The organism is Desulfosarcina alkanivorans (assembly GCF_009688945.1).
GTDB lineage: Bacteria > Desulfobacterota > Desulfobacteria > Desulfobacterales > Desulfosarcinaceae > Desulfosarcina > Desulfosarcina alkanivorans.
In genome coordinates, this window is sequence record NZ_AP021874.1 from 4,202,908 (window position 1) to 4,260,578 (window position 57,671).

Consider the following 57,671-nt stretch of genomic DNA (forward strand, 5'->3'; position numbering starts at 1 on the left):
GGTGAGCTGCCCCTGGTAGAATGCCGCGTGCTTGTTTTTCTCCAGAAATGCAGCCAGGTCGGCACCGGTTTTTTCCTTGGTCAGTTTTGCCAGGGGGCCTACGGCAATGGAAGCACGCCAGAGCAACATCCAGGCCGCCACCACATCTCCCATGACATCCAGGAAGGGGCAGGCATGGGCAAAGGCTATTTTGAATTTCTCCGACATAGCAGTGAGTCCGATATGCTGGGCCACTTCCGTGAGCCGGTTCAGGCTGGATTCCAGGTTGTTTGCCATCTCGCCCAGGGCCGGGACCTCCCTGGCCTGATTAATGGTCTTGGTAATCTCCCCTGCCAGATCCATGAAGACCTGCCCCTTTTTCATGCCCAGTTTCCGGGCCAGAAGGTCCATGGCCTGGATCCCGTTGGTTCCTTCGTAAATGGGGGCGATACGGGCGTCTCTGAGGAGCTGTTCCACCGGGAAATCCTTGGTATATCCGTAGCCGCCGAATACCTGCAACCCCTCGGAGCAGACCTCAACCCCCCGGTCCGTGCAATAGGCTTTCAGGATGGGAGTGAGAAAGTCCAGCAGCCCTTTATGATAGGCACGGTCTTTTTCATCCGTGGCCAGCTCCTCTTTTTCCACAAGGGAAATCCCGTAATAAATCATGGACCGCATGGCCTCCACATGGGCCTTCATCCAGAGCAGCATTCGCCGGACATCAGGGTGCTTGATGATGTTGACCTGGGGAGCGTTCTGGTCCAGGGCGTTTTCCAGGGCCCGGCCCTGGAACCGTTCCCGGGCATATCCCAGGGAATGGCCATAGGAGGCGGCCGCACAGTTCAGGCCGATGGCCGCCACCATGAGTCTGGCATCGTTCATCATCTGGAACATCACCTTCATGCCCTTGTTTTCCTCGCCCAGCAGCAGGCCGCGGCATTTTCCCTTGGACCCGTAGGTCAACGCGCAGGTGGCGGAACCGTGGATGCCCATCTTTTCTTCAATGCCCGTACAGACGATATCGTTGTCATCCCCCAGGCTGCCGTCTTCATTGACCCAGATTTTGGGGACGATGAACAGGGATATTCCCTTGGTACCGGCCGGGGCCCCTTCGATGCGGGCCAGGACCGGGTGGATGATATTATCGGTTAGATCCTGTTCCCCCGAGGTAATGAATATCTTGTTTCCGGTGATGGAATAGGTACCGTCATCGTTTTTCACGGCCGTGGTGGTCAGGGCTCCCACATCGGATCCGGCTCCGGGCTCGGTGAGGTCCATGGTGCCGCCCCACTCGCCGGTGTACATTTTTTTCAAAAAGAGTTCTTTCTGGAGTTTTGTACCGAATACTTCGATCATCCGGCCCGCGGCATGGCCCTCGAATCCATAGAGTCCAAAGGCGTAGTTTGCCCCTGAGAGGTATTCAGAAGCAGCCGTGGCAATCATGGCGGGCAAACCCTGTCCTCCAAGCTCAGGATCGGCGGTCATGGCGGTCCACTCCCCTTCCACAAAAAGCTTGTAGGGTTTTTTAAAACATTCGGGCACATGGACCTTGCCCTTGTCAAAGGTTGCCCCTATCTTATCGGACTCGGCAAAAGTGGGCAGGATCTCCTTGATGGCAAGTTTTCGGGCCTCGGAGATGATCATGTCAAACATCTTTTTATTAAAATCTTCGTACTTTTCGTATTGGCAGATTTCCTGGATCCTGAACTGTTCATATAATACGAAATCAATGTCTCTCCGGTCGGCAATCTGGTGGGTCATGGTCGTATACTCCTCAAATTATTTTATCTTGTTGAAATTTATTTATATCTTCCCGGGTATAGCCCAGGCCCGCAAGGATCTCTTCGGTACTCTGGCCGAAGGATTCCGGCGGGGTCCTGACCTGCCCCGGTGTACGGCTCAATTTTACGGGAACGCCGATGGTGGGGCTGCCTGCAAGGTCCACCACCATTTCCCGCTCCCTGTACAGGTCTCCTTTCACTGCTTCGTCCATGGTCTTGACGATTGAGAAGCAGACGTCGGCCTCTTCCAGAAGTTCCTTCCAATAGGAAGCAGGCCGGCTGGCAAATTTATCCCTGAACCAGGCGACGATCTCCTTTTTCCGGCCCTCATCCATTTGAAGAGGAATATATTCTTTTGCACCCAACAGGGTACAAAGCCGTTTCCAGAATACGGCCTCCACCGCCCCCAGGGATAGGTATTTCCCGTCCGAGGTTTCATAGGTGTTGTAACAGGCATACCTGTGGGAGAGCATGGTCCGGCCACGCTGCTGGGCCATGCCGAAGAGCTGGGAGAAAAACCGGGGCAGAATCAAGAATCCGGCCACCCCGTCTGTCATGGAGATGTCGATGTACTGGCCTTTGCCCGTGGCGTTTCTGGAGATCAGGGCCAGAAGAATGCCGATGGCTGCGTTCATGGCGCCGCCGGCAATATCCGCGATCTGCACCCCGGGGATGGCAGGGGGCTGGTCCGTGCTCCCCATGAGGTCCAGAATGCCCGCCTCAGAGATGTAATTCACATCATGGCCCACCCGGTCCTTCAGGGGACCGGTCTGACCGAAGCCTGTGATGGAACAATAGACAATGCCGGGGTTCACGGCTTTCACCGATTCGTAATCCACGCCCAGCCGGTTCACCACCCCGGGCCTGAATCCTTCGAGAACCACGTCGGCATCCTTGAGCAATTTGAAAAAGATCTCTTTCCCTTTTTCTGTTTTCAGGTTCAGGGACATGTGCCGCTTGTTCCGGTTTACCCCGTCGAAAAATATCTCCCCGGTCTTTTTGGTGCCGTCTTCAATGGCAATGACCTCGGCCCCGTGGTCGGCCAGGATCATGGAACAGAAGGGCCCGGGCAAAAGCCTGGACAGGTCCAGCACCTTTACGCCAGCCAGGGCCCCCCATGGATCCGATGATTCAGCTTTATGATTCATAAACCAATCCTTAATACTTTCTCAATTGATAAAATCCCCGGGTCACGGCCACCACATTATCGTTGGCATCCATGAGTTCTCCGTCCAGGATAAAGTCGGCCTTGCCCTTTTCTTCGGCCTCTTTTTCCACCCGGGCCGCTTCAGCCTCATCCATGGAAATTTCTATGGTCACATCTGTGGTCGCGGGCTTGACGAATTTGATGTTCATCTCCTTGACCACGGGGTAGAATTTGCTCCCGTCAAAGGAGGTAAAGACCAGAATGCCCCCCGGCACCTCGGCCAGAGTGAACAGGGCCCCGGCCCAGACCGTACCCAGGTGGTTTTCATTCCCTTTCTTGGGGAGCATGAGCTTTACCCTGTTCGGTGCCAGGTCCAGGGCTTTCAGCCCCATGTTCCTTAAAAACGCAAACTTGGTCTCAACAAGTTCTTTCAATTCTGTCATTTCCATGGCTTACAATCCCATTGTTTTGGCGATGATGGTTTTCATGATCTCGTTGGTTCCGGCAAAGATGGAGGTCACCCGGGCGTCCCGGAACATCCGGGCCAGGTCATGGCTTTCCATGGCCGCCTCGGGCCCCATGATATCCAGGCACCTGGCGGACAGGAGCTTGGACATCTCCGTCATCCGGTATTTAGCCATGGAGGTCTCCTTGATCACCTGTTTTCCCGCCATGTGGTCATTGAGCAGGACATAGGCGAAATTCTTCTGGATCTCTAATTCCGTGGCCATTTCCACCAGGGCGAACTGGACGGACTGGTATTTGCTTAAAGGTTTGCCGTTCCTCTTCCGGGTTTTGCAAAATTCAACGGCCCGGGCCAGCATGGCTTCGGTGCCGAAGACCCCGCCCACGGCGCAGACCAGCCGTTCCTGCTGGAGTTTTTGCATGAGCATGAGAAAACCGTCTCCGGCATTGCCCAGACGGTTGGCCACAGGAATTCTGCAGTCGGAAAAAAACAATTCGGCTGTATCCTGGGAGGCCCAACCCATTTTTTCAAAGGGTTTTCCCTTGGTGAATCCCGGGGTTCCCTCTTCCACCAGGTAAAGGGAGATGGCCTGGTGGGGATTCTCAACCTCGGGACTCCGGGCCGCCAGCACCACCAGGTCGCAGTTGACGCCGTTGGAAATAAAGGTCTTGGACCCGTTGAGGATGATTTCGTCCCCCTCCTGTACGGCCGTGGTCTCCATGGAGGCCACATCGGACCCGGCCCCGGGCTCGGTCATGGCAACGGCCGCTATGATATCCCCGGATACGCAGCCGGGCAGGTAGGCCTGCTTCTGGGCCTCACTGCCGAATGAATGGACATAGGGGACCACGATATCGCTGTGCAGGCCCACGGCCAGTCCCGTGAAATTGATCCTGGCCACCTCGTCCCAGACGATGACGGAATAGAGGAAATCCAGGCCCTGGCCCCCGTACTCTTTCTCAATCCAGGGGCAGAGGAAGCCGCTTTTCCCCATGGCCCGCCACATGGATTTGGGAGTGAGATGTTCTTTCTCACACTTGGGAATAAGGGGAACCACCTCATCGGCAAGAAAAGCGGCCAGGCGTTCTCTATAGGCCTTGTGATCATCGGTAAATTTTAATATCTCCATGGTCTACCCCTTATTTGATTTTTCCGATTACAGCGTCCGCAATGGTGTCCCGGCGCAGGTCCGGATTCGAACAGAAAAGCTTTAAAAATTTGGCATCCCTGTAAAAATGCTCCACTTCGCCTTCATGCATGTACCCGTATCCCCCGTGGATCTGCAGGGCCTCATCCGCCACTTCCTCGGCGGCTTTACAGGCATATTCCATGGCCATGGCCGGCAGCAGCGCCGCCTTGTTTCTAATGTCAAAGGACCTGGCCGCCCCATAGGCAATGCCCCGGGCCAGCTCGATCTTGAGGGCCATGTCTGCGATTTTATGGCGCAGTGTCTGAAAAACCGCGATTTTTCTACCGAACTGCTCCCGCTGCTTGGCATAGGCCAGGGTCCGGTCCATGGCCCCCTGGGCAATTCCCAATGCCATACCCGCATTGACCAGGCGCACCTGGTCCAGAAATTTTTCCACCAGCTTCCCTCCTTGACCCGGTTTTCCCAGGACCCGGGTCTGATCCACCCGCACATTGTCCAGTTCAAGATCTGCCCAGGGGGTCATGGTGTTGCCCAGCTTCCGGGGCATGGGGGCGAGGGAGAGGCCCGGGGCATCCCTATCCGCCAGGAAAAGAACGCCACCCGGGGATTCTTCGGTTTCACAGAGCAGAATAAAAAAAGCGGCATCCATACCGTTGGCCACCCAGGTCTTTTTCCCGGAAATCACCCATTCATCGCCTTCGGGAACTGCACGGGTGGAAAGTCCGGTCAGGTCATATCCCAGCCGGGGCTCGAAAAGCCCCGCCCCGCAGAGAGATTCCCCCAATGCCAGGGGCTCCAGATATGTTGATTTCTGCTCCTTTGTACCGGCAGCCATGACCAGTTCACCGCCAAATCCCGCCAGCACCAGGGCCATGCCGCAGGAGGAATCCTGCCGGCACAAGGCCTCGGAGGCAAGCAGGGTGTCAAACACCCCCAGGCCTCCGCCGGAAAAATCCTCCTCAAAATGGAGGCCGACAAAGCCCAGGCCCGCTGCCTTTTCCCATATCTTTTTGGGGAACTCCCCGGCCTTTTCCAGGTCAAGGAGCTCATCCTTGTCAAATTCCCCACGTGCAAACTCCCAGACGGCTTTCTGGATCTGCTTTTGGGACTTGTCCAGTTCAAAGGTCATGGTATAATTAGTTCCTTTCGAGTTTTGATAAAATATCCTGCCTCAGATTCTTTTTCAGGACCTTGCCCACCGGGTTTCTGGGGATGGTCTCAACCATCTCCAGCCGCTCGGGATGCTTATATTTGGCCACCCCTTTTTCCTCCAGAAATGAGGTCAGCTCCTCCAGGGTCAAGGTTTGCTCCGGTGCGGGCACCACGTATACACACAGCTTCTCTCCCAGGTTTTCGTCGGGCATGCCCACCGCGGCAACGTCCTGGGCCTTGGGATGGGCCATGAGGTAATTCTCCATCTCCTGGGAACTGATATTGTACCCGCCCCGGATGATGATATCCTTGGCCCGTTCGTAAAAGGAGATGGCGTCGTCTTCCTCTATTCTGAAAACATCTCCGCTCCTGAAGAACCCGTCTTCGGTAAATGCTTTCTTGGTATGTTCCGGTGACTTATAATACCCGGCAATCACCCCCGGCCCTTTGTAAACCAGTTCTCCCACTTCACCGACCTGCGTGACCTCCTTACCCAGGGGATCCAACAGTTTGGCGATGATATGGCCCGAGGCCCGGGTTTTCCAGGTCACGCCTTCCTTCCCATAATGGGGGAAACAGGAGGCCCGCTTCTCCATATCGGGCATGTCGTCAAGGCCGGAGATAAAACCGGTTCCCTCGTTCTGCCCCCAGATATTTCCGATGTCGATGTCCCACCGTTTCTTGAACTCCTGCATGGTCCAGAGGGAGGGCGGGGCAGACCCCAGGGTAATGGTCCGGAAAGAGGTCAGATCAAACTGATCCACGGAAGGATGCTTGGCCAGCATATTGGCCAGGGCCGGAACCAGCAGGGTGTAATTGGGTTTTTCCGTCATGATCTGCTGGATGAATACCCCCGGATCAAAGGGATGGTGGAGGACCATGGTGCCCCCTAGGACCACCCATGGAATGAATACCGTGCCCACGGAGGCCATGTTCACAAGGGGCCCTGCCGTAAGCATCACGTCCCCGGCCTTCATGCCGGCGGCATCCTGGATGGAGGCCATGCCGGCCCAGTTGTTGTGGCTTAAGGGGCAGCCCTTGGGATTGGCTTCGGTGCCTGAGGTCCAGCAGATGGTAAAAATATCATTGGATGTCACCCCAATCCCGTCCAGGGAGGTGGCGGATTCTTTTTCACTCATCTCCCGGACCGCTTCCAGGTTGAACACATGGTTGAGGTCCGGATGTTTTTTTGCCAGCCCCTTTGCCATGTCCATGTGGCCGAATCCGTTGAACTCATCCAGGGTAATGAAAATTTTCGCCTCGGTAAGGCCGGCGATATAGCCCAGCTCGGCCTCCCGCCAGAGCACCGGGGCCGGGGAAATAATCCCCCCGGCCTTGGACACGGCAAAATAGAGCATGGCAAGCTCCCAGGAATTGGGCAGCTGGACTATGACCACATCGTCCTTTTTCAGCCCCAGGTCCACAAAGGCCTTGGCAGTATTGTCGATGGCCTTCTGAAACCGGCCATAGGAGATCCGTTCGGCCTCAAATCCGTTCAGCTCCTTTCGGTTGGGCGGGTCGGTAATACAGATCTTGTCCGGATCTTTTCCAACATGAACGGCGAGCCAGTCCATGAGGGTCATGTCCGAATAAATCCCTGCTGCCATATACTGGTCAATGATCTCTCTGGATGCTAGAATCATCTTTCCCCCTTTCTTGGGTTAAGGTTTGTCCATATAACGCCTGCCGTACAACTCGCGTAGTTGACGTCGTGGCCGGCCCGGTCCCGGTAGTTTCCAGTCTGACCGTAGCCGGTGATGGAGCAGTAGATGACCCCTTTGAGTGCTCCGTCGGTCGTCATGATGGCCTCCTTTCTATAACCAGGCGCGAAACCTCACCTGTTGTACCTTCTCTTTGGCCTGAATCAGGCGTTGGATTTCCTTGCGAGAATCCGGTTCGCCAATCTCTTCCATGCGGGAGATGGAAAACCCGTCCGGGTCCTTTTTGTATTTCCAGTTTATTACAACTCCCTGAACGAGAGCGTAGCCGCATCCTCCGCTCCCGCAGCAGGTAGTGTCAAAAAGGGCGTAACCGCAAAGGTAAAGCACCTGACGACCCCTGAAGGAGAGTCTCCCCTCCTTGCAGAAACGGTAGTGGCCGCCGATGGCCGACACCGACCGATCCAGATCCCGATGGACGTAGTCGTATTGCAGATAGTGTCCCATGTTCAACTCCCGTTCACCCGCATCTGGTAAAGACCGCAGCTCAGGGCCACCACCTGATCGGCAGGGTCCCTGATCTCCCCGATCAATTCGTAATCGGCCTTGCCTTTTTCGGCCACCTCGCCATTGATGCGCCGTATCTCCTCTTTAGAGAGGGAGATTTCGATGGAAACATCGCCGAAGGACGGCCGCCGAAACCGCAGATTCAAATCTTTTACGACGGGATAGTATCTTGAGGCGTCGAAAGTACTCATGAAGAGGGCGCCACCGGGCATTTCCGCCAGGGTGAAAATCGCTCCGGCGTATATGCTGCCGATGTGATTCTCGTTTCCTCCGATAGGGGCGATCAGCTTGACGTACCCGCGCTCGAGAGCCATCACCTTGAGGCCCATGCCCTGGACAAAAAGGCAATCTTGTTTTCGATAAACGCTTTCATTTTGGCTTCCATAGGCAAGGTTTTTACATTCCCATGAATTTGGCGACGATCCCCTTCATGATCTCGTTGGTCCCGGCAAAGATGGAGGTGACACGTACGTCCCTGAACGCCCGGGCTATGGGGCACGCCTCCAGGGTGCCGAAGGGCCCGATGAGATCCAGGCAACGAAGGGCCACCCGCTTGGCCAGCTCCGTGTTCCAGTACTTGGCCATGGAGGTTTCGATGGCCACGTTCTGGCCCTCCATGTGGTCAACGATCAGCTTTTCAATAAAGGTTCGGCCCAGTTTTATCTCGGTGGCCATCTCGACCAGGGCAAACTGGGTGGCCTGGGATTTGATAAGCGCTTTGCCGTTACCCGCGGTTTTTTTGCAATAGTCGGTGGTCCAGTTGAGAATATACTCGGCCCCGTAAATCCCGCCCATGGCACAGACCAGGCGTTCCTGCTGGAGCTTCTGCATGAGCATGAGAAAGCCCATGCCGGGGTCCCCCAGTCGGTTCTCCTTGGGAATCCGACAGTTGGTGAAAAAAAGCTCCCCGGTATCCTGGCTGTTCCAGCCCATCTTCTCTAAAGGTTCTCCTTTCTTGAACCCCGGAACGCCCGCCTCTACCAGGTAGAGGGAGACGGCCTGGTGCTTTTTTTCGATGGACGGGTCGACGGCGGCCAGCACGACGAGGTCGCAGTTGACCGCGTTGGATATAAATGTCTTGGTGCCGTTGATGACAATTCCCTCTCCCTCCTCCACGGCCGTGGTGGTCATTGACGCCACGTCGCTTCCCGCACCGGGTTCGGTCATGGCCACGGCGGTGATGATGTCGCCGGAGATGCAGCCGGGAAGGTATTTCTTTTTTAGCGTTTCCGAGGCGAAACTCTCGATGTAGGGAACCACGATGTCGCTATGGAGGCTAACGGCCAGGCCCGTATGGTTGGTCAGTGCCATCTCTTCGGCAACGATGACCGCGTACAAAAAGTCGCCGCCCAGGCCGCCGTATCCTGGCGGGAGGCAGGGGCATAGAAAGCCCGCCCTGCCCATTTTCTGCCATATCTTTTTGGGTACCCGGTGGTTCTTTTCGAATCGGTCGACGTGGGGAACCACCTCTTTTGCAAGAAAGTCGCGCAGCCGCCGCCTGAAATCCCGATGTTTCTCGCTGTATTTCAATATGTCCATTTTGATTTCCTCTATTATGGGTTGTCGCCTCCCGCGGGTCTATCTTTTAATCTTTCCGATCACGGCGCCGGCGACGATGTTCTTCTGTTCCCCCTTATTGTTTTCGAAGATTTCCAGCGTCTTGGCATCCCGGTAAAAGTGTTCGATTTCATACTCGGCCATGTAGCCATACCCCCCCAGGAGCTGGATGGCCTCGTCGGCAACCTCCACCGCGACCTGTGAGGCGTAGAGTTTGGCCATTGCGGAGCCTTCGGCATTCAGCTTTCCCTGATCGCTCTGCCAGGCCGTCTCATAGGTGATGAGTCGGGCCAGCTTGACTTTGAGGGCCATGTCGGCCAGTTTGTGGCGGGTGATCTCGAACTGGACCAGTTTGCGGTTGAACTGCTCGCGCTGTTTCACGTAGTCGAACGCCCGGTCGAAGGCCCCCTGGGCCGTGCCCACGGCCATGGCCGCGGCCAGCACCCGGCTCTCGTCAAAAAATTTCCCTGCCTGCAAAAGCCCTTTCCCCGCTTTGCCGACAAGGTTGTCGGCCGGAATCCGCACCCCTTCGAGCCTGAGCTGCCAGGCGCCGATCATCCGGCTGCCGAGCTTTTCCCCCAGGGTTTCCATGGAGAGCCCCTCCCGATGCGCTTCAACCAGAAACATGCTGATCCCATTATCGGGGGGCGCGTGCGGGTCGGTCCTGGCCAGCAGGATGAAAAAGTCCGCCTGGTCCCCATGCAGTACATAGGTTTTTTGACCGTTCAGAACCCACGCGTTCCCGTCTTTGTCGGCGGTGGTTTCAAGATTCGAGAGGGCGAATCCGTTTCCGGGCTCGTAGAAGGCGATGGCAGAAAGCATCTCACCCTCGGCCACCGGCGGCAGGAATTTTTTCTTCAGATTGTTTTGGCCGCAACGCAGCAGGCATTCCGCCCCGTACCCGGCCAGCATGAGGGCCGCGCCAAGTCCCGAATCCTTGCGGCAGAGTTCTTCGGCCAGCAGGGCGTTTTCCAGTTGCCCCAAACCGCCACCGGAAAAGGCTTCGTCGTAGTGGATACCGATAAATCCCAGCTGCGCCGCTTTTTCCCAGATTTTCCGGGGAAACGCCCCCTTTCTGTCCAGTTCCAGGACCAAGTCCTTGTCGAACTCGCCCCTGGCAAAGTCCCTGGCCGCTTTCTGAATCTCCACCTGCGATCTGTCGAGTCTGAAATTCATATCTTTCTCCGTCCCATAAGGCGTGATGGATCGTTTCTGTCCCCGCCAATTTCAGTTTGATGTCTTCGCGCAGCTCCTTTTTGATGACTTTCCCCACCGGGTTTCTGGGGATGGACGCTACGATTTCGAGCCGTTCCGGGTGCTTGCATCTGGCCACTCCTTTTTCTTCCAGGAGCGCGATGAGATCTTCCAGGACAAGGCTTTCCCCGGCTTGCGGAACCACGTAGGCGCACATGCGTTCACCCAACTTCTCATCGGGCATGCCCACCACCACCGCCTCGAGGACCTTGTTGTGGGAGAAAAGGTAGTTTTCCACCTCCTGGGCGCTGATGTTGTAGCCACCCGGATGATGATGTCCTTGCTCCGTTCGTAAAAGGAGATGCAGTTCCCCTCACGGATCCGGAAAAGATCGCCGCTCCTGAAAAAGCCGTCGGGGTAAAGCTCTTCGCGGTCATCTCCGGGTGGGCCATGATGGCGTTCTCCAGATCGATGGAGGAGATCCACTCACCGCCGCTCTTGATGAGATCCTTGAACCGGTCGCTGATCTTGAGGTAACCGTTCCGATCGGCCGTGCCCGCGTCCCCGCTCTTCCAGTAGCCATCCACGAAGGACTCGGCGTTGCGCGGGTCGTTGTGGTAGGCCGCGGTGATCCAGGGGCCCCGGATCAGGAGTTCGCCGACGGTCACCCCGTCGTGGGGCACCTCTTTTCCCTTCATGTCCACCACCTTGAAGTCGAGGCCGGCCACCGGTATGCCCTGTTTCTTTTTCAGTTCCCATTTCTCTTCCTGGCTTATCCCCGCAAGCGAAGGCTTGAGGAAATTGGCCGTGACGATCGGGGCCGTCTCGGTGGCCCCGTAGGCGTGGATGATCTCTATCCCGCCCAGTTCCTGGAAGCCCTTCATGAGTGCCAGGGAAGGTTCGGTGGCCCCAGAGGCCATGCGCAGGCCTGTAAAGTCGGTTTTTTCGGGAAGCGAGCGGATATATTCAAGCATGGGCACGGTCTGCATCATCACATCGTTCATGGTCACGGAAAAGTTGGCCGCGGCCGTCATGGCGTGAAGATAAATGCAGCGGTGGGAGTAGTAGCCCCCTTTGGGATTGCCGGTGGTTCCGGACGTATAGCAGGCGCTGAAGGCCGAGGTTTCGTCGATCATGGGCCAGTCAAATTCGGCCATTTCCTTCGCCAGAAGCTGCTCGTAGTCGTGGACGGGATGAAGGTTCGTAGTGATTTGGCCCGGTTGACTGTCGGTGATGACGCCGTATCCCTCAACCCGGCCAAGCGTGTTGGCCACCGGCTCGAGAAGCGGGATCATCAACTCGGTGATGAAGATGAATCGGACCCCGCTGTGGTTGATGACGTAGGCCCGATCCACGCTGGCGATTCGTGGGTTGAACTGCACGAGCACCGCCCCGATGCCAGAGACGGCAACGTAGAGTTCATAAAACCGGTGGGTGTTCCACTCCATGACGCCCACCCGGTCGCCCGGCCCGATTCCCAGGCGCTTCAGGGCGTTGGCGAGCTTTTTCACCCGCTGGTGAGCCGCGTGGTAGGTGTAGCGGAACGGGCTGCCGTCAAAATTGCGTGAGACGATCTCCACTTCCGGATAATACTGCGCGGCGTTCTTCAAGAAGGTGATGGTGTTGAGCTGAAAATCGTCCCCTGACGTGGATTGAAATCCTTTCACGATTTCTGGCGCTATTTCTCTTTCCTTTTGGTTTGACCTGCGATTCATCCCCGCCCCTCTCCGTTGGGAGAAGGGCGGGGCGCGCATGCGGCGAACTCAGGCATCATATTTTCCAACAATGGAGATACTGCATACGTTCATCTGCGGGAAGCCGCCCAGGTTATGGGTCAGGCCGAACTTGGGGTTGTCGAGCTGGCGATCCCCGGCCCGGCCCATGAGCTGAAGGTACATCTCGTAGATCATCCGGAGGCCCGAGGCGCCGATGGGGTGGCCGAAGCACTTGAGGCCGCCGTCCACCTGGCAGGGTACCTGGCCGTCCCGGTCGAAGAAACCGTCCATGATGTCGCGGACGGCCTGGCCTCTCTCCGAAATGTGAAGATCTTCCATGGTAATCAATTCAGTGATGGAGAAGCAGTCGTGTACTTCCATCATGCTGATATCCTCCCGTGGATTGGTAATCCCGGCCTCCTTGTAGGCCTTTTTGCTGCAGGTGGTGGTGGTCATGAAGTGATCGCCGTCCCAGTCGTTGTAGGCCATCTCCTCACCGCTGCTGAGGGCCAGTTGCAGGGCTTTAACCGAAACAATATTTTTCTTTCCCAGCTTTCTGGCGATCTCCGGTGTGGTGACGATGGCACATGCCGAGCCGTCCGAGACGCCGCAGCAGTCGAAAAGGCCAAGCGGGTGGGCGATGATGGGGGCGTTCATGATCTGTTGCTCGCTAACGGCTTTGCGAAGGTGGGCCTTGGGATTTAACACGCCGTTGGCATGGCTTTTGGCAGAGATGTGTGCCATGGCGACCTTGATCTCCTGGTCCGAGACCTTGTATTTGGCCCCGTAGGCGCTGGCCAGTTGGGCAAATGAGCCGGGGGCGGTAAGATTGGGGAACCACTGCCAGGTAAGGCTGCCGGCGTTGGAGCCGGTAAAGCTCGGAAGCCCGCCGTAACCTGTGTCCTTCAGCTTTTCCACCCCCAGGGCAAGACAGATGTCGTAGGCCCCGGAGGCCACGGCGTAGACCGCACCCCGGAAAGCCTCCGTGCCGGTAGCGCAATAATTCTCCACCCGGGTAACCGGGATGAAGGGAAGTCGCAGGGTGGTCGAAAGGGGCAGCGCGCTTTTTCCGATGCTGCCCTCGTCAAAACAGGTCCCCAGCCAGGCGGCTTCGATTTCGTTCTTCTCGATGCCTGCATCCGCCAGGCACTCCTCGAAGGCTTCGACCATGAGTTCTTCGGCACCCATGTCCCAGCGTTCGCCGAACCGGGTGCATCCCATACCGATAATCGCTACTTTATCTTTAATTCCTGTTGCCATCTATTGTCTCTCCCCTTAGTCTAAGGTGAACAGTTTTTCGATCAGCTGGGATTTCATCACATCTCCTGAAATCTGAAGTTTCCCGGAGGTAAACGCCTGCATGGCCGGCAGTTTTCCGCTCATCATCGCGACGAAGTCGGCATCGCCCATCTTCAGGGTACAAGCGGGGGATTCGTGGATTCCGGCCTTGATGTCGCAGGTGTTGTCCGCGATGGCGCAGATCCAGTCGCCGCCGCCGCTCCCCGTGATGTTGAACTGGAACACCACATCCACCCCCCCGGCCTGGTCCGCCCTGAAGGCCCCGGACATCTTTTCAAAAACCGCCTGGACGTCGAGGCGGTTGCCGCCGGCGGGTTTCTCCCCTCCGGATGCGGCGGCCGGCGGTGCCATGAGTGCGCCGAGGGCGGCGTTCAGGTCCTCGCTTTCCAGTGCCCCCTTCATGGAGTTGATGGCCTCCCAGTTCCCGTGGATCTGCTCCGGCGTGGGCGGATTCCCCACTTCGCCCAGCTGGATGCTGGGGCCGGTCATGATGGCGGTCCGGTTGTAGTAGCCCATGCCCACGTTGAAGATGGCGCCGGTCTCCTCGCACGCGTCGCTGGCCAGGTAGAGCACCATGGGGGCCACGTATTCGGGTTTCATCCTGGCGAAGATGTCCGGGGGCATGATGTCCTCGGTGAGGCGGGAGGCCGCCAACGGGGCAATCGTGTTGACCTTGATGTTGTACTTCTTGCCCTCCAGTTTGAGGGCATTCATCAGACCCACCAGCCCCATCTTGGCAGCCGAGTAGTTGGTCTGGCCGAAATTGCCGTAGAGTCCGGCGGCCGAGGTGGTCATGATGATCCGGCCGAAGCCGTTCTGCTTCATTGCTTTGAAGGCGGGGCGAGTGACGTTGTAGGCCCCGTTCAGATGGACCGCGAGTACGGCATTCCAGTTGTCCGGCTCCATCTTGAGGATGCTTTTGTCGCGGAGGATCCCCGCATTGTTGACGACAATGTCCACCCGCCCGAAAGCGTCCAGGGCCGCCTTGATGATGTTCTCGCCTCCCTCGGAGGTGGCCACGTTGTCGTAGTTGGCAACGGCTTCTCCGCCAAGGGCCCGGATTTCAGCCACCACCTGGTCGGCGGGAGCCGCAGAGCCTTCGCCCGAGCCGTCCCGGGCCCCGCCCAGGTCGTTGACCACCACCCTGGCGCCCCGTCTGGCCATCTCCAGGGCGTAGACCCGGCCCAGGCCCGCACCCGCGCCGGTGATTACGGCCACCCGCCCCCCGTAGTCGATGCGGTTCATGAGTTCTGCCGCGCCCGGTACCGGCACCGCTTTCCAGAAGTAATTGACCATGCCCCGGTCCTTGTCCACGCACTTACGCTTGAAGGCCATGTGAACGGGCAGGCCCACCTTCACTTCGTCCAGTTCACAGTCGGTGAGGTCGGCCATGAAGCGTCCTCCGCCTTCGAACTGGACCATACCGTAGATAGCGGGCGGGTCCACGGAGACCGAGAGCATGTCGCCGGTAAAGGTCTTGATGATTGCCGGTGTGTCGGCGAATTCACGATCATCCTGGCTGTGGAAGGCGCCGCATTCGGGATTGACGCAGATCGCCGATTTGGGGTACTGGGCCGTGCCGCACTCCCGGCACTTGCCACCCACCAGGCCCAGGATCATTTTGTTTTTGCGCCAGAGAACGGTCATGGCCGTCTGGGTGGGGGCTTCGGCGCGGATGCCCATCTCTGTGCCGATGAGATCCCGGAACTTGAGCCACTTGGGATAGTTGTCGATGGTTTTCTTGTTTTCCAGGCTGCCCTTGAAACCGTTGCGCCGCTTAAGGTTCTCGATCTCGTCGGTCACCACGAAGTAGAGGGCGTTGCACCCCTGACCGAAACCAGCCAAGAGGATCCGGTCGCCCGGTTTGGCCTCTTCCAGGGCGGAAACCAGCATGAGGAAGGGGTGAGCCGCGCCGGTTTCCCCGCACACCTCATGCAGGTTGTCCACCAGTTTTTCCGGGCTGGCGCCCAGCCTTTTGGCGATTTTCTTGTGCTCGGCCTTGAAAAAGCAGGGAAAGACCAGCTTGTCCACATCCTGCATGGTGATGTTCAGCTTCCGCATGAGGCCGTCCACCGCCTCGGGGATGATCTTGGAGTAGCCTTCGTCGCGGACCCAGCGCTCCTCCCACATGTAGTCGAATTTCCGCTCGGCCCCGCGGTAGTGGTCCACGAAGTCGCAGGAAAGCGAATAGGCGCCCTTGTATTCGGCGATCACCTTCTCGTCGCCCACGGTGAGGGCGGCGGCGGCATCGCCAAACCAGAGTTCGTAGAAATAGGCGGTCTTGGTCTCGCGTTTGTCCGTTGCAGCCACCAGAATGTTTTTTCGCTCACCGCTCTTGACCGTATCGAGCGCGGTAATCAGGGCGGTGGTGCCCACCTTTTGGGAGGCGGTAAAATCCGAGGTGATGATGTCGTTTTTCAGGTTGAGTGCCGCCGAGACCACTCCGGCGTTCTGCCGGTCGACAAAGGGCAACGTGGTGGAAGCCAGGTAGACGGCGTCAAGAAGGCTCTTGTCAGCGTCTTTAAGACAGTCCCGGCAGGCGGCCACGGCCATGGTAATGGAATCCTCATCCCAGTTGCACATGGACCGTTCGCCCTGGGCCACAGCCATGATGGCCGGGGCGAACCAGCCCATGCCCTGGACAACCGACATCCGGTTCAGTCTCAATCGCGGGATATATGCGCCATAGGAAGTAATGCCGATCATTTTCATCTCCTTTTTTTTGCCGGGTTACATTTTGAACAGCTTCTCGATCAGCTGGGATTTCATCACGTCGCCGGTGATTTGCAGCTTGCCGGAGGTAAACGCCTGCATGGCCGGGAGGGTACCGTTCATCATGGACAGGAAATCGGCGTCGGCCATCTTGAGGGTGCACGCCGGGCTCTCGTGATTGCCGGCTTCGATGGCACAGGTCCCGTCCTTGATCACGCAGGTCCAGTCGCCACCGTCGCTGCCCGAAATGTTGTACTGGAAAACCACGTCAACGCCGACAGCGGCATCGGCCGCAAAGGCTTTGGACATGGCCGCGAACACCTCGGCCACCGACCGGATCCCGGCCGTCTCCTTGCCTTTGTCGTCCGAGGGTGTAGCGAAGGCGCCCATGATGTCGCCCACCAGGTCGTTGAGCTGGCTGTATTCTTTGCCGCCCTCCAGTGTGGTCACCTTGTCCCATTGCTTTAGAAGATCCTCAGGGGTGGGGACGGCCTGGCCGCCGAGGACGGTCCCGGGCCCGGTAACCACTGCGGCCCGGTTGAAGAAGCCCATGCCGGCGTTGTAGATGTTGCCGCTCACCGGACACCGGTCCGAGGAGAGATAGAGCACCAGGGGAGCCACGAATCCAGGGTTGGATTTTTCCATCAGCGCCGGAGGCAGGATGTCCTCGGTGAGGCGGCTGGCCGCGATGGGGGCCACCGTGTTGACCTTGATGCCGTATTTGCCGCCTTCGATCTTGAGGGTGTTCATGAACCCCACCAGCGCCATCTTGGCGGCCGAGTAATTGGTCTGGCCGAAATTGCCGTAGAGTCCGGCGGCCGATGTGGTCATGAGGATTCGCCCGTAGCCGTTTTGCTTCATCACCTTGAAGGCGGGCCGGGTGACGTTGAAGGCCCCGTGAAGGTGGACGTCCAGAACGGCCTGCCAGTTTTCGGGCTCCATCTTGAAGAAGCTCTTGTCCCTGAGGATGCCCGCGTTGTTGATGAGGATGTCAACAGTGCCGAAGGACTCCAGGGCGGTCATGATGATGTTCTCGCCTCCCTCGACGGTGGCCACGTTGTCGTAGTTGGCAACGGCTTCTCCGCCCAGTGCCGTGATCTCGTTAACCACCTTTTGGGCCGGTGTCGGGGAACCCTCTCCCGAGCCGTCCCGGGCGCCGCCAAGATCGTTGACCACTACCTTGGCACCCCGTCTGGCCAGTTCCAGTGCATAGATTCGGCCCAATCCCGCACCCGCGCCGGTGATAACGGCCACCTTGCCGTCAAACCGAATCTCATCCTTGGGGATCTCACCGTAATCGAACTCTCCATTGTCGATGACGGTATCCCCGGTTTTGGCGTTGACTACCCGCCAGGCGGCTTTTCCCTCTTCGGTTTTCCAAATCCGGGTCTCGATGGGATCCCCCGGGTATAGGGGACTGGAAAAACGGCACGCCATGCGTCGGGCCTTTTCCGGGAAGCCGGGGATCAGGGACGCGATGAGGGCGCGACAGGCGAAGCCGTGGGTGCAGAGGCCGTGCATGATCGGCTTTTCGAATCCGGATACTTTGGCAAATTCGTTGTCCACGTGGAGCTGGAACACATCCCCAGAGAGGCGGTAGAGGAGGGGCTGATCCGGTGCGGGGGCCGCGGCCACCACGAAATCGGGATCCCGGTCCGGAAAGGTGATTTCTTTTTTTGGGGCGTTCTCGCCGCCGAACCCGCCGTCCAGGCGTCCGAAAACAGTCATGACGCTGGTAAAGAGTTTCTGCCCGTTGGAGTGATAGGTGTCGCTCTCGCCCACGATGAGAGCGCCCTTGCCTTTCCCCTTGTCGTAGTAGTGGGTCACGGCGCCTTCGGTTCTGAGGGTCCCCTCGGGCGGGATGGGGTTGTGAAAAATAAGCTCCTGTTCACCGTGCAGAATGCCTGCGAGGTTAACCCCGGACTCGATGCCGACCTGTGAGAGGAAATCGAAGATGGCCGCAATGGAGAAGCTGGGGATGACCTTCAGGTCTTTTTCATAACAGTAGTCGAGGTCGGAAAAACCAGCGCCCACGCCAAGGGCGTACAGCACAGTATCCTTCCAGCTGTAGTCTTTGGTCATGGGACCAATTTTTTTGCCGATCGCATCCATGTTCAACGCCATAAGACCCTCCTTCAATAATTAGGATTTGCAGACATCCATCAATATATTCCATCAGTTGATGGATTTAAGTTTAAACCAACACGCCAGTGTCTAAAAAGACGGTCGAACGGCCGGTCCATGCCGATATGAGTCAAACCCTTGCGTAAAGGGTGCTCATGGCCGCATCACGACTCGTTTTTGGCGAAAGCCGGGATCAGAATAAATTTGAGCGTCTCCTTGACCACTTCGATATAGGCCTTCCGGTCCACGTTGAGCATGGGGCGGAAAAGGTGCTCACCCGAGGTAAAGTTCATGATAGCGTTCGAGACCGCCAGCACTCGGGCGTTGGCCTGGGGGGAGACATCCTCCTTGTTGGGCGCCAGCCCCATGGCGAGGGCGATGTTGCTGGTGTAAATGCTCATGGTGCGGTCCATGATTTCGTCGGGACGGGTTTTGCTGAAGTTGCTGAACAGGATCAGATTGGAGGCTTCCGGATAGTCGAAAAAGTAGTCGCTCATCACATCGATGGCGACCTCCAGCCGGGTCCGCATGGATTTCCCGCGAACCTTTTTCTCGACCTCAATCAGCTTCTTTCCGATCTCGTCGTTGATGTCCGTGGTCACCGCTTCGTAGAGATTCTGTTTGTCACCCCAGTGGTAGTGGAGGGTTGATATGTCGATCCCCACCTCCCGTGCCAGCATTCGCGTGGTGGCTCCGTGGAACCCGTACTCACCGAACAGTTTTCGAGCCGCACCGAGGATGCGCGCTTTCATGGAGTTTGGATCTTGACGTGCTTTTTCAAGGGATGATGACATAGGCAAACCGATTCAATCTTTTAATTCCATCATTTGATGGACATGCTCTATCCTGAAAATTCAGAGGTTGTCAAGGAAAAAAATATGGGTGACGGTCGAAGGGGCGATCCCGTTGTTTTCCAGTATGCGCTCGTCGGACAGTGCTTGACGAACGCGGCATCACGGCGTCAGCCAGCGGCCTGCTGTCAACGACCGGGCGTTTTGCCGAAGATGCCACCTAACACGCCGCGAAGGATCTGCCGACCAATCTGGCTGCCGATGGTTCGCGCGGCCTGTTTGGCCATGCTTTCCACCAAGCCCTGACGGCGTTTGGTGCCCCACAGCAAGTCGCCCAGCTGTATCGGAATGGGGTCGCACCAAATTAACACACCATAATTACAATCTTTTCCTCATTTTTAAGGCCCTTAAATCACCCTTAAACCTTATATTTTAACCCCAAAAAATCGACTTTAAAGATATTAGATCATTCAGATCTATACTCCGCCTTCCAAATCGAATGCAATCGACCTGAGTGAATAATCTTACGAATTCTCACGTCCATAACGCTCCACCGTTTCCCGCAATTCATATGCATCGCTACGGCTTTCATGCCTCCTCCGGCCGACTGCTTTGATGCCCATCTTCGCTTGCACAGTTTCGACAAATGATTGTCTCCCAATGGCAATGCTTTTGCTGTATCGCTCCTCGCGCTCGGAGACACGCCTCAATGGTTTTTGGCCCAAAATAGAGGGTCTAAGGCTATTTATGAGGCCGGTTTTGACTACTTTCTTCTATCATGGCAATTGGTTAATTTGGTGCGACCCCACCCCTCCAATCGTAGTTGCCTTTTTCCACGGCGGCCTTGAGCAGGGTGGCCACGCCACGGCCATCGGCCCCCTCGAAGGCGTCGTCACAAAGCAGCAGGCCGTTGTCGTCGCCCACGGTGACCACGGTGACGCTGCCGCCCACGTTGTCGCGGATCTGGATGGCCTCTTCCACTGCGTAGTTGTCCCATTCGTTGACCGAATACACCAGATCGTCGCGTTCGATATCGCTGCCGTCACTGTTGACCTCGATTTCGTTTTCCGCGGTATCGGGAACCCGTTTGACACATACCAGAATCTCCATGTTTTGCCTCTTATTTTCATATTAGGGGGATACCGGGCACATCCGTGTAGCCCTAAATCATGATTTTACAAATCTCAAACACGTCAGGACAATGATCCCTTGGCCAGCATTCTGCCAATGATCATACGCTGAATTTCAGATGTGCCTTCGACGATCTGCAAAAGTTTGGCCCCTTGGTAATAACGCGATACCGGATATTCCTCCATATATCCGTACCCGCCGTGGATCTGTACGGCATCAGTGGCCACTTTCTCTAACATTTCCGTAGCATACAGCTTGGCTACGGTGGCCTCAAAACTGTGCTTTTTCCCAAGATCTTTAAGCCAGGCTGCTTTTATGACCTGATTTCTAGCCAATTCGATCGATACAGCCATATCCGCCAGTTTAAATTGGATAGATTGAAAGTTGAAAATAGGCTTGCCGAACTGGTGCCGTCCCTGGGCATATTTCAAAGCCTCATTTAGACAAGCCTGAGCCACTCCTACAGCCACAGCGGCGATGCTGATCCTGCCGGTTTCAAGGACGGCTAAGTGCTGGGCAAAGCCGCGTTTGAGGTCTCCCAGCAGATTTTCTTTGGGAATCCTGCAATCGGATAATATCACTTCATGGGTCGCTGATGCATGCCAGGTGATTTTTCGATACCGTTCACCCAGTTTAAAGCCCGGCGCATCTTTGGGAACGATAAAAGTCGATATGACATCCTTTAGGTCATCTTCCTTAACCCTTGCAGCCACAAGGACCACCGAGGCATTATCAAGTCCGATATTGGTGATGAATTGCTTGGTGCCGTTTAACACCCATTCGTCCCCTTTTAACTCCGCAGTCGTGCTCAAAGAGCCCGCATCGGAGCCTGAATCCGGTTCTGTCAGGCCAAAGGCGCCGATTTTTTTTCCTTCGGCAATAGGTATCAGCCATTTCTGTTTTTGTTCTTCGGTTCCAAAGACAAAGAGTTCCTGGGCAACAACGCTAGTTGTCACGTCCAGCATGGCACCCAAAGTAATGTCAGCTTTAGATATTTCCTCGATGCACAGGTGGGTGCTCACCCAATCACCACCCATTCCGCCATACTCTTCCGGAAAAGGGATCCCCATCAATCCGAGTTCCGCCATCTTATCCATTAGATCGTAAGGGTATTCTCCGGTTCTTTCCATTTCCTCGGCCCGTGGCGCTATCTCCTTCTGAGCAAAATGGCGGACTTCATCCCGGATCATTTTTTGTTCTTTTGTGAGTTCAAAATACATATAGCGTACATTCCGCACCCCAAGCAGCAACGATTCGACTATTTTTCATCGCTTTATGGGGCTGTGAATGTGTCAGTTGTGACGCCAAGCGCTTTCAAATACTCAAGCTGAACAGCTTTCAATGGTTTTGCCAACTGTCTGTGGTTCCCGATGGAAACGACCATGATTGAAGAGAACTTGGTCGTCATCATAAAGCTGGTCGGCTTTCTGGTTTTGCGTCGCACCCAACCGGGCAACTCACAGTCATTGGTCTCGACATACTGGCGCATGGAACGCTCCATCAAACGCCAGATCAAAAGGGAGATCAGCAATACCAGGCCCAACACTTCGATCCGCTGGGCCTTTTTCAGAAAAATGCTGTTTACGATGGCCGGGTCCTTCAGGAAGCTGAAGTTCTTCTCGATGCCGATCTGGCTCTTGTAAAGGGAGAGCAGTTCCGGGGCGGACCAGTCGCCTTGTTGGTCCAAAAGATTCGTCAACAGGACAAAGCAACCGGCTTCTTCCCTGAGCGGTTGCACTTTTTGCGGGGCTTCCACAACCGTCGCCGTTACGCGATATTCGTAGCGCAAAACCTTTCGGGGCTTACCGGCCGCAGGCCGGCCGCGACCGTATTTGGGGATTTTTTCAACACCAGCTTGAAGCCGGTGGTAGCTGGACGCGGATTGACGAATCAGTTTGTCTAACGCGACCTGCGCATCGGCCTGACAATAGTACACGGTGTCCGCGAGCTTTTTGCAGTCTTTTTCAAGCTGCTTGCGGTCCTGTTTCAACATGCGATCGATGCGTTTATGACGCCGCTTGTCATGCGCGCTGGAATGCACGACGATCGCCCGGTAGGTTTTTCCGTAAAGCTCGACGGTGCCGTCATAGGCCCGATAGCGGGCAACTGAGCGATTGGGGCGGTCGCGTTCTTCGGCCAGGCGGCCGATGTCGATCCAGTCATCGGCGGCCACGGCTTCACGAATGATCCGGCCGCACTCTTTGTAGGTCGCCGGCAGGCGGGTCAGAAACCAGGTCTGACGCCTGTCGGCTTTCTTCAGATTGTCCTCGGTGACAAATGCAGAGTCGGCCACATAGACGTACGCGCCCGGTTCAAGCCCGTGTCTGGCCATGTATGCGGAGATATTGGTCAGCAGTTCGTTGTTCAAGGTCTTGTCCGAAGCGTTGCCGTCCGTCGTGGTCCCCAAAATGGGGATGTTGCGGTCGACACACAGCATCGATACCAGAAACTGTTTGAGGTCCGGTCGTTTGTCCTTGCTGTAACCATAGGTGATCTCAAACGGTGGATCAACCAGATGGTAATCGCCGAATACACTCACGGAGGTCGTATCGAAATGCAGTCGTCGCGGATCGACGGCAAAAACTGTCAATGCATTCTGCGCGATCTGAGAAAACACCTTCTGGGTACCGGTCTCGAAAATCTGATCCATGGACCGGCCCAAGTTGGTATCGCAAAAGCGTTCCGGTTCGATAGCGGTGCCCAGGAGAAGCTCCGTATCCTTTTCTTCAAAAAATTCGGTCAGACGGTAAAGCGGTGTCCGTCCCGAAAGGGTGTCGAGCACCATGCCGAATACAGCCATGCCGGGGCTCAATTCCATTTGAGAACCGACCATCCGGTCGATGGTCTCCACCAGACCGATTTTTTGTGCATAAGCCTTGACGATCGGCAGATGCCTGACCTCGGTGATGGTCAAACTTTCAGTGTCAAGCGGTGGCATGTCCCCTCCTTTGAACTGTTGTTGTCAAGATTGGGGGTAACGTACCAGCAACTAGTTGAAATGTCTAGGTATTTTTATTTTACAGTAAATACAATATGTTAAATCGCCTATGTGGTTATTTTTGAACGATAAAAAATTTCCTAAAATCGATTCTCACGGGTGCGGAATGTAAGATATAGTCACCTTTTTAAGGGGTTTATTTGTCCAGCAGAGTATACGCGCTGAATATCGAAAGCTAAGAATTCAACATTTGCATGAAATTTGAAGCGCCTGTTATTCTACTCATCAAAGCTGAACAGGGGCCTTGCCGCATCACCGGCAGAGTATCGGTCTCCGGGAAACACCTTGTGGCCGAGTCTCACCCGCCTGCCGATCAAACTCATATCGGCTTCAGCCGGATCGATGCCCACCAGGTTCCCTGCGATCCACGGGCCTTCATCAAGTTCGACCATGACGATGGTGTAAGGCGCTTCCACTTCCCGGCCCATGGGGGCAACATAGGTCGTGGTAAAGGTTACAATTCTACCGACGCCGGTCATCTCGACGACAGAAAGATCCGTTTCGGCGCACTCCTGGCAGGTCATTTTCGGCGGGCAGGTAATCGTGTCGCAACCAGCGCATCGCAGCCCCAGCAACTTATTTTTTTTCAAGGCGTTGCTATAAGTTTGAAAATCAAGTGTCTGTTCCATGTTCATCGGTCTCCGTTTGTTGTTTACTCTGATTTTAGAACCAGGTTCACGATTACACCGTCTCCGCCCAGTGTATCCACGAGTCCTACCTTGGCGCCTTCCACTTGTCTTCCCTGGTCCACCAGATCTCCTCTCAATTGGCGGACGATTTCATAGACCTGGGATGCGCCTGTGGCGCCGATGGGATGGCCTTTGGATTTCAGACCGCCGGAAATGTTGATGGGGATCTTACCACCGATGCGGGTTCCCCCATTTTCCCAAAGCTCGCCGCCCTTGCCGAAATCGGCAAAACCAAGGCTCTCCGCGGCAATAATGCTGGCGATACTGAAACAATCGTGAAGTTCACACACATCGATATCATCGGGGCCGACACCGGCCATGTCGTAGGCTTGCTTGACCGATATTTCGCGGGCCCTCAATCGCGGCAGATACTTATATTGCGAGCTGAGCTTACCAGATGAGGCCTGGCCCACACCGGCGATATAAACGGGTTTATCCGTTAGTTTTTTTGCGACTTCCTCCGAGGCCAATACCAAAGACGCCGCACCATCGGAAAAAGGACAACAGTCTAGCAACTGCAACGGCGTCGTTACCATAAAACCATTTAGTACCTTATCCACGGTGATCTCTTTTTGGAACTGGGCGTGAGGATTGCGAATACCGTATTCGTGGGATTGCACCGAAACCATCGCCATCTGCTCTTTGAGCTTCTTTAACGCAATTCCGTGCCTGGAGGCGTAAAGATGTGTGAGCATTGCGAAAAACGAAGGAAACGTGAATCCGGCCGGGTATTCGTAGCGGGCGTCGTGAAACATGGCAAAGGTCCGGGTGGCCAACGCCGTCCCCATGGCCGTGGCCTTTTCAACGCCCCCTGCTAAAACGATATCGTAGGCACCTGATGCCACCCACATATATGCGTCACGGATGGCCATGGTTGCCGAGGCGCAAGCCCCCTCAAAACGGCTGGCTGGAACATTAAAGCAACCGATGTTATCCGCAAGATAGGACTGAATCATGCCCTGCCCTTCGGAAAAGTCACCCAATACATTCCCGCAGAAAATCGCCTGAATGTCCTTGGGTTTCAAATTTGAGCGGTTGATGGCGTCCATGGACGCCTCGGACAACAGCTCAAGCTGTGTTTTGGGTGAGCCGGAAACGAATTGGGTGTGGCCTATGCCCACAACGGCAACTCTTCTCATTGTTTTTCCCCTTTGCTAATTTCAGCATAAATTTTGTAACTGGCCGATTATTGGCCGATAAATTCCGGTTTTCGCTTTTCAATAAAAGCCGCCATGCCCTCTTTCTGGTCGTGTGTGGCGAAAAGCCACTCAAAGCACCGAGCTTCGTACGCTAGCGCTGAGCGAATATCCATGTTGATGCCATCGTTGATGGCCATTTTGGTCATCTTTAGCGCGAAGGCCGGTTTTGAGGAGAATATAGCGGCCATTTCTTTGGCAGTATCTATCAAAGATGCTGTCGCTACGACCTTATTCACCAACCCAATGCGATGGGCTTCATGCGTTTCGATGGAATCACCGGTATACATTAGTTCTTTTGCTTTCCCGATCCCCATGAGTCTTGGAATCCGTTGAGTCCCTCCTCCCCCGGGGATGACACCGATATTAATTTCGGGCTGTCCGAAAACTGCGGTTTCCGAGGCAATGCGGATATCCCACGCTAGTGCCAATTCGCCCCCGCCCCCAAGCGCCAGACCGCTGATAGCGGCAATGACCGGCACGGGAAAGGATTCGATGGTAATGAACTACCCCGCAGCAGAGCTGACGGGGTATCAAAGCAACTCTAACTGCATCTGTTAGCTATTCGAAGCAAAGCTTCGGGGATTTTAACCCCAAGAGATTAAACAGCGCGTGCACCCGGATGATAAACCGATGCACCTCAACCGGCGAGGTTATCCGTCCGATTTCCTTGATGTCCGCACCGGCGGCAAAAACCTTTTCACTACCGCGGATAATAATCGCCGCAAGGGCCTCCACTCCGGCCATTTCATCAAATGCCGGTGCAACTCTTTTACCAATTCACTGTTCAGGGCATTCATTTTCTGGGGTCTGTTTAACGTAATGATCCCAATGCCCTCATCTTTTCCGCAGACAATGGTGTTAAAGTTCACCGTTTCCATTCTTTCCTTTTAAAACACTTAGCGAGCGGCCATGCGTATGGCCGAATCCAGTCTTATGGTCTCGCCGTTTAATTGCGGGTTGTCGATTATGTGCATGGCGAGCTGCGCAAATTCAGAAGATTTGCCAAGCCGTTTGGGGAAGGGAACCATTTTGATCAATGCAGTTTTGGCTTTTTCGGGAAGTCCGGCCAGCATCGGTGTTTCGAACAAGCCCGGCGCAATGGTCATCACGCGAATCCCATAGTCGGCAAACTCCCGTGCAATGGGAAGTGTCATACCGACTACGCCTGCCTTGGAAGCCGCGTAGGCCGCTTGTCCGATTTGGCCTTCAAAGGCAGCTACCGAGGCCGTATTGATCACAACACCTTTTTCACCATCGTCATTGGGCGCGTTAAAAACCATTTTTTCAGCGGCCAGCCGGATGATATTCATGGTGCCCATGAGGTTGATGTTGACGACTTTAGAAAAACTGCTTATGGACATTGGATTGCCTTTGCTGAGGACCTTGGCAGGGATGACAACGCCAGCGCAATTAACGGCGAAATGTATGCCGCCGAATCTCTCAAGGGCTTGATTAATTGCCGTTGCCACATGGTTTTCATCGGTCACATCGGCTTTACAGAACATGGTCGCCGCACCCAAATCCGAGGCGATTTGCCGTCCTCTGTTCTCATCGAAATCCAGTATGGCTACCTTGGCGCCTTCATCAACAAATCCGCGCACACACGCTTCGCCCAAACCCGAAGCGCCACCGGTAATAATCGCTACATGATCCCTTATTTTCATGTCTCGCCATCCTTTTTTATGAGCTGTTTGTTTATTCACCCCGTTTCAGCCGACGGGTCATTCCACCGTGAGAAAGTCCGTTGATTCATAACGTCTGAAGTGGTGCCGACCGTAACCATCTGCCGGTCTGTGCATCTATGGCAGCAATAGGTGTGCCACAATAATAAGCAATTAAAATCGCATAAATTATGCTTTCAATAGAATTTCAAACCTGCTACCGATACAGGACACATGTCCTCTAAAAAGGACATACGAACATCATATTTTCGAAAGTGCTTTGGGAACAACACCCAACGGCTTAAACATTTTTGGCGTTGATCAAGAAAGTGGAAAAGAAGAATGTCATGAAAACAATGTCGATTGAAAATATTATGCGCAAGTCGTTTGAAACGCTTTCGCCGGAAGACGATCTGCAGAAAGCAGCCGAGCTCATGCGTTCAATCAAGCTGGACGTTCTTCCTGTAACCCGCAAGGAGGACGGTCGCCTGCTTGGGATTATGACCAAGGCCAATATTTATGACGCCGTGTCTGGTGGATTGCCTCCGAACACCCTGATTAAAGGCCTTTTTAGAAAAAAGGACATTATTACATTGCAAAAAGAAATGTCCTATGAAGACGCTTCGCAAACCGTTCGCAAAAGTCAAACCGGAACCGCCATCGTTCTCGATAGAAACGGCAAAGTAACCGGCATTTTCACCAAAGCAGGCTGGATCATGGCGATGTTTCATCAGGAGGAATTGCTCAACAGCCGGTTGCGTGCAATTCTCGACACCATGCATAACGGGTTGTTAGTCGTAGATTCCGACGGATTTGTCACCACCGTCAACGCGGCGGCCGAGAAGATGCTTTCCGTCAAGTTTTCCCGGATCAAGAGGAAGCCAGTGGATTCCCTGCTCAGAAATTTGCATCTTGGTGACGTGCTTACGAAAGGCAATGTATTTATCGGCATTAAGCAGACCGTTGACTGTTCAGCCCTGCTGTGTAACGTAACGCCGATTATCAGCGATTCCCAAATCAGCGGCGCAGTGATTGTTTTCCAAGACACAACGGATATTGATCAGATCTCCTCGAAGCTGGAGAGTGTAACCAAACTCTACAAGACGCTGGACTCGATCATGGAAATTGCCTACGACGGAATTGTCGTGGTGGACGCCAATGGAACGATTTCCATGGTTAATCGCGCGGCTGAAGATTTTTTCCGAATTCCTAGCAAGAAGATGATCGGGCGGCCGGTAGACAAGGTTATAGAAAATACGCGGCTTCATGTGGTTGCTCAAACTGGTGTGGCGGAAATCAACCAATTGCAATTTATCGGCGGAACTCCCTATGCCGTATCCAGCCTGCCGATCATGCGGGAGGGCCGTGTAATCGGTGCTGTCGGTAAAATTTTATTTCGACATCTTGAGGAGGTCCGCGATCTTGCGAGAAAGCTGGAAGATCTGGGTCATCAACGGGCGTTGTACCAAAACAAAATCCGCGACAATCAAGAAGGACGCTTCGGGTTCGATCGAATCGTTACTTCGGACCCAGAATTGAAGCGGATCAAAGAAGAAGCCGGCGTCGTCGCCAAGAGACCATCTAACATTCTCATCACCGGAGAAAGCGGCACAGGGAAAGAACTCATTGCCCAGGCGATTCATGAGACCGGCTTTTGCAGTAAAGGCCTGCTCGTAAAAGTCAATTGCGCCGCAATTCCGGACAACCTGCTGGAATCCGAATTTTTCGGTTATGTACCCGGCGCATTTACCGGAGCACAAAACAAGGGAAGAAAAGGTAAAATGGTTCTAGCCGACGGTGGCACCTTATTTCTGGATGAAATCGGAGATATGTCCCTGAGCCTGCAAAGCAAGCTATTGCGGGTTCTTCAGGAAAAAAGTTTCGAACCCCTGGGTTCCGATAAAACCACTCACGTAGACCCGCGCATCATAGCAGCCACTAACCATGATCTGGAACGATTGGTAAGCGAAGGACGATTTCGTTCCGATTTGTATTATCGGCTAAATGTGATCAACTTACACATCCCTCCGCTCAGGGATAGAGCCGGTGACGCCCAGCTGCTTTTTCACTTCTTTCTGGAAAAATACAACCGTATTTTCGGGACAAGCATCCGTAAGGTTTCAAAAAATGTCCGCGAGATACTTGATGCACACCATTGGCCGGGCAATATCCGCGAACTGGAAAACGTTGTGGAGCGCATTGCCAATCTGGCAAGGTCGGAAAAAGTCGATGTTGGAGACCTTCCGCCTTATCTTAAAGAGCAACCCGGAAAAAGGACTTCCAGGGATAGATCCACATCAGCCGACAAGCTATTGATCAAAAGCCGCGATCAACATGAAAGAGAAGTGATCCTCACCGCATTGGAACAGGCCGGCGGCAATAAGGCAAAAGCTGCAAGGATACTGGGTATTAGCAGATCATGGTTATATGCGAAAATGAACCGAGTAGGTTTGTAAAGCCGTGTTGAGGATTGCCCAGTAAGCAGTTCTTAAATAAGGATTATCCTCCCTGTTGATGTTCCCTGAAGCACTCTCCCACCAGAACGAGTACAACCTTTAATTTTTGTTCCCCTCTTGGCGGGGCATGCCGCGTTGAGGCGGAGCCTTCCGCTTGCTGCAGGGACATGCTTTCGGCACGCATAGCATCCCTTTCGATTCGTATGACTTGTCGAACCGGACACCTGTCCTCATTGCCGGACACCTGTCCTGTATGGCTTACTCTCTATGTCGCTGAAGAAAATTAAAATATGTGTAATATCAAAATGATAAAGATTGGCACGTCGCTTGCTGGGCTAAATTCAATAGTCGAAGGTTTGTTATTTCATAAATCAATAGCGGAGGTGGAGCTATGTTTCGGGGAATGCCACTTGTTTTTGGGTAGGAATGCTGATCATGTACGGTTGGGCCTTTATGCTCATTTTTCTTGAGATGCGTATTCCGGGGTTGCCGTTGGCAAACGTGGACGGTCTCTACCAGCCGCCTATCTTTACAATTGGATTCTGGGCCTATGGCTGGTCAACCTGTTCGCCGCTTTTCTGTTTTATCGTTTAGAAGAGAAAAGGGAAGAAAAACTTGCGGGAAAGGAGGTAACCTAATGGGATCCCACTGATCGTGATTGTTGCAGCGCCATTATACTTTGGTATCATTATCTTCATCTTGGGGTATCCGTTCTGATGGACGCTCGTGGGCTTGATCGGCGGAATGCCCATCGCAACATTGATTACCGCGGCGCCGATACGTAAATATGCGCCACCTCCTTTACGGACTACTATGCGGACCGTTACGCTACAAAATGGACTCGGCTGATCGCCGGCATTCCCACCACCATCTGGGGGATAGCGTATATCGTGTTGTCCATCATCGGCACCGCGCTGTTCCTGGTGGCCATCTTAAAGCTCAATTTCACGATTGCCATCGTGTTGTCAGCGCTGATCATTTATGTCTATATTTATTACGGTGGGATGGTGGCCACAACCTATTCCACCGCCTTTCAGGGGATCGCCATGACCGTGGCCTCTCTAATGGCCGCAGCCTACATAATTGCCCACTTCGGCGGGATCAACGTTTTGACGGAAGCAGTCTCCTCCGCCAACCCCGCTTCTTTTAACATGCCTTATACGTCCGCCAAAACGGCTCATGCGCTCATGGCTTCCTGGACCGGGGTGATCGGTTTCTTTTTTGTCTGGCACTTCGGTTTTTCGGTGATGCCTTATACCGTCGTGCGCTTTTTCACCACTCAGGATATCAAATCCGCGCGCCGAAGCGTTTTCTGGGCCGTAGCCATCGGCGGCCTGATGTACTGTGGCCTGATTATCATCGGTACGGGGGCCAGGGTATTGATTGAAGGAACGCACCCGCTCATGCAAACCAAGGGGAGCAATAACGCCATGGTGGTGCTGAAGGCGTTGCGGGAATCTTACGGCATCGGATCGATAACTGTCCTGGACTATTCCATGATCACAGCTGTTGAGTCGCAGCATAGCTCATTCTTGCTCGCCGTGGTCGCAGCCGGTGGAATCGCCATCGCCATGGCCACCGCCTCCGGATGGACCATGGTGCTCAACGTGATCTTGGGGCGGGACATCATGGGAAAAGTGTTCGGTAGCAAATGGGCTGAGGATAAACCCGCACAGGTGACGCGCCTGATGACGACTATCGTATTGCTGGTTTGCATGTTTGTGGCCTTTAAGCCCCCTGCGTTGATCATCGATATCTCCGGGTTCGCCTTCGTCCTTCTGCTGAGCGCCATCGGCCCTCCGCTCGTTCTGGGTATTTGGTGGGATCGGGCAACCACCGCCGCCGCCGCCATGGCCACCATAATCTCAATGTCCGTAAGTACCACTTTTTCCGGGCTATACGCGAAATATAGCCTGGGAAGTTATCATTACTTCTTTTTAAGTGGAACGGAAAAGATTGTGACCCCACACCAGGTGTACTGGGTGTGCATCAGTTTCATTCTGTTCATCGTTGTGAGCCTGCTAACTTCTCACAAAGAGGATGAGGTTGTTCAGGAATACGCCGTCGAACTGCGGCCTGAGCAATAACCTCTTCGAGAAAGAGAAAAAAATTCATGAAAGACCATTAAGGACTGCATCATTATAAACAGACCGAAAATATAGGAGGAAAACCAATGTATGACAACAAGGTTAGCTTTAGCCAACTATCTGCCGATTTCAACTGGGAAAAAGAGCTTTCGGTGTTCAGCAAGGATATTTCCAAAGGTTTCAACTATGCCTATGAAGCGTGCGATCGCTTTGCCGGTACGGACAAGGTGGCGATTAACTGGGAAGGCGTCAGCGGCGAAGCTCGAAGGATCACCCACCAGGAACTGAGCCAGCTTTCCGATCAGGTGGCCAACATGCTTTATGAGCAGGGTGTGCGCCGGGGCGATCGAGTCGCCACTTTGATGCCACGCGTTCCCGAGCTATATGCTTCGCTTTTAGGGATATGGAAAATTGGGGCTGTTTATGTGCCTTTGTTTACGGCATTCGGGCCTGAAGCCGTTGCCCACCGCATCGAACACAGCCAGACACGATTTTTGATTGCCCACAGCAATTTTCGGGATAATGTCGATGATAAAATAAAAGGGTTAGAACACATTTTTGTAGTTCAGCCGAAAAAAGAGACGCTGCGGCAGGGCGATATCGATTTTCATGAAGCCTTAAAGGGTACAACCGCAAAGGCGGAAAAGGCAACGGTTTTACCTGACGACCTGGCCATTATTTTGTTTACCTCAGGCTCAACCGGCATGCCCAAGGGGGCGATGTTGTCTTATAAATTTTTTATCTTCCACGTACCCTACCTACGATATGCCATCTGGCTGCGGCCGGAAGATTCTTTCTGGTGTGCTGCCGATCCCGCATGGGCCTACGGACTGCTGAATTCCTTTGCTCCGCTGACGATAGGAAACTCGATTCTCGTGCAAGAGGGCCTCTTCACTCCAGAACGTTGCTACCAATTAATGGAAAAACACAAGATCTCCAATCTTGCGTATGCGCCGACCGCATTTAGAGCCCTGGCAGCCGCCGGTAAAGAGCTACGCCAGCAGTACAACCTCAATATAAGGGTGCTTAGCAGCGCGGGAGAGCCCCTTAACGCCGATACGGTAAAATGGGCTATCAATAATCTCGGCGTTCCCATCAGTGACCATTACGGTTATACCGAATCGGGTATGGTTGTGTGCAATTACAACTGCTGCGATATGGAAATCAAGCCCGGTTCCATGGGATTTCCGGTGCCATGGCATCGTATAGCGCTTCTCGATTCTGAAGGAAACGAGTGTGATGGCAAAGAGCCGTCCAGGATGTCGGTGAACAAAAATGAATACGGAACCTATTTTAAGGGCTATTGGCAAGATGAGGAGAAGACCCAACTCGCTTTTGCGGGGGATTGGTTCGTGCCTGGCGACCTTGCTTGGCAGGATGAGGACGCGTATTTTTGGTTCGAAGGGCGCGATGATGACGTCATATCCAGCGCCGGGTTCAGAATTGGGCCCTTTGAGGTAGAAAGCTCTCTCATAGAACATGAGGCCGTTTTGGAAGCCGCTGTTGTGGGGCAGCCCGATCCGTCCAAGGGAGAAATTGTAAAGGCGTACGTTGTGTTGAAAAACGGCTATGAACCAACATCGGAGCTTAACGAAGAACTTAAGCTTTTTGTAAAAAAAATATTAAGTAAACACCAGTATCCCCGTGAAATTGAATTTGTTGCTGAGTTGCCCAAAACACCCAGCGGGAAAATCCAGCGCTTTAAGCTGCGTGCGCTGGCGACCTAAGATTATTGAGAAATACTCAATAGCGGAGCCTTCGTGTTTATTTGCTTTTGCAATGTTTCGATTCTGTTTCTTGTTGATGTTTGTAAAAGAGACATCCAACCGCAAATTTTTTTCGGTACTACAAACGGACCCATTGCGGTAGGACACGATTGACTTCCAACATAGCGAGACTTTATTATTATGCAGGGAACACTTAACGGCATCACGGTTCTGGACCTGTCCCGCCTGTTGCCTGGCCCGTATTGTTCCATGATTCTATCGGACCACGGTGCCAGGGTGATTTCAATCGAAGACCGACGTTACAAAAATGACGGACTTTACATAAAGCCGCTTTATCGCAACAAGCAACATATCACCTTGAGCCTGAAGACAGGAATGGGTAAAGAGATTTTCTTCAAATTGGCCGAAAAAGCTGATGTAATTATAGAAACCTTTAGGCCCGGTGTGGCCAGGCCAGAAAACTGGGAGTCGGCGACGATGCCGTGCGCCGACTCAATCCGGAAATTATCTACTGCTCCATTACCGGATACGGCCAGACCGGTGGCCAAAAGGATTTTGCCGGTCATGATGTGAACTTTTTCAGCTATTCCGGGGTATTGGACCTCATGGGCGAAGGGGATCGATGCCCGAGTATTCCCGGTGTTCAAATCGCTGATCTCGCCGCAGGAGGCATGAATGCGGCCATCGGTATTCTTCTGGCACTGTTATACGGCGCTAAAAGCGGCAGGGGCCAGTTTATTGATATATCCATGACAGATGGGATGGCATCCTTTTTACCGATTGCCCTCCACTTCTTTCAGGAAGACGGTGTTCTCCCCCAACGGGGAGCGTCGCTGCTCTCGCATAAGTATGCCTGCTAAAATACCTACGAGACGGCTGACAACAAATATATCTCCGTCGGTGCACTCGAAAGCAAATTTTGGAAAAAGCTCTGCAATTATTTGGGGTTTCCTGAATATGCTTGCGAACAGTTAAATGAAAGGATGAGACCTCAAATCATTGGGCGCTTTAGAGAGGTTTTCAAACAGAAAACTCAAGCCCAATGGAATGAGACGCTGAAGAAATTGGACGTGTGCTACAGTCCTGTACATGGATTGAAAGAAGTATTAAAGTATAGTTTTTTGCGTGAAAGGGAGATGATCGTGGATTTTTCTGATGGAGATGGAAAAAAGACTACGGCCTTCGGCGTTCCCGTCAAACTCAGCAAAACTCCAGGCGCTTTGCGTTTGCCACCCGTGGGCTTCGGCGAAAGTACAACGGATGTATTAAGGGAGCTTGGTTATAATGAAAACGAAATACACAAATTTCACAGCTCTGATGTGATTTGAATTCATTGACGGCTATAACCCCTGAGCAACATAGTCCGAAAGCTCGGGCAGCAGCCGCATGGGGCGGTTGTGAACCCATCTTAAACCAAGAAAGGGGGCGAAACGATCAGTAAAAGCAAAATCGGTGATCTTAAAATGAGAAAGAAGAAAACCGGTGCGTCTGTATTAAGCATTCATTTTTACTACTGGCAGTGTCTTCCTGGCTGCATATTCAACCAGACGCTTTGATTGAGTTGTTTTCCAATACTCGCCTGTTTTGGGTCTAATACACCCATTTTAGGTGATGAAATTTCGAGCTTACATATCGACTTTTTAAAATTACAATTTTTTCTGACCTGTATTTGAATTGAAAAACTGAAATGCGGATCAAGGACTATACTTGATAGTCTGTTATCGCAACATTTCAAAATCCCTCCGTACTGTATAGGAGTTATGTGCAAGTTTAACGCTAAGTTCTGCCTACCCAATATCTTTTGCGTCTCGTGATAGGAACGCCGGTCCTCCGGCACCCCCCACACTGCCCCGGACGTGCGGTTTTCCCGCATCCGGTTCTTTGGTTGGACTCGCTTCCGCGCGGATCTTTACAGTTACCCGTTATAATATCCAGTGGCTATTCCCCGCAGTGAGGTTGGCTCGTGTTATCCAGCCCTACATGTCCGGCACGAGTTTCCTTTGTGGGCTGCGTCCTTCCGTCAGGTCCTTTCCCGTGCAGGTGTCATTGACACTTGCGTGTGGCTGGCTTTCCCAACCGCCGAGTACTATGCCTGATAAGACACCCCATTGGCATATAGCCGCCTTGCGACGACCCACCTGAATTACCTCAGGAGCACAATGGGGCTTCCCGAGTTCTACGGCGCATCTCTTCTTACATGCCACGGCCTGATGACTCCGGTGGACCTCCACATCCTCGCCAAAGCGGATGCTTCTATGTTGCCTTCGGCGCCCGTTAAAATCCTCGGCGTCCTCGATTGCTTTTTCGAAGCTGTACCAGCAATTCAGAGAGCGCGGTCTCCCCTACGGCCTGCAAGATTCTCTGCCTACGTTTGGCCCATCTTGTTCGATGCCCCTTCTCATTGCTTATTCAGTGGGGTGAGACCTCCGCGAATGGCACCGGTAGATCCCGGGTCGCGGCTCGTTTCCAGCCGAGTTATCTCGACGTCCTGCACTTACAATAGTCAAAAAGCATCTCCGCCATGGACCCAAGGCTCGATACGGGTGGGTGGCTAACCCTTACAAAAAGCCATCACTGGCCTTCCTCCCGACAGGGACTTGCCCCCTGCAAGATGCGCCGAGCTTCGGTCGGCGCGATAACATATTAAATAAGTTGAAGATCAACCCTCAAAAACAGCTCGTTCATTTAGAAAAACACCCCCAAAAATAGCCGAAAAGTGTAGACACACGATGAATATCATTCAGTGTACCGGATGCCCGTGCGCCAAAGGTTCCCTGAATTTTGTGTGCTTACGTTATAAAAACCCAAGCCTATGACCTTGGGCAAATACCGAAAATCGCACAAAACTAATGTGATAGTTAAAGTGCCTGCAAAGCTAACGGGTTCCGTTTAATTCCGACACCGTCATGGTATCGTTGTAGATGCCAGCGGTCACCTGATAAGGCTGGTTGGGCACCTGCACCATAAAACTGATCTTCCTGGCCGGTTCGCTTTGTCCCAGTTTTTCCCACCAGTATTCCACCCAGACGCCGTTGGCATTGTCCTTTTCGGCGCACATCTCCACAACGAAAGGCCTACGCTTGGATTCGTCCCTGTGCTTGTCTTTGACCTTGGTGAGGTCAAGACCAATGTAGTTGTTGTTCGGATGGGCAATAACGCGCTTTTCGTCACAGTTGACCACCCACACATAGGTGTCCTTCAAGGAAAATTCGCCATCGGTGTTGAACGCCGTCAATCCCTCCTCACCTAGCTCTTCGAGCATGTTCGAAGCGTTGAGAACCAGATTGTAGACGTCCTCTGCAGTTGTTTCATCGGCGCCGACAATGCTTGCCTGCGCGAAGATGACCAAAACCAGGAAAAATCTTGTCATGGATTTCATCATTTTGAGGCTCCTTTATAATGTAGTGTATGGTTTCCGGCACGTAACATTGCGTGCCGCACTTATAACCTAAAGATCGGTGAATAGGGAAAAACGTAAGCGATGTGAGAGTTTTTGTACCTATCTTGGAACAAAGCCAATTATTCATGATTCAGTTCAATGAATTCTTCCGCTACACCTTAAACCTGCCGACCTTTGCATTGATCTCCTCAGCCAGGTTCAACAGGTCTTCGGAACTGGTTTTGACCTGGGAACTGCTATTTGTGATTTCATTGGAAAACTGATTGACTTCGGATATATCGCTGGTAATGGACGCGGTTGCTTCTGAACTCTGGGCAACGGTTGCATTGACTTCCTGAATGCCGGAGGAGGCCTGGGCGATGTTCCCGGCGATTTCCCGGGTGGTAACAGACTGCTCTTCCACGGCAGTGGCGATGGTACTGACGATTTCGTCCACATTGCCTATCACATCCGAAATCTCACTGATATCGGTCACCGTCTCCTGAGTGGAGCTTTGAACCTCTTCAATCTGCTTCTTAATTTCCTGAGTCGCCTCGGATGTCTGCTTGGCTAGTTCCTTGATTTCGTTGGCCACCACGGCAAAACCCTTGCCTGCTTCACCGGCCCGGGCTGCCTCGATGGTAGCGTTCAAGGCCAGCAAATTGGTCTGTTCGGATATTTCCGTTATCACTTCGGTTACTTTGCTGATCGCCTGGGCAGCGTTCCCCAGGGCATCCACCTTCTGTGACGTCCCCTGGGCCTTGGCCACAGCCTCACCGGTTATTTCACGGGCTTTTTCCGAATTCTGGGCGATTTCGCTAACACTGGCCGTCATCTGCTCGGTCGCCGTAGCCACCATGTTCAGGTTGGTGGCGGCCTGCTCCATGGCCGCGGCCACCGAATTAACATTGGCACTCATCTCTTCGGCGGCCACGGCCACCGTATTCGATTTTCCAGAGGCTTCATCTGCGTCCGAAGACATTTGCTGGGAAATGGCCGCCAGTTCGGATGATGATCGGGTCAAAGAAGCAGCATTGTCGACAATCTCCTTGATCATGATCTTTTGATTTTCCAGGAATGTGTTGAACCAGGTCGCCATATCCCCCATCTCATCACTGGTGGTCACTTCCAGCCGTTGCGTTAAGTCGCCTTCTCCCTGGGCAATGTCCTTCAAACGGTCTACGGCGTTGTTGAGCGGTCTGGTCGTTTTACGAACCAGAAAGAGAAGCAGTAAGACGGAAGCGACCACGACGACCAGGGAAACACTGAGGTTAAGGATGCCCAGACTTTTAACCGGACTCAGAAGGTCTGCATTGTCAGTCCCAGCTCCCACGGTCCAGCCGACCAAATCGTCCTTTTTAAAAGCCACGGTCTTAACGCTCCCATTCCACTCGTACTCTATGACCCCGGATCCCATGGCAACCATCTCCTTGCCAAAGGGGAGGTCGTTCATGTTTAGCTTCAGGATCACTTCCCTTTTTTTGGGATGGGAGATGACGAACCCACGCTGGTCGTATATGTAGGCATAGCCTCGCTCTCCGATTTTTACGGTGTCCACGAATTTATCGCTGAAAGAAGATATGTCGATGACGCCGATGAAAACACCGGCAACACTTTGATTTACCGTAATGGGGTTGGCAATGACAAAAATGGGGGTTCCGGTAGCCTTGCTCAGGACAATTTCCGAAATAACGTGCTGCCCCTGCATGGCCTCCTGGAAATAACCGCTATCCTTGAGGTTAATCTTGTCGATGCTGTTCCGGGCGGAACTTGCTATCACCATTCCGTCGCTTCCGATAACATTCAGGCTTTCATAGTATTTATATTCCTCAACCAGTTCGGCAAACCACTTGTTCGCCGACTTCCGGGCTGCCTTCCCCACAAAATTATCTCTGGTCGCCTTTTGCAGGATATCCTGTTTGCTCCAGTTTTTAATGTCCAGTTTGCGGTCATGAATCCAGGCAACCATCATTTCCGAGGTAGAGTTGGCAACGTTATGCACATTTTCGAGAATGGTGTTTTTCAGAGAATTACGGGATTTGACATAGGAGATCGCAGTAGACAAACCCATTCCCACCACGATCAGGGTAATCATCGGAACGAGAAACTTGTTTTTCAGATTCCATTTCATGGTTGATACGCTCCTTTCCGCTTATGCTTAGATTGGTGTAAGGGATATCGACCAAAGTGGGAAAAAGTTTAGTATAAACTTATATTCTGAGTTTGCCTCACCTGATTATTAACATTCAATTAAAGTTAAATTTTTAGTATTTAGGGCTTGCTGAATAATCAATAAACCCTCGATAAATTTACTTAAATTTGCTATATTCGGGTGCCGTAAGCGCATGGGAATTCATCAATTCTTCCCAAAAACCTTGCACCTTCCGACACTAAAATCATGTACAAACACAATTTGAAGCAGCTCGAATTCGTTTAGTTTTCCCTGCCGTTTCAAGGGCAATTGTCACGCGACAACAAATGGGTGAAATTAGCCGCGTTGATCCCCTGGGAGCAGTTCGAAGAACGCTATCAGAAGAACTTCTCAGAACGCGGCACGGGTCATCCGGCGCTATCGGTAAGATAGGCACTGGCGGCATTGATCATCAAGGAAGAACTGGGGGCCAGTGACAGGGCATGCGTTGAACAGATCACTGAAAACCCTTATCTCCAGTACCTTAACGATGTGGACCGTGGCCAACAACCTCCAACCAATCAAGGCCAGTTGCTACTGGATGCCACCTGTGCACCAGCAGATATCACCTATCCAACTGATCTCAAACTGCACAACAAAGCCCGTGAGAAGAGCGAGCAAATCATTGATGAACGTCACAAAGCCCGTGGGAAAGGGCATAAAAAGCCGCGCACCTATCGGCAACGGGCCCGAAAACAGTTTCTGTCGGTAGCCAAGGACAAGCGGGTGAGCCGTAAAAAGATGCGGCGTTGCCGTCGACAGCAGTTGGGCTATTTGCACCGCAATCTCAAATCCATTGATCGACTGGCCCAACACACCGGATTAAGCCTCCTTGGCCGGGGCCGATACAAGGATCTGCTGGTTATCACCGAGGTCCAGCGCCAGCAGCAGTGGATCTAAGACCACAACAGCCTGCGCATTGACAATCGCATCGTGAGCATCAGCCAACCGCATGTATGTCCCATCAAACGCGGCAAGGCCGGATCGGACAGAGAATTTGGGGCCAAGATCAGCATCAGCCTTGTCGATGGCATTAGCTTCGTAGACCGGATCAGTTGGGACAACTTCAACGAGGGGATCGATCTGATCGCTCAGACCAAAGGCTACCGGAAACGATTTGGCTGCTATCCTGAGTCGGTACACGCGGACAAGATCTATCGCAATCGGGAGAACCGACGGTATTGCAAAAATCACAAGATCCGCCTATCCGGTCCCAAGTTAGGGCGACCGCCGAAAGTGACTGAGGCCAATGCCCAGAAACTCAAAGCGGAGAGACAGCAGGCCCGACAAGATGAGATCGATCGCAATGCGGTTGAAGGCAAGTTCGGACAGGGCAAACGCCGCTACAGCCTCAATCGGATCATGACCAAACTTTCGCATACCAGTGAAACCGCGATCATGCTGAGCTTTCTGGTGATGAACCTGAAACGGTGGCTGGCCACCCTTCTTTTTTTCGTTTTTCACAGAGCGAGAATGCGAATGGTAAAACGAGATTTTTGCATCACACTGGGTTGTCAGGCATTCTGACCCCACATGGGGCGTGGTTAAAAGCGTTGTTCAGCAAATCCTAAATATAAAAGTGTAAAGGATTATAATGATGGGATAACTTTCCTTAATTGGATGGTTAAAGTAATCCCTGAAATAAAAAAAGCAGAAGGTGAAAAACTTTCCAACCCTCAATTAGAAGTTTTGGAAGAAATGACAAAGCAAACTGAAAAGTTCTTAGAATATTTAAATGATGGGGCAGAAAAATTGATTATATGGGCCTTGTTGGCCATGTCTCTGGATGTATTGACGGATTACATCTTCATTTGCATGTTCACCAACAGTCGATACAAAGAAACCGTCTGTCCAGAACTCGCCACCCCACAATTGTTCTTTCACTGATGGAACGGCTGAAAATATCTCCCGGGCGATAATGCTTTTGATCTTCGTCACTATTTTCGTAGCACTCTACGTTGGCACAGATTGGATTAGAAAATGGACGTGATCCCCTTCTGTACCAATTTCCAAAAACCGGATTTCAAACCGCTTGGAGATTTCTAAACAAACGTCCTTCAAGACCGCATCTACTTCATCTGTGATTTCCAAACGCCTGTATTTGGCTACACAGACAAAATGATACATCAATATCGATACGTTAGGACTTTTACGAATCAGGTCTCCCATGACCCCATTCGTAATTCAATTTTAACTACGCCGCAAGCGGCGGGGTATTAGACCCTGGCTGCACAATAAATTTCCCAACCATGAAAGTTTGATCCCCCTTTTGGGGTCGATAAATAATACTGTCCAAATGATTGGCAGCGGCCTGATCCAGAGCTACCAAAACAGCTTCTTAGATTTTAAAGCACCTCACCAGCCCGTTAAGCTGTTCGGCCATTTGAGAGAGTAAGGTGGCATTTTCATTGATAATGTGGCTGTTTTCGGCCATTTCTGACGCTTCCGAGCTTACCTCGCTGATGATTTGGGCAATATCCGTGGATACGACCGAACTTTGGGCAACGTTTTGATTAACCACTTGAATGCCTTGGGATGCCTCAGATACATTACTCGCGATTTCCTGGGTCGAGGTCGACTGTTCCACGGTGTCTTTGGCGATTTGGGCCACGATCTGGTTCACTTCGTAAATGACCTTCATAATCCCATTGATTTCGACCACAGTCTTATCCGTTGAGTTTTGTATCCCATCGATCTTGGCACGAATATCTCCTGTGGCCGTCGCGGTTTGAGTGGCCAGTTCTTTGATTTCATTGGCCACTACAGCAAATCCCTTGCCCGCCTCACCGGCACGGGCAGCTTCGATGGTGGCGTTCAACGCCAACAGGTTGGTTTGTTCGCTGATTTCGATGATTACTTCCGTGACTTTGGAGATATCCGCCGCCGCGCGTCCCAACTCGTTGACCTGCTCCACGGTAATTTTACCTCTCTCCACCGCCCGTTGGGTAATATACTGAGCCTTGTCCGACTTATTGGCGATCTCACCGATACGATCGCTCATACTGTCGGTGGCAGTGGTGACCATATTGACATTGGTTGAGGCCTGCTCGCTGGCCGCCGCCACGGAGACCATGTTGGCGCTCATCTCTTCCGTCGCGGCAGCTACATCTTTGGATTTGGAAGACATCTGTTCGATACCCAAGGACATTTGTTGCGCAATTCGGGAGAAATCGACACTGGAGGTGCTTAGCTTTTGAGCACTTCCACTGATTTGAGCCATCAGCTTGCCCATATTTTCAATGAACATGTTGAACCAGTGCGCCAGGTTACCGATCTCATCATTGCTCCGGATATCCAACCGAACTGTCAAATCCCCTTCCCCTTCTGCAATATCCTTTAAACTAGCAGCGACACGTTGGATCGGACCGACAATGACGCGCGTAGATAAAACAGCGGATACAATCCCCAACAGGACGGCCGCGATCACCGAAACGATAATGACGGTCATGGATAGCTGCTTGATTTTCTGCATCTGTTGCAGAGCGATGGTTTCAATGGCGTTGACACTGCTCCACAATCCCTCTTGAATGGACGCCATCCTTGATTGTTCAACCGTCTGCTGGCTAAACTCAATGTTATATTGACTCAGCTGTTCATTGAGGGTGTCGAAAGTAGCCAGCATCTGTTTACCGATCGGCGCCAGTGAATCGCTGCTGCTGACTTTCTCATTCCAGTCTAGTATCGCTTTGCGGGTCGCGGCGCGAGTTTGAAGGATCTCCTTCCAACGAGTGTTTGTATTGCGCTGAAAATACCCTTCAACATCAGACCGAAAAACACCATAGGTCAAGATTATATCGTCAACAAAAAGCTTGCCTTTTTCGTACAAGGCCTTCACTTTATCGAATCCCGCCATGATCTGCGGAACTGCATCTGTCTTGTTTTTTTCTGCTTCTGCAATACGGTCAAAGGCCGTCGAATAGGCTTCAAGCTGCAAAACGACCATTTTTACTTCTCTTTGGACCTCGTCCGGCAGATCGCTTCTTTCCTGGATGGTTGAAAGTGCCTCATGGCATTTTTCCAAGGTTTCCAATACATGCTGACGGGCCTCATCCTGTTTTTGGCGTCCTTCGTTGTAACCATACAGAATAAAACGACTTACATGCTCCCGGGCGTCGGCAAATAAGCTTCTTGTCGCGTTGACTTCCTGGTTCAGGGCTGTTTTGGCCAGCACATTGCCCAATGCCAGATATCCCGCAAGTCCCACCACTATGGTGCAAATCAATACGAATAGAAACGCAACACCAATTTTCATCCCCAAACTGAATTTTTTCATATCGCCATCCTTTTTCCTTCTCTGTCTTTTCGCTCGCACGTTTTGAACGGTATAAGCTGAGTTTATTGCTTCACTCAGTAACATTTAAGTAGTAGAGTAATTGAGGGGTATTGGAGTTTTTCTGACCAGCTAAAACCCTTTAACCTTCTGATATCCTATAGTATTTACGAATAGACATTAGCGATTAAAATCGCTTATGAATAATCTCAATGATATCAACAACAAAGGAGATTATTCATGCCCAGAAAAGCAAACAAGACCTCGACCCGTTGGATTCGTGAAACCCGGGAGGCCTTCAGAGAGTTTCTCGATGAAACCAACTTTCCCGATCCCGAACGGATGGGAGTCAGTATATTTATAGTTGTTGAACCGCCTCGGTCAACTCAGGCAGGAAATCGAGGATGTCGGCTTCGATACCCACGTCGGCCACTTGGAAGATGGGTGCCTTGACGTTCTTGTTGATGGCCACGATGAACGGCGAGCCCTTGATGCCGCCCATGTGCTGGAAGCTGCCGGAGATGCCGCAGGCCATGTAGACCTTGGGCTTGACCGTCTGGCCGGAGGTACCCACCTGACGGGACTTCTCAAGCCATTTGGCGTCGACGATGGGCCGTGAACAGGAGACCACGGCCCCCATGGCCTCGGCCAGTTCTTCGGCCACCTCGATGTTGTCTTCGTCCTCGATGCCGCGGCCCACGGAAACCAGTACGTCGGACTTGGTGATATCCACGTCGCCCACCTCGGCTTCCACCACTTCCAGGAAAGTGCGTTTGGCCGTCAGGTCCCCGGCATCACCGGACTTGTCTTCCACACTGCCGCCGGCGGACTTGCTCTCATCCGGGGCAAAGGCGCCGGGGCGCACGTTGACGACCGCCCCGGCCGAAATATCGGCGGTCACATGGGTGCTGACCATGCCGCTGTACTCCTGGCGAATCACCTTCAGGTCGGTCCCGTCCACGCCCTCGATGTCCACCACATCGGCAATGAAGGCCGAATCCAGCTTGATGGACAGGCCGGGGGCCAGGTCCATGCCGAACGTGTCATGGGGAACCAGCACGATGGCGTCGCCGGGAAGCACGTTGACCAGCAGTTTGCGGATGACTTCTGCATTGGGGTAGGCCAGGGCGTCCAGGTTAAACTTGAGCACCTTGGCATAAGAACCGGCCACGTCTTCGGCAACGGCGTCAACGTCGGCGCCCGACCCTGTAACGATGGCGGTCACGGCCGCGCCGGCATCGATTTTCCTGGCCGCAGCCACCATTTCAAGGGCCGAATCGTCGGCCACGCCACCTTTGTGTGTGATGTATGCATAGATATCAGCCATTATTTCAACCCTCCTTTGGCCTTCAAGAGTTCGATCAGCTTGGCAATGATCTCTTCGGTGCTGCCTTCCAGCATCTCGGCGCCGTCACCCATTTCAGGTACGAAGTAGTCAAGGCGCTTGACCTTGGCGCCGGCGGCGCCCACAGTGGCCGCGTCCACGCCCAGATCGGCGGCGCCGTGCTGTGGAATCTCCACCGAGGCCACCTTGCGGATGCCGCGGATACCCACGTAGCGCGGTTCGTTGATACCGGTCTGGATGGACAATACGCAGGGCAGCGCAATCTCGTTCATCTCCTGGTTGCCGCCTTCGATTTCACGGCCCACCTTGAGCTTGTCGCCATCCACATCGATTTTATTGACCAGTGACGCGTAAGGATAGTCCAGCATGGCCGCCAGCATGCCACCCACCTGGGCCGCCCCGTCATCAGCCTGAGCACCGGTTAGGATCAGGTCGTATTTCCCTTTTTCAACGGCTGCTTTGAGCAGGGTGGCCACGCCCTTGCCGTCGGATCCGTCGAAGGCGTCATCACTCAGCAAAAGGCCGTTGTCGGCGCCCATGGCCATCTCCCGGCGCAGCACCTCTTCGGACTCGTCGTCGCCCACGGTGACCACGGTCACGCTGCCGCCCACGTTGTCGCGGATCTGGATGGCCTCTTCCACGGCGTAGTTGTCCCACTCGTTGACCGAGTACACCAGGTCGTCGCGTTCGATGTCGCTGCCGTCGCCGTTGACCTCGATCTCGTTTTCAGCGGTATCGGGTACCCGCTTCACACAGACTAAGATTTCCATGGTTGACTCCTAATCGATATTATCTCAAAAAAAGTTTGGTGAAGTGACCTACAGTTTTACTGTAATGATTACTTGAAATGCCTATCTATCATTTCTATATCTTGGCTCTAAAGCATCGCCTTGTTCTTGCATCAATCTCCTCTCTTATCAATAAGTGCGACTAATTCCAAAGCGCGAGATAGCAAGGCTTTGCCTGATTTCATTCCGGCCTGATCTTCATTAATTCCTATACGAATTTTGGGATCAAAAACACCTTCTCCATGCCGGCTGCTAAGCGCAGAGGCTCCCAAAGGACTGATACAGGAGTGCGTCGTTGCCGGTATCATATCGAGTGTTATGAAGGCATATAAATGGGATAAATGCGTTGTCTCCAGTCCTCCGTGCCGATTCCAAGCCACACCGGCACTGATTCCAATTTTGTTTTTTAATTTACCGCCGGCAACGTTGCCGAAAATAAAAACCCGAAGACGATCAAGAAAGGTAGCCATCATTCCGCTGGTTCTCAAAAAATAGACCGGGCTTCCCAGAACGATGATATCCGCGGTCTCCAGCTTATCAAATAGGAGTTGAGCATCATCTTTCAAGGCGCAATATTTAGCTGCCTTTTGTTTAGAAAGACAGAAATTGCAATGAAGACAGTTTTTGATCGTCATCTCCGAAAGTTTTACAATATCGGTGTCGAGCCCTCTTTCCCCGGCATCCTTCAAAATCATTTCAAGAAATGTGTCCGTATTCCCTTTTTTTACCGGGCTTCCGGAAATTCCAACAATTTTATATGCCAATTCGTCCTCCTATGGAGATTAAGATATTTGCAAATGACAGCCGTCATTCGCTAAACGTGATGATTTACTACAGGCACAAAAAAAGAACTCATTAGAGCAGACATTTCGCCACAATTACCCGCTGTATCTGATTGCTGCCGTCAAAGATCTGAATCATTTTTGCATCACGCATCATCCTTTCCAGGGGATAATCCTTCATCACTCCGTATCCGCCAAGAATTTGCACGGCATCGGTGGTTACCCGCATGGCTACATCGGAAGCGAAACACTTGACGGAGGATCCCAGGCGGCTTCTCAGCCGGTCTCTTCCTGGTGCTGTCGAATCCATATACCTTGTCGTGCGGTATAGTAAGGCACGGGCTGCGTCGATCTGCATCGACATATCGGCAAGCATGAACCGTATGGACTGAAGCTTGCTGATGGGCTTGCCGAACTGAATTCTCTGCTGGGCATATTCCGCAGCCATTTTCATGGCGCCTCTGGAAAGCCCTACGGATATGGCGCCAGGACCGTAAGCCCTCATGTCGGCAGCGGCTGTCATCAGGATATCCCAGCCCTTCCCGGGACCGCCCACAAGGTTTTGTTTGGGCACCCTGGCATCTTTGAAGGTCAACTCCGCGAGATCCGATCCCCGCATTCCGAGTTTTTCTTCCCGCTTCCCCACTGTAAATCCAGGGGTGTCCTTTTCGATGATCAGTGCGGAGACGCCCTTATAACCTTTTTCAGTACCGATCCTTAGAAAAACAAGCACATGGTCCGCAATCGTCCCGTTGGTTACAAATATTTTGGTTCCGTTGACGATGTAATCATCCCCGTCCAATTCGGCGCTTGTCTGTATTTCCGCGGCCTCGGATCCATGATCGGGCTCGGTTAGAGAAAATGCGTTAATTTTGTCTCCCGTTGCCATTTGACCGAAAAACCGCTCTTTTTGCTCTTCATTCCCCCATTGCTTTAAAATATGAATAAACGCTTGGTTTACAAAGGTAATCATGGCCGTGGAGGCATCGACTTTCGCCATCTCTTCCACGGCCGCTGCAGTGGTCGTATAGTCGGCATCGATCCCGCCGTACTCTTGCGGCAAAGCCATGTTTAAAAGGTCGATTGTTGCAAGCAGTCTCACAATTTCCGAAGACGTATGCCCTGAGGCATCGGCATCCTTTGCCAAAGGAGCGATCTTTTCCGTCGCCAACTGCCGTATGGTCGCCTTGATCATCCGCTGTTCATCGGTAAATTGAATCATTCAAATTTCTTTTCCTCAATTTCTGTTACAATTCGATTTCTTATTATGGTTTAAAAACCGGCGGCCGTTTCTCTTTAAATGCCAGCATCCCTTCTTTCGCCTCTTCCGTACCCCAGAAAAAAGTCAGCATCTCGATTCCGATTTCCGCGCTTGAAGACAACATATCGTAATACACATTGTGTAATCTCTTACCCAGGGCGATGGCGGTGGGACTTTTTCCCAGAATTTCATTGGCCCAGATTTCCACCTCCTTGTCCAGTTGCTCTGGCGGGACGACTTTGTTGATCCATCCCATGGCTTCCGCCTCGCGGGCTGTGTAAAGTTTGCAGAGGTATGTGATTTCACGGGAACGCTTTTCACCGACGAGAATCTGCAAGGTCTGGGGCACCCCGAAAGCGGGCATCGAACCGACGCGGGGACCGGCCTGGCCGAACTTGGCTTTCTCCGAGGCAATCGTGAGGTCACAGGCGATATTGAGTTCATTCCCACCTCCCACGCAAACCCCATTAATGGAGGCAATCACCGGCTTTGAAATTCTCCTGACCGTATCGATCATCGCCTTGAAATCAAGAAGATATTCGCGGCGGTCGGCGGCGTCTCCTTCTGTGAGCGTCAACAATTCCTCAAGGTCTCCTCCAGCGCACCAGGCCTTCCCGGCACCTTTCAGGATGACTACCCCAACTAATTTATCTGACTCTGCCCTTCTTAAAGCCGAGGTCAAATCCCGGACCAACTGCAGGCTCAAGGCATTGAATTTATCCGGGCGATTCATGGTAAGTGTGCAAATCCTGTCTTTCACTTCATAATTGACGGTTGTTTCCATCGTTAACGATCCCTCCCGGTATGTATGAATTGGAAATGAAATCTGATTATTCAATCTGTTCATGCGGCTGAAACGACTACTTGGAATAGTCATAAACCCCTTTGCCCGTCTTCCGGCCCAAATGGCCGGCTTTAACCAGTTTTACCAGCAGTGGGCAGGGTCTGTATTTGTCTCCCAGTTCCCTGTGAAACGTCTCCATGCAGGCCAGGAGGATATCCAAGCCAAAGGCGTCGGCGGCTGATAGAGGCCCTAAAGGAAAGTTAAGGCCCATCTTACAGCTTTTATCGATCTCTTTAGCTGTGGCAAGATTGGTTTGGAGTGCAAAGAACGCCTCATTCACCAGAGGCAGATACAGGCGGTTGATCACGAATCCGGGAGAATCGGCAACGGTTACGGTTTCCTTTCCGCACTTTCCGAGAAAATCGATAACGGTTTGATGGGTCTGGTCCGATGTATCCGGACCGCGAACAATTTCAACCAGGGGGGTGAGAGCCGCCGGAATCAAAAAATGGGCGCCGATACACCTGTCGGGACGACGAGTTGCCGAGGCAATCTCCGCGATCCATAGGGTTGACGTATTCGTTGCCAGGATCGTGCCCGGCGGGCTGACCTGATCGAGGGTGGCAAACACCTTTCTCTTCACATCTATATCTTCAAAAACTGCTTCGACAACCAAATCGGCATCGGCAATGCCTTTGGTCATATCGGTTGTTGTCGTTATCCGGGCCAAAATCTCCTGCCCGGTATCATTGTCGATTTTTCCCTTTTTCTCCTGGCCGGCCAAAAAAGCACGAATTGCCTCCATGCCTTGATCCACTTTTTCGGCTGAGATATCCACCATGGTGGTGTCATAACCACCTTTGGCGCAGACAATTCCAATCTGGCTGCCCATGGTTCCCATGCCAATCACGGCTACTTGTTTAATCGACATGCTAATTTCCCTCCTTCTACGACTATAATGATGTCTTTAGTGCCACAATATAGTTAAAATAAGAAAAGTTTATACACTAACTATAATCATGCGAAACATCTTAGCGCCGCTGTACTTTTTCATCCTTTTGGCAAAACCCTATTCGATTTTAAACGAACGTGAATTATTGTTCCAACCGGACAAGAAAAGACTGCATCTGCTTCCATTCCGTTTTGGAAAAGCGGTCAAGAAACTTTTGGTTGGTGTTTTCGAATAGTTTCAAAACCGCCGTCTTTTTATCGTTGCCACGGGCACCTAAATAGATTCTAAGGGAACGGCGGTCGCTGGGGTCGGGTCTTCTTTCAATCCATGAATCTTTTTCTAAACGATCCAGAAGGCCGGTAATCGTTGGTCGGTCCTGAAAGGTTTTTTCGGCCAGTTCACTGGGGAGCAACCCCTCTTGCTCTATTATCGCAATAATCAAAAAAAATTGACCGTGAGTCAATCCATAGGTGGCAATTTCCTCACGATATGCCCTTGTCACTTTCCGGGCAGTCTTTCCCAACCTGAAGCAGATGCAATCTTTAAATGACATCGAACTCTCCTTCAGCCAATATTTGCATGCGCTATCAATTAGCACACTTATAGTTGATACGCAAACTATCGCCATATTGGAATAGAAGTTTTTCAGAAAAAACCGCATATAGGCAAACTACCCAAAGTCGCACATGGCTTTAAGTGCGCCCAGTCAAAGCAAGGACACCTTGATATTTCATGAATGTTATCCATTATGGTTAAACACATTTGTCCAAAAACAGATTTAAATGGAAGTAGTTCGATGAGCACTTGAAGAAAAACCTCCCAGTAAGGCATGGTTTAATCGCCAAAAGAAACCGTTAGCCAAACAAAGGAGGCAAAAAGATGGTACGCCATGCAAGCTTGTTCAGTCAACTGGTTGCTTTGTTTCATCGAGGTCACTTTTTCAATCTGGTTTTCCGCCATCAAGCCGAGCGGTACGCCAAAGGCTTCGGCAGTTGGGATCATTTTGTAGCCATGCTTTTCTGTCAACTCGCTCAAGCAAAGAGTCTACGTGAAATCTGTGGCGGATTGTCCTGTTGCCTTGGAAAACTTCGTCACCTGGGGGTGAAAAAAGCCCCCAACAAATCCACGCTGTCCTATGCCAATGCCCATCGTCCCTGGCAGATGTATCGCGATCTGTTTTATCAGACGCTTTCCGTGTGCAAGATATCTGGTCCGGGCAAACACCGGTTCCGGTTCAAAAACAAGCTGCTGTCGCTGGACAGTTCGACTATCTCACTGTGTCTTTCACTTTTTCCCTGGGCCAAGTTCCGCCGGACCAAAGGAACCGTCAAGCTTCACCTGCTATTGGATCATGACGGGTATCTGCCGACCTATGCCTATGTTTCCAACGGCAAAAAGCATGATGTCACCATCGCCCGTAAAATCGCTCTGGCACCGTATTCAATCGTTGCCATGGATCGGGGTCACAACGATATCCGCCATTTACAAAGATCGATGGCAAATAGAGTCGTTCTTCAAGGCACTCAAACAGCACCTGAAGGTGAAAACCCTGGCCGGAACCAGCAAGAACGCGCTGTATATCCAGATTAGGACAGCATTGATCGCCATGCCGCCAATCAAGTACCTGAAGTTTAAGTCCCGATTCAATTGGTCGTTGTCAAATCTGGTGGCTTTTCTCAGATGGAATCTTCTTACTTACAGGGAGTTATGGAAGTGGATTGATAGACCCTTTGATGTCCTCCCCGTAAAGGCTGAGCCTGTCCAATATCTGCTTCCGTTTAAGGGAGTTGGACAGCACCAATTGAAAACGGCAACCTGTTCCTGAAATTTGGGTCCTTGGTAACTTAAACGAGTGAAATATCAAAGAGTGATTTCGGAAATCTGATTATCGTGGCCAGCTTTGATGGTTATAATCGAAAATAATTCAGTATTAATCGGGTTGGTGAAACAGGTTATGAAAAAATTAGAAATTGGGGTTTAATGTTAGTCCCCCGTCAACTGGTATATTAGCCCCCGTTATATAGTTGGCGTCGTCAGAAGCCAAAAAAGCGACCATTTTTGCTATCTCTCCAGGCTGCCCAATTCTACCTAACGGTATACCGGCCCTCCAATCCTCTACCATTTTCTTAGGCATATTATGAATTCGCTCAGTCCCAATCACACCTGGGGAAATGCAATTGACATTGATGCCATGAGGACCAACCTCTTTTGCAATAGCTTTTGTAAGCCCAACGATACCCGATTTAGCCGCTGAATATTCAGCAGCTTTTTGCATTCCAATTATGCCGGCAATTGATGCAAAATTGATAATTTTACCTGTTTGGCGATTGATCATATGGTTAATTACTGATCGGATGCAATTCATCGTACCAAACAAATTTACGTTAAAAATCTCTTGCCAACGTTCTTGGGTGGAATCGGAAAAAATGCTGTGGGCTGTATTAAGGAATACACCTGCTGAACCACCGGCGATATTAACCAAAACGTCAACGCGACCGTACGCATCTATGGTGAAACGAAATAGTTTTTGAGTTTCGTCAAATTCGTTGACATTGAGCCCAATACTTTTCGCTTCGTAGCCAAGTTGGTTGAGACGATCTTCCAACGCAACAGCGGCCTCGATGTTAATGTCTGCAATGACAATTTTCGCACCTTCAGAAGCGAGTTGTTCGCATGTACACATGCCAATGCCGCCAGAACCTCCTGTTATAATAACAACCTTATCTCTCAATTTCATTTGTCACCTATCAACTTTCATCACAGCAACATGTTAGGTCAACAGACATCTTCCTTTTTAAGTATTATCAAGGCGTCTCCGGCAACTACCCCCTCTCCTTTCGAAAGGACGAACATTGGATTAATGTCAAGTTCGACTAAATCTGGGCCAAGGTTGGCACCAATTTCCGAAACCTTCACGATGACATCAAGAAGCGCATCAACGTCTCGTTCTGGTTCGCCCCGAAAACCGGAAAGCAGTCGCGAGGTCTTCAACGTAGTAACCATTTCCCTCGCTTCCTCCCGATTCACCGGTGCCATACGCAAGGAAACGTCTTTGAGCAGCTCTACGAACACACCACCCATACCTACCATTACCATGGGGCCGAACTTGTCGCTCCACTTGAGACCGACAATCATTTCCAGGGCATCCTCAACCATCCTTTCCACCAGCAGGCCTCGGATGTTGGCTTGTGGGCAGTGTTCTTTTGCGTTGTTCATCAGTTGATCGAAAGCATTTCTGAGCGCTTTTTCATCTTTAATTCCTACCTGCACGACACCGGCGTCGCTCTTGTGCAAGATATCGGCCGAGTCGACCTTGGCGACTACGGAAAACCCGGCCTGATTGGCGATCTGAACCGCCTGGTCGACAGTTTCTGCCAAGCCTCCATCAGGTATCGGAACACCGCATTTGGCGATCAACTTCTTGGACACCGATTCGGAAAGGGAAATCGTACCGTCACCACCAGAGCCGTAATCGGCCAACTTGTATAGGGTCGCCTTTACCGATTCAGCATCTTCCGCTTCGCTATCCCTTCTATCATATTCGCTATGGGCAGCGTCTCTCCCTTCGTAAAGCTTTCCCAAGGCATTGACCGCCCTGACCCCATCAAAGAGCAGCGGGATTTCCTTTTCTCTGAGGATGTTGACCGCCTCATCCGGGGCGGCCATCCAAGAAACGATCACCGGCTTTTTGGCGGCATTCCCATTTGAATCAAGAATCCGAACGATGTCGTGAGAAAGTTTTTCACCGTTTTTACGGTTGCCTCCGAGGAACAAAATGACCGAATCGATATCCTTGTCGTTTAAAACAATATCGAGGCTCTTACCTAACATACCAGGCGACGCCACCAGTTCTGCGGTGAGATCCACGGGATTTTTAGCCGAACCGAACCGGGGAATTACCTTTTGTAGTTCCTCTTGAGTCTCCTGGCATAGTACAGGAACTTCCAACCCGAGGTCTTCGCAACGGTCAGCGCAGAGAATTCCGCCACCTCCGGAAATGCTCATAATGGCCACCCGGTTTCCGGTGGGTTTTGGTGAACAACTGAGGACCATGCCTAGATCCAGCAGTTCTTCGATATGCCCGGCCCGGATGATACCGGCTTTCTTCAAGGCAGCATCGTACTCGGCATCCGATCCGGACAGGGCGCCGGTATGGGAGAGCGCAGCCCGTCGCCCCGATGTTGAACGCCCAACCTTTAGACAGACCAGTGGTTTTCCGGTATCTCTGGAAATTCGCCCGGCAGCCATCATGGCTGCCGAGTCCCGAGTTTCTTCCAGGTAAAGCATCACCCCTTTGACTGAATTTTGTGCAAGCAGGTGCTGGGCCACCACAAAACTATCCAGAGAGACTTCGTTGCCGGTAGTCACCCAATGGGAGAAACCGATACCGGACTCCCGAGCCGTACCCAATATATAAGCTGCTATCGCACCGCTTTGGCTGACCAGGGCTGTCGGTCCGGGCAATATCTTGTCTTCGTCTAGCGCGCTGGAAAAAGAAAGCGGTACTGATTCTGAGATATTAATCAGGCCGAGACAATTTGGGCCCAGGATCGGCATACCGCTTTCTTCGGAAAGCCTGGCTATCCGATTTTGGACGGCCTTACCATCCGCACCTAGTTCAGCAAAACCAGAACTAAAAATAATGGCTGTTTTGGTATTGGCCCGAATGCAGTCTTTAACCGCACCTTCGATCAGTCCTACAGGTACAATGAGAAGGGCAACATCCACAGGTTCGGGAATTTGGACAATTGACGGATAGCAAGTCAATCCATTGATCTCGCCATATTTTGGATTGACCGGATAAATCGCACCTTGAAAATTGTTTTTAAGCAAGAATTTCAACGGGCGGCCGCTAAGCCGGTTCAAATCCCCGGAACAACCGATGATAGCTACCGATCCAGGATTGAACAACGCTTCCAGTCGCTTTGAAACCTGCGGTTCGTTGCCAGACAAGCTACGCATTATAAACTCCCGGTTTTGTTTTCGGTTACTGTCTTTAAAGAAGACTATCTGTTCGCCTTACGGACGCCAAGTTCGTCCATGGCGATGATCATTTTGCAGATGTTTGCAGAGCCCTCCACGATGATGTAGGTCGGAATGTCGCGGTAATATCTGGCTATCGGATACTCTGTGGAATATCCGTAAGCGCCCATGATTCGCATTGCATAATTGGCGCAGCGCATTGCAACTTCGCCGGCAAAATATTTTGCCTGGGCAACATCGAGTCCGTTGTTGGTGTTACCCTGGTCTTTTTGCCAGGCTCCCTGGTACACCAAAAGCCTGGCAGCTGCGATCTCTGCCGACATTTGGGCGATCATGTCCTGATTCATCTGGAACTGTCCGATCGCTTTACCGAACTGCTTGCGATCCTTACAATATTTCACAGCTTGATCCAAGCAGGCCTGGGCGCAACCGACAGCACCGGCAGCAGCTGAAATGCGGGTATTGTTCAGCGAGCTGAAAACGATTTTTGCGCCGTCACCAGGCTGACCAAGGATGTTCTCCTTGGGAACCGGTACATTGTTAAGAAATATTTCTCCCGTGGGGGATGAAAAAGATCCCAGTTTATCGAGATCGGAAGTATCGATGCCAGGAAAATTTTTTAATTCTACGATAAAAGCAGAGAGCCCCTTACTGCCTTTTGATTTGTCGGTATAGGCGTATAATACGACGACATCTGCCACGCTTGCATTGGAGATCCAGGTCTTGGAACCGTTGAGCAGCCAGTGATCGCCCTTATCTTCGGCCGTGGTTTCCATGGAAAGCACATCGGAACCGGCATCAGGCTCCGTTATCGCAAACCCGCCTAAATAATCGGCGCGGCACAATTTGGGAACGTATTTTTTTTTGGCTGCATCCGAGCCATACAAATAGATCGGATGTGCACAACCGAGGCCCAAGAGATTGTATTGGACGCGTAACGAGCTCGAAAATCGTGCGATCTCTTCGGTAATGATGCTGGCGGCCAGAAATCCCATATCCTCCCCGCCGTACTCCTCCGAAATGGTCGCCCCAAAGAAACCCAGTTCTCCCATTGGACGGATCACTTCTTCAATCGGGAGATAGTGATTGGCATCCCACTCCTCGACATTGGGAGCTATTTTTTTCTTTGCAAATTCACGAACAGCTTTCTGCAGCATCTGGTGTTCCTTGGACAGTTTAAATTCCATCTTTTTTCCTTTCAATGCGTATTTAATGACGATTATCTATTTTCGATATGTTGTCAGTACTGTCTTCAGCTCCCCCAAAAGGGAAAACGAGAACCGGCATCTCAGCCTTTTCAATCACCTTGCTGGCCGTCCCCTTTCCGATGATCTTCTCCAGACCTTTGCGTCGGTGTATTCCCATCACAATCATATTGCACCCTTCAGAGGTCGCCACCTCACAGATCTGACTTGCAACGTTCGCCCCTGACACCACTATTTCGCTTATCCGCAGGACCGGTGCTGTATTAGAGTCGATCACTTTTTCATCAGTGTAGTTTCGCTTTTTGCCGATCAGTATCTCTCGCGCCTGCGCCTTTTTCGTTTTTTTTATGGATTTGAGCCGATCCGATCCGATCACTCTTTCCAACTGGCTGTCCTTTAACGGCGTATCTTTATCTATTATGTGCAAAATGATGATTTCCGGCAGCAGGTGGGTACAAATTTTCATCAGGAACTCAAATGCATCCTCTGATTCCGGAGACAGGTCCGTAGCAAAAAGCACCTTGGTCAATACGTGCCCGTTCATTATCCTCTCCTAAGTTTATTCTGCCCTGCGGATGACTGCGGCGATCCCCTGTCCACCGCCGCCACAAATTGTCTCCAAACCGTATTTCGCACCGGTTCTTCGCAGTTCGTGCAAAAGGGTGACCATCCGCATGGTTCCGGTTGCGCCAATCGGATGCCCCAGGGAAATTCCAGAACCGTTGACATTGACCTTCTCATCCATATCCTTTGGATCGATTTTCATCAGTTTCGCATCTGCCAAAACCTGGACGGCAAAAGCCTCTTGGATTTCGATAAGATCGATTTCATCGATCGTCATGTCGGCTCTCTCCAATGCCTTTTCAACGGATTTTGGAACGGCCGGATATGTTAGCGTCGGATCCGAAGCGGCTACGGCAGAAGAGACGAATTCGGCAATCGGCGCGACACCAAGCTGCCTGGACTTTTCAGCGCTCATGAGGACGACGGCTGCGGCACCATCGTTTTCTGTGGATGAATTTCCCGCCGTGCAGACGCCGTCAGGATAAATCGCCTTGAGTTTCGCCAGTTTTTCAATGGAACTGTTTCTTCTTGGCGGCTCATCGGTGTCGATTAGATGAACGGCGCCCTTTTTTCCCGGGACGGAGACCTTCAAAATTTCTTCTGCAAATTTGCCTGAATCTATCGCCTCACAAGCTTTTTTATGGCTTCGAATTGACCACGCGTCGGCCGCCTCCCTTGTTATTCCTTCTTTGGCGGCGGCTGCTTCTGCCCATGACATCATCGAGTTTAATTCACCGAATCTTTCAATCGGCTGGGACATGACCCGAGCTCTTTGAATTCGGTCGAAAAAGGGCATCCCCCACATTGATAGGGAACCGTGTCCCCGAGGCATAAATCCCCATTTTTCGTCCACCCGGCCACCGGTGCCCCACTTAATAAATTCGCCTGGAATATAAAATTCGGTTCTGCTCATGCTTTCGACCCCACCGGCAACCACCACCTCAGCATTTCCGGCATGGATCATCATGCTTCCGATTGCTATGGCATCCAGGCCCGAACAACAACGGCGGTCCAGAGTAATGCCCGGCACCTCCACAGGCCATCCGGCATAGAGCAACCCCATACGGGCGATATTTACCGACTCGCCATTTTGGTAAGATTGCCCCATGATTACTTCATCCACCTGATCAGGTTTGATTTCTGCTCTCTGAATCGTTTCATTGAGCACCTGACCGCAAAGGGTATAGGCGGGTATGTCTTTGAAAGCACCGCCGTAGTTTCCGATGGGGGTTCGGACCGCTGCCGCAATCACTATCTTTCTCATCATGTTTCTCCCTATGATTTTTAAAATCGGAAATTAGCTGTTATCTGCCGGCGAATTTAGGTTTTCGTTTTTCCAGAAATGCATCGATGCCCTCTTGCCGGTCTTCAGACCCGAAGATTGCCGTCTGAGCCAGATTTTCCATGACCAACCCGCTTACCAAATCCGTATCCGCGCCTCTGTCCACAACAATCTTGCAGAGCCTGACAGCTAGCGGACCTTTTGATAGAATCGATCCCGCTAATTTTTCTGCTTCCTGCACAGCTTCACCAGGGCCGACTGTAAAATTGACCAGCCCAATACGCATCGCTTCCTGAGCATCTATAATTTTACCGGTCAAAATGAGTTCCTTTGCTTTGGCCGGCCCCACCAGGCGGGTCAGTCGCTGGGTTCCCCCGGCCCCGGGTAAAAACCCAAGATTCAGTTCCGGCTGCCCCAATTTCGCATTCTCTTCGGCGATCCTGAGATCACAGGCCATCGCCAATTCACAGCCTCCCCCCAGCGCAAATCCGTTGATCGCCGCAATCGTTATGACACGTGAAGAAGCAAGCCGGTTAAGTACGGAAAGGTTTTTGCTGTTTATCGTTTCGACCATTGAGCGCTTTTTCAAATCCACGATATCCGCTCCAGCGATGAACGCTTTTTCTCCGGCTCCCGTGAATATGA

The 57,671-nt window shown here is 52.3% G+C and carries 45 protein-coding genes and 6 pseudogenes (2 of these 51 only partly in view); 8 read left to right on the forward strand and 43 right to left on the reverse strand.

Translation table 11 applies throughout. The features are described from left to right. The 26 genes and pseudogenes from DSCA_RS18385 to DSCA_RS18510 form a co-directional block, all read right to left on the reverse strand. Nucleotides 1-1,740, reverse strand: partial view of an acyl-CoA dehydrogenase gene (locus DSCA_RS18385; protein WP_155317810.1) — the 5' portion only. It extends 114 nt beyond the left edge of the window; 1,740 of the gene's 1,854 nt are visible here — the first part of the coding sequence; it begins with the start codon at nucleotides 1,738-1,740; its stop codon lies beyond the left edge, outside the window. Nucleotides 1,741-1,753: 13 nt separating this feature from the next. Then, nucleotides 1,754-2,908 carry a CaiB/BaiF CoA transferase family protein gene (locus DSCA_RS18390; RefSeq protein WP_155317811.1) on the reverse strand — a complete coding sequence of 385 codons (1,155 nt, stop codon included), beginning with the start codon at nucleotides 2,906-2,908 and terminating at the stop codon, nucleotides 1,754-1,756. A 10-nt stretch (nucleotides 2,909-2,918) separates the two neighbouring features. Then, nucleotides 2,919-3,356, reverse strand: a complete 438-nt coding sequence (locus DSCA_RS18395) for a PaaI family thioesterase (RefSeq protein WP_155317812.1) — start codon at nucleotides 3,354-3,356, stop codon at nucleotides 2,919-2,921. Nucleotides 3,357-3,359: 3 nt separating this feature from the next. Continuing rightward, nucleotides 3,360-4,502: an acyl-CoA dehydrogenase family protein gene (locus DSCA_RS18400; protein ID WP_155317813.1), complete on the reverse strand. Its 1,143-nt coding sequence runs from the start codon at nucleotides 4,500-4,502 to the stop codon at nucleotides 3,360-3,362. A gap of 10 nt (nucleotides 4,503-4,512) precedes the next feature. After that, nucleotides 4,513-5,652 carry an acyl-CoA dehydrogenase family protein gene (locus DSCA_RS18405; RefSeq protein WP_155317814.1) on the reverse strand — a complete coding sequence of 380 codons (1,140 nt, stop codon included), beginning with the start codon at nucleotides 5,650-5,652 and terminating at the stop codon, nucleotides 4,513-4,515. A gap of 7 nt (nucleotides 5,653-5,659) precedes the next feature. Beyond that, entirely contained in the window at nucleotides 5,660-7,318 is a 1,659-nt protein-coding gene (locus DSCA_RS18410) for a class I adenylate-forming enzyme family protein (RefSeq protein ID WP_155317815.1), read from the reverse strand. Further along, the gene (locus DSCA_RS32300) at nucleotides 7,315-7,476 is read right to left on the reverse strand and encodes a CoA transferase (protein ID WP_197904621.1); all 162 of its coding nucleotides are present in this window, start codon (nucleotides 7,474-7,476) and stop codon (nucleotides 7,315-7,317) included. Before DSCA_RS32300 ends, DSCA_RS18410 begins: the two co-directional genes overlap by 4 nt. A gap of 13 nt (nucleotides 7,477-7,489) precedes the next feature. Further along, nucleotides 7,490-7,840: a hypothetical protein gene (locus DSCA_RS18420; protein WP_155317816.1), complete on the reverse strand. Its 351-nt coding sequence runs from the start codon at nucleotides 7,838-7,840 to the stop codon at nucleotides 7,490-7,492. A 2-nt stretch (nucleotides 7,841-7,842) separates the two neighbouring features. Continuing rightward, nucleotides 7,843-8,229, reverse strand: coding sequence for a YiiD C-terminal domain-containing protein (locus DSCA_RS18425; RefSeq protein ID WP_155317817.1), 387 nt, complete (start codon nucleotides 8,227-8,229; stop codon nucleotides 7,843-7,845). 67 nt (nucleotides 8,230-8,296) lie between these two features. Next, the gene (locus DSCA_RS18430) at nucleotides 8,297-9,439 is read right to left on the reverse strand and encodes an acyl-CoA dehydrogenase family protein (RefSeq protein WP_155317818.1); all 1,143 of its coding nucleotides are present in this window, start codon (nucleotides 9,437-9,439) and stop codon (nucleotides 8,297-8,299) included. Between the two features lie 39 nt (nucleotides 9,440-9,478). Continuing rightward, nucleotides 9,479-10,633 carry an acyl-CoA dehydrogenase family protein gene (locus DSCA_RS18435; protein WP_155317819.1) on the reverse strand — a complete coding sequence of 385 codons (1,155 nt, stop codon included), beginning with the start codon at nucleotides 10,631-10,633 and terminating at the stop codon, nucleotides 9,479-9,481. A 148-nt stretch (nucleotides 10,634-10,781) separates the two neighbouring features. Further along, nucleotides 10,782-10,895: pseudogene (locus DSCA_RS33285) on the reverse strand (hypothetical protein); the annotation flags it as partial. Continuing rightward, a complete protein-coding gene (locus DSCA_RS18445) occupies nucleotides 10,885-12,366 on the reverse strand; it encodes an AMP-binding protein (protein WP_167527854.1) in 1,482 nt (493 codons plus the stop codon). The pseudogene DSCA_RS33285 and the gene DSCA_RS18445, both read right to left, overlap by 11 nt. 48 nt (nucleotides 12,367-12,414) lie before the next feature. Then, complete coding sequence (locus tag DSCA_RS18450; RefSeq protein WP_155317821.1) at nucleotides 12,415-13,626, reverse strand: acetyl-CoA acetyltransferase; 1,212 nt, start codon at nucleotides 13,624-13,626, stop codon at nucleotides 12,415-12,417. 15 nt (nucleotides 13,627-13,641) lie between these two features. Next, nucleotides 13,642-16,371: an SDR family NAD(P)-dependent oxidoreductase gene (locus tag DSCA_RS18455; RefSeq protein WP_155317822.1), complete on the reverse strand. Its 2,730-nt coding sequence runs from the start codon at nucleotides 16,369-16,371 to the stop codon at nucleotides 13,642-13,644. A 24-nt stretch (nucleotides 16,372-16,395) separates the two neighbouring features. Next, nucleotides 16,396-18,501, reverse strand: coding sequence for an SDR family oxidoreductase (locus DSCA_RS18460; RefSeq protein ID WP_155317823.1), 2,106 nt, complete (start codon nucleotides 18,499-18,501; stop codon nucleotides 16,396-16,398). Nucleotides 18,502-18,665: 164 nt separating this feature from the next. Next, nucleotides 18,666-19,253 (reverse strand): TetR/AcrR family transcriptional regulator, encoded by a 588-nt coding sequence (locus DSCA_RS18465; protein ID WP_197904622.1) that lies wholly within the window; start codon nucleotides 19,251-19,253, stop codon nucleotides 18,666-18,668. Between the two features lie 227 nt (nucleotides 19,254-19,480). Continuing rightward, the gene (locus DSCA_RS32970) at nucleotides 19,481-19,663 is read right to left on the reverse strand and encodes a helicase HerA-like domain-containing protein (protein ID WP_269434604.1); all 183 of its coding nucleotides are present in this window, start codon (nucleotides 19,661-19,663) and stop codon (nucleotides 19,481-19,483) included. Nucleotides 19,664-20,081: 418 nt separating this feature from the next. Further along, nucleotides 20,082-20,402: a hypothetical protein gene (locus DSCA_RS18475; RefSeq protein WP_231716212.1), complete on the reverse strand. Its 321-nt coding sequence runs from the start codon at nucleotides 20,400-20,402 to the stop codon at nucleotides 20,082-20,084. A gap of 83 nt (nucleotides 20,403-20,485) precedes the next feature. Beyond that, nucleotides 20,486-21,643: an acyl-CoA dehydrogenase family protein gene (locus tag DSCA_RS18480; protein ID WP_155317825.1), complete on the reverse strand. Its 1,158-nt coding sequence runs from the start codon at nucleotides 21,641-21,643 to the stop codon at nucleotides 20,486-20,488. Between the two features lie 53 nt (nucleotides 21,644-21,696). After that, nucleotides 21,697-23,361 carry an IS1634 family transposase gene (locus DSCA_RS18485; protein ID WP_155315006.1) on the reverse strand — a complete coding sequence of 555 codons (1,665 nt, stop codon included), beginning with the start codon at nucleotides 23,359-23,361 and terminating at the stop codon, nucleotides 21,697-21,699. A gap of 278 nt (nucleotides 23,362-23,639) precedes the next feature. Further along, nucleotides 23,640-24,050 carry a Zn-ribbon domain-containing OB-fold protein gene (locus tag DSCA_RS18490; RefSeq protein ID WP_167527855.1) on the reverse strand — a complete coding sequence of 137 codons (411 nt, stop codon included), beginning with the start codon at nucleotides 24,048-24,050 and terminating at the stop codon, nucleotides 23,640-23,642. 23 nt (nucleotides 24,051-24,073) lie between these two features. Then, complete coding sequence (locus DSCA_RS18495; RefSeq protein ID WP_155317827.1) at nucleotides 24,074-25,249, reverse strand: thiolase C-terminal domain-containing protein; 1,176 nt, start codon at nucleotides 25,247-25,249, stop codon at nucleotides 24,074-24,076. A gap of 47 nt (nucleotides 25,250-25,296) precedes the next feature. Continuing rightward, complete coding sequence (locus tag DSCA_RS18500; protein WP_155317828.1) at nucleotides 25,297-25,809, reverse strand: enoyl-CoA hydratase-related protein; 513 nt, start codon at nucleotides 25,807-25,809, stop codon at nucleotides 25,297-25,299. A gap of 150 nt (nucleotides 25,810-25,959) precedes the next feature. Further along, nucleotides 25,960-26,187: an enoyl-CoA hydratase/isomerase family protein gene (locus DSCA_RS33290; RefSeq protein ID WP_155317829.1), complete on the reverse strand. Its 228-nt coding sequence runs from the start codon at nucleotides 26,185-26,187 to the stop codon at nucleotides 25,960-25,962. 18 nt (nucleotides 26,188-26,205) lie between these two features. Continuing rightward, on the reverse strand, nucleotides 26,206-26,973 hold the full coding sequence (locus DSCA_RS18510) for an SDR family NAD(P)-dependent oxidoreductase (RefSeq protein WP_155317830.1): 768 nt from the start codon (nucleotides 26,971-26,973) through the stop codon (nucleotides 26,206-26,208). 344 nt (nucleotides 26,974-27,317) lie between these two features. Between DSCA_RS18510 and DSCA_RS18515 the strand changes: the two genes are divergently transcribed. The 5 genes and pseudogenes from DSCA_RS18515 (at nucleotide 27,318) to DSCA_RS18530 (ending at nucleotide 34,568) form a co-directional block, all read left to right on the forward strand. After that, nucleotides 27,318-29,426, forward strand: coding sequence for a sigma-54-dependent Fis family transcriptional regulator (locus tag DSCA_RS18515; RefSeq protein WP_155317831.1), 2,109 nt, complete (start codon nucleotides 27,318-27,320; stop codon nucleotides 29,424-29,426). A gap of 857 nt (nucleotides 29,427-30,283) precedes the next feature. After that, complete coding sequence (locus DSCA_RS18520) at nucleotides 30,284-31,513, forward strand: sodium:solute symporter family protein (protein ID WP_231716541.1); 1,230 nt, start codon at nucleotides 30,284-30,286, stop codon at nucleotides 31,511-31,513. An 86-nt stretch (nucleotides 31,514-31,599) separates the two neighbouring features. Continuing rightward, on the forward strand, nucleotides 31,600-33,240 hold the full coding sequence (locus DSCA_RS18525) for an acyl-CoA synthetase (RefSeq protein WP_155317833.1): 1,641 nt from the start codon (nucleotides 31,600-31,602) through the stop codon (nucleotides 33,238-33,240). A 249-nt stretch (nucleotides 33,241-33,489) separates the two neighbouring features. Then, on the forward strand, nucleotides 33,490-33,813 hold the full coding sequence (locus DSCA_RS32975) for a CoA transferase (protein ID WP_269434680.1): 324 nt from the start codon (nucleotides 33,490-33,492) through the stop codon (nucleotides 33,811-33,813). Further along, nucleotides 33,723-34,568, forward strand: a pseudogene (locus DSCA_RS18530) (CaiB/BaiF CoA transferase family protein). The gene DSCA_RS32975 and the pseudogene DSCA_RS18530 overlap by 91 nt, the downstream one beginning before the upstream one ends. A gap of 1,547 nt (nucleotides 34,569-36,115) precedes the next feature. Here the strand turns inward: DSCA_RS18530 and DSCA_RS18535 are convergent. After that, on the reverse strand, nucleotides 36,116-36,622 hold the full coding sequence (locus DSCA_RS18535; RefSeq protein WP_155317834.1) for a cache domain-containing protein: 507 nt from the start codon (nucleotides 36,620-36,622) through the stop codon (nucleotides 36,116-36,118). Between the two features lie 169 nt (nucleotides 36,623-36,791). Beyond that, entirely contained in the window at nucleotides 36,792-38,750 is a 1,959-nt protein-coding gene (locus DSCA_RS18540; protein WP_155317835.1) for a methyl-accepting chemotaxis protein, read from the reverse strand. A 312-nt stretch (nucleotides 38,751-39,062) separates the two neighbouring features. Between DSCA_RS18540 and DSCA_RS18545 the strand changes: the two are divergent. Then, nucleotides 39,063-40,337, forward strand: a pseudogene (locus DSCA_RS18545) (transposase). Nucleotides 40,338-40,541: 204 nt separating this feature from the next. On the opposite strand, the pseudogene tnpA reads toward DSCA_RS18545, so the two are convergent. The 9 genes and pseudogenes from tnpA to DSCA_RS18590 form a co-directional block, all read right to left on the reverse strand. Next, nucleotides 40,542-40,979: pseudogene (gene tnpA / locus DSCA_RS18550) on the reverse strand (IS200/IS605 family transposase). A gap of 169 nt (nucleotides 40,980-41,148) precedes the next feature. Beyond that, a complete protein-coding gene (locus DSCA_RS18555; RefSeq protein WP_167527856.1) occupies nucleotides 41,149-43,083 on the reverse strand; it encodes a methyl-accepting chemotaxis protein in 1,935 nt (644 codons plus the stop codon). 355 nt (nucleotides 43,084-43,438) lie between these two features. Further along, a complete protein-coding gene (locus DSCA_RS18560) occupies nucleotides 43,439-44,407 on the reverse strand; it encodes an electron transfer flavoprotein subunit alpha/FixB family protein (protein ID WP_155317837.1) in 969 nt (322 codons plus the stop codon). After that, nucleotides 44,407-45,195: an electron transfer flavoprotein subunit beta/FixA family protein gene (locus DSCA_RS18565; RefSeq protein ID WP_155317838.1), complete on the reverse strand. Its 789-nt coding sequence runs from the start codon at nucleotides 45,193-45,195 to the stop codon at nucleotides 44,407-44,409. Before DSCA_RS18565 ends, DSCA_RS18560 begins: the two co-directional genes overlap by 1 nt. A gap of 131 nt (nucleotides 45,196-45,326) precedes the next feature. Continuing rightward, entirely contained in the window at nucleotides 45,327-45,977 is a 651-nt protein-coding gene (locus tag DSCA_RS18570; protein ID WP_155317839.1) for a flavodoxin family protein, read from the reverse strand. A 91-nt stretch (nucleotides 45,978-46,068) separates the two neighbouring features. After that, nucleotides 46,069-47,217 (reverse strand): acyl-CoA dehydrogenase family protein, encoded by a 1,149-nt coding sequence (locus DSCA_RS18575; RefSeq protein ID WP_155317840.1) that lies wholly within the window; start codon nucleotides 47,215-47,217, stop codon nucleotides 46,069-46,071. Nucleotides 47,218-47,260: 43 nt separating this feature from the next. After that, nucleotides 47,261-48,040 (reverse strand): enoyl-CoA hydratase/isomerase family protein, encoded by a 780-nt coding sequence (locus DSCA_RS18580; RefSeq protein WP_167527857.1) that lies wholly within the window; start codon nucleotides 48,038-48,040, stop codon nucleotides 47,261-47,263. Between the two features lie 76 nt (nucleotides 48,041-48,116). Then, a complete protein-coding gene (locus DSCA_RS18585; protein WP_155317842.1) occupies nucleotides 48,117-48,971 on the reverse strand; it encodes a 3-hydroxyacyl-CoA dehydrogenase family protein in 855 nt (284 codons plus the stop codon). A gap of 163 nt (nucleotides 48,972-49,134) precedes the next feature. Next, a complete protein-coding gene (locus DSCA_RS18590; RefSeq protein WP_155317843.1) occupies nucleotides 49,135-49,545 on the reverse strand; it encodes a MarR family winged helix-turn-helix transcriptional regulator in 411 nt (136 codons plus the stop codon). Nucleotides 49,546-49,871: 326 nt separating this feature from the next. On the opposite strand from DSCA_RS18590, the pseudogene DSCA_RS33295 reads away from it, so the two are divergent. Both DSCA_RS33295 and DSCA_RS33300 read left to right on the forward strand, forming a co-directional pair. Further along, nucleotides 49,872-50,039 (forward strand): annotated as a pseudogene (locus DSCA_RS33295) (DUF4372 domain-containing protein); the annotation flags it as partial. Between the two features lie 421 nt (nucleotides 50,040-50,460). Next, nucleotides 50,461-50,581: pseudogene (locus DSCA_RS33300) on the forward strand (transposase); the annotation flags it as partial. Nucleotides 50,582-50,955: 374 nt separating this feature from the next. Here DSCA_RS33300 and DSCA_RS18600 read toward each other — a convergent pair. The 6 genes in view from DSCA_RS18600 to DSCA_RS18625 are tightly spaced (at most 44 nt apart) and all read right to left on the reverse strand, a layout consistent with a single transcriptional unit that may run on beyond the window. Next, nucleotides 50,956-51,729 (reverse strand): SDR family NAD(P)-dependent oxidoreductase, encoded by a 774-nt coding sequence (locus tag DSCA_RS18600; RefSeq protein ID WP_155317845.1) that lies wholly within the window; start codon nucleotides 51,727-51,729, stop codon nucleotides 50,956-50,958. Between the two features lie 38 nt (nucleotides 51,730-51,767). Then, nucleotides 51,768-53,954, reverse strand: coding sequence for an acetate--CoA ligase family protein (locus DSCA_RS18605; protein ID WP_155317846.1), 2,187 nt, complete (start codon nucleotides 53,952-53,954; stop codon nucleotides 51,768-51,770). Between the two features lie 44 nt (nucleotides 53,955-53,998). Beyond that, the gene (acd, locus tag DSCA_RS18610) at nucleotides 53,999-55,162 is read right to left on the reverse strand and encodes a glutaryl-CoA dehydrogenase Acd (RefSeq protein WP_155317847.1); all 1,164 of its coding nucleotides are present in this window, start codon (nucleotides 55,160-55,162) and stop codon (nucleotides 53,999-54,001) included. 22 nt (nucleotides 55,163-55,184) lie between these two features. Next, nucleotides 55,185-55,724: a universal stress protein gene (locus tag DSCA_RS18615; RefSeq protein WP_155317848.1), complete on the reverse strand. Its 540-nt coding sequence runs from the start codon at nucleotides 55,722-55,724 to the stop codon at nucleotides 55,185-55,187. Nucleotides 55,725-55,739: 15 nt separating this feature from the next. Next, nucleotides 55,740-57,011, reverse strand: a complete 1,272-nt coding sequence (locus DSCA_RS18620; RefSeq protein WP_197904625.1) for a thiolase family protein — start codon at nucleotides 57,009-57,011, stop codon at nucleotides 55,740-55,742. A gap of 37 nt (nucleotides 57,012-57,048) precedes the next feature. Next, a protein-coding gene (locus tag DSCA_RS18625) for an enoyl-CoA hydratase-related protein (RefSeq protein ID WP_155317849.1) crosses the window boundary here: on the reverse strand, nucleotides 57,049-57,671 show its 3' portion. It continues 154 nt past the right edge of the window; only the last 623 of its 777 coding nucleotides appear in the window; the start codon falls outside the window, past its right edge; its stop codon occupies nucleotides 57,049-57,051.

Bases quoted from the DNA above. Each gene is read 5' to 3' on its own strand.
- DSCA_RS18525 (WP_155317833.1), top strand. From the start codon at position 31,600: ATGTATGACAACAAGGTTAGCTTTAGCCAACTATCTGCCGATTTCAAC.
- DSCA_RS18420 (WP_155317816.1), bottom strand. From the start codon at position 7,840: ATGGGACACTATCTGCAATACGACTACGTCCATCGGGATCTGGATCGG.
- DSCA_RS18395 (WP_155317812.1), bottom strand. From the start codon at position 3,356: ATGGAAATGACAGAATTGAAAGAACTTGTTGAGACCAAGTTTGCGTTT.
- DSCA_RS18445 (WP_167527854.1), bottom strand. From the start codon at position 12,366: ATGAATCGCAGGTCAAACCAAAAGGAAAGAGAAATAGCGCCAGAAATC.
- DSCA_RS18565 (WP_155317838.1), bottom strand. From the start codon at position 45,195: ATGGAAATCTTAGTCTGTGTGAAGCGGGTACCCGATACCGCTGAAAAC.
- DSCA_RS18435 (WP_155317819.1), bottom strand. From the start codon at position 10,633: ATGAATTTCAGACTCGACAGATCGCAGGTGGAGATTCAGAAAGCGGCC.
- DSCA_RS18450 (WP_155317821.1), bottom strand. From the start codon at position 13,626: ATGGCAACAGGAATTAAAGATAAAGTAGCGATTATCGGTATGGGATGC.
- DSCA_RS18480 (WP_155317825.1), bottom strand. From the start codon at position 21,643: ATGTATTTTGAACTCACAAAAGAACAAAAAATGATCCGGGATGAAGTC.
- DSCA_RS18615 (WP_155317848.1), bottom strand. From the start codon at position 55,724: ATGAACGGGCACGTATTGACCAAGGTGCTTTTTGCTACGGACCTGTCT.
- DSCA_RS18510 (WP_155317830.1), bottom strand. From the start codon at position 26,973: ATGAAAATAAGGGATCATGTAGCGATTATTACCGGTGGCGCTTCGGGT.
- DSCA_RS18485 (WP_155315006.1), bottom strand. From the start codon at position 23,361: ATGCCACCGCTTGACACTGAAAGTTTGACCATCACCGAGGTCAGGCAT.
- DSCA_RS18465 (WP_197904622.1), bottom strand. From the start codon at position 19,253: ATGAAAGCGCGCATCCTCGGTGCGGCTCGAAAACTGTTCGGTGAGTAC.
- DSCA_RS18585 (WP_155317842.1), bottom strand. From the start codon at position 48,971: ATGTCGATTAAACAAGTAGCCGTGATTGGCATGGGAACCATGGGCAGC.
- DSCA_RS18555 (WP_167527856.1), bottom strand. From the start codon at position 43,083: ATGAAAAAATTCAGTTTGGGGATGAAAATTGGTGTTGCGTTTCTATTC.
- DSCA_RS18580 (WP_167527857.1), bottom strand. From the start codon at position 48,040: ATGGAAACAACCGTCAATTATGAAGTGAAAGACAGGATTTGCACACTT.
- DSCA_RS32975 (WP_269434680.1), top strand. From the start codon at position 33,490: ATGATTCTATCGGACCACGGTGCCAGGGTGATTTCAATCGAAGACCGA.
- DSCA_RS18575 (WP_155317840.1), bottom strand. From the start codon at position 47,217: ATGATTCAATTTACCGATGAACAGCGGATGATCAAGGCGACCATACGG.
- DSCA_RS18495 (WP_155317827.1), bottom strand. From the start codon at position 25,249: ATGAGAAGAGTTGCCGTTGTGGGCATAGGCCACACCCAATTCGTTTCC.
- DSCA_RS18620 (WP_197904625.1), bottom strand. From the start codon at position 57,011: ATGATGAGAAAGATAGTGATTGCGGCAGCGGTCCGAACCCCCATCGGA.
- DSCA_RS18515 (WP_155317831.1), top strand. From the start codon at position 27,318: ATGAAAACAATGTCGATTGAAAATATTATGCGCAAGTCGTTTGAAACG.
- DSCA_RS18425 (WP_155317817.1), bottom strand. From the start codon at position 8,229: ATGGGCCTCAAGGTGATGGCTCTCGAGCGCGGGTACGTCAAGCTGATC.
- DSCA_RS18410 (WP_155317815.1), bottom strand. From the start codon at position 7,318: ATGATTCTAGCATCCAGAGAGATCATTGACCAGTATATGGCAGCAGGG.
- DSCA_RS18590 (WP_155317843.1), bottom strand. From the start codon at position 49,545: ATGTCATTTAAAGATTGCATCTGCTTCAGGTTGGGAAAGACTGCCCGG.
- DSCA_RS18400 (WP_155317813.1), bottom strand. From the start codon at position 4,502: ATGGAGATATTAAAATTTACCGATGATCACAAGGCCTATAGAGAACGC.
- DSCA_RS18455 (WP_155317822.1), bottom strand. From the start codon at position 16,371: ATGATCGGCATTACTTCCTATGGCGCATATATCCCGCGATTGAGACTG.
- DSCA_RS18605 (WP_155317846.1), bottom strand. From the start codon at position 53,954: ATGCGTAGCTTGTCTGGCAACGAACCGCAGGTTTCAAAGCGACTGGAA.
- acd (WP_155317847.1), bottom strand. From the start codon at position 55,162: ATGGAATTTAAACTGTCCAAGGAACACCAGATGCTGCAGAAAGCTGTT.
- DSCA_RS32300 (WP_197904621.1), bottom strand. From the start codon at position 7,476: ATGACGACCGACGGAGCACTCAAAGGGGTCATCTACTGCTCCATCACC.
- DSCA_RS18535 (WP_155317834.1), bottom strand. From the start codon at position 36,622: ATGATGAAATCCATGACAAGATTTTTCCTGGTTTTGGTCATCTTCGCG.
- DSCA_RS18430 (WP_155317818.1), bottom strand. From the start codon at position 9,439: ATGGACATATTGAAATACAGCGAGAAACATCGGGATTTCAGGCGGCGG.
- DSCA_RS18405 (WP_155317814.1), bottom strand. From the start codon at position 5,652: ATGACCTTTGAACTGGACAAGTCCCAAAAGCAGATCCAGAAAGCCGTC.
- DSCA_RS18390 (WP_155317811.1), bottom strand. From the start codon at position 2,908: ATGAATCATAAAGCTGAATCATCGGATCCATGGGGGGCCCTGGCTGGC.
- DSCA_RS18460 (WP_155317823.1), bottom strand. From the start codon at position 18,501: ATGGCGTTGAACATGGATGCGATCGGCAAAAAAATTGGTCCCATGACC.
- DSCA_RS18475 (WP_231716212.1), bottom strand. From the start codon at position 20,402: ATGGAGATTCTGGTATGTGTCAAACGGGTTCCCGATACCGCGGAAAAC.
- DSCA_RS18540 (WP_155317835.1), bottom strand. From the start codon at position 38,750: ATGAAATGGAATCTGAAAAACAAGTTTCTCGTTCCGATGATTACCCTG.
- DSCA_RS18600 (WP_155317845.1), bottom strand. From the start codon at position 51,729: ATGAAATTGAGAGATAAGGTTGTTATTATAACAGGAGGTTCTGGCGGC.
- DSCA_RS18560 (WP_155317837.1), bottom strand. From the start codon at position 44,407: ATGGCTGATATCTATGCATACATCACACACAAAGGTGGCGTGGCCGAC.
- DSCA_RS18490 (WP_167527855.1), bottom strand. From the start codon at position 24,050: ATGGAACAGACACTTGATTTTCAAACTTATAGCAACGCCTTGAAAAAA.
- DSCA_RS33290 (WP_155317829.1), bottom strand. From the start codon at position 26,187: ATGGAAACGGTGAACTTTAACACCATTGTCTGCGGAAAAGATGAGGGC.